Here is a 57,671-nt window from a genome sequence, read left to right as displayed (position 1 = left end):
GATCAGCAAGCGTTAATAGAGGGACTCGAAGATGGAACGATTGATTTCATTGCAACAGATCATGCCCCTCATACAGCAGAAGAGAAGAAAGAAGGCATGCTCCGGGCGCCGTTTGGTATTTCAGGAATTGAGACGGCGTTCCCGCTCCTCTATACGGCATTCGTTCAAACGGGGAAATGGACGCTTGAGCAGCTGATTGAGTGGCTCGCAGTAAAGCCTTCTGAAGTGTTCAGTCTCGGGGCCGGGCGCCTTCAGCAGGACAGTGTGGCCGATCTGGTACTGCTTGATTGCGGGAAAGAACATGTGATCGAACGCAGCGAATTTCTGTCAAAAGGAAAAAACACACCGTTTCATGGACAAAAGGTAACAGGAAAACCGGTGATGACGATCAAAAGCGGAACAATTGTCTTTCAGGAGGTTAAATAAATGAAAAAGATTCTTGTACTTGAAGATGGTTCAGTATTTAACGGAAAAGGATTTGGCGCAACAGAAGAAACGTCAGGTGAAGTCGTATTTAATACAGGGATGACAGGCTATCAGGAGATTTTATCGGATCCATCTTACTGCGGTCAGATGGTGGTGCTTACGTATCCGTTGATTGGCAACTACGGCATCAACCGGGATGACTTTGAATCCATTCATCCATTTATTAAAGCGCTGATCGTAAGAGAGGAATGTGACCTTCCATCGAATTTCCGCAGTGAAGCAAGCATTGACGAACTGTTAAAGGAAAAAAAGATTCCCGGACTTTCAGGGGTTGATACGAGAAGGCTGACACGTCTTCTGCGCAGTCACGGAACGATGAAAGGAAAGATCTGTCCGGCTGAAACGGATGTTGAAAAGGTTGTGCAGGAGTTAAAAGCAACATCATTTCCAGTGAATCAGGTGGAACAAGTATCAACGAAGTCACCTTATCCGAGTCCTGGAAGAGGAAACCGCGTCGTGGTGATTGATTACGGAATGAAGCACGGTATTCTTCGTGAACTCAATAAACGTCAGTGTGACGTCATCGTCGTTCCTTACCATACGACGGCAAAAGAGATCTTGCACCTTAATCCTGACGGTGTGGTCCTGTCGAACGGGCCGGGGGATCCAAAATCGGTGCCAGAATCAACGGAAACGGTGAGAAATCTCATTGGAAAAGTGCCGATTTTCGGCATCTGTCTCGGTCATCAGCTGTTAGCACTGGCTGGGGGTGCGGACACATTTAAGCTGACATTCGGTCACCGCGGATCCAACCATCCGGTTAAGGAGCTGTCTACAGGGAAAGTCGCCATTACGGCACAGAATCACGGCTATGCAGTGGATGAGAAATCTCTTGAAGGAACTGCACTGCAGGTTACGCACAAAGCATTAAATGACGGTACTGTTGAAGGGATTGCACACGAAAATGGACTCGCTTTTTCCGTCCAGTATCATCCGGAAGCAGCACCGGGTCCTGAAGATGCGAACGAATTATTTGACCGGTTTCTTGCACTGATGAGTGAAACAGCGAAGGGGGATATGCAGCATGCCTAAACGTACAGATATTAAAACCATTCTTGTGATCGGTTCAGGTCCGATCGTCATTGGTCAGGCAGCAGAATTTGATTACGCAGGCACACAGGCGTGTCTTGCCCTGAAAGAAGAAGGCTACCGGGTTGTTCTTGTCAACTCAAACCCTGCCACAATTATGACCGATACGGAAATTGCAGATAAAGTATACATGGAGCCCCTGACGGTTGAATTCATTTCAAGAATCATCCGTATGGAGCGCCCTGATGCGCTGCTGCCAACACTTGGCGGTCAAACAGCGCTGAACCTTGCCGTAGAGCTTTCAGAAAGCAGCATTCTGGATGAATGTCAGGTTGAAATATTAGGTACGAAACTTTCGGCGATCCAGCAGGCGGAGGATCGTGATCTGTTCCGCAATCTCATGAATGAATTGAACGAGCCGGTACCTCAAAGTGAAATCATTCATAACCTTGAAGAAGCGTTTGCTTTTGTCAAAGAGATCGGATACCCGGTTATCGTGCGTCCTGCCTTTACCCTTGGCGGTACGGGCGGCGGAATTTGCCATGATGATCAGGAACTCATTGAAATCGTGTCATCAGGCTTAAAATACAGTCCGGTTACCCAGTGTCTGCTTGAGAAAAGCATTGCAGGCTTCAAGGAAATCGAATATGAAGTGATGCGCGATAAGGATGACCATGCAATCGTTGTGTGTAACATGGAGAATATTGATCCGGTCGGTATTCACACAGGTGATTCAATCGTTGTTGCCCCTTCCCAGACGCTGAGCGACCGGGAGTATCAGATGCTTCGAGACTGTTCACTGAAAATCATTCGTGCACTAGGGATTGAAGGAGGCTGTAACGTACAGCTTGCACTTGATCCGGACAGCTTTCAGTACTACATCATTGAAGTAAATCCCCGTGTCAGCCGCTCATCAGCACTTGCTTCAAAGGCAACCGGTTATCCGATTGCCAAGCTCGCAGCTAAAATTGCAGTCGGCCTGACGCTCGATGAAATGATTAACCCGGTGACCGGCAGCTCGTACGCCTGCTTTGAACCTGCACTCGATTACGTAGTCACTAAAATTCCGAGATGGCCTTTTGATAAATTCGAATCAGCCAAACGAAATCTTGGCACTCAGATGAAGGCGACAGGTGAAGTAATGGCTATTGGACGCAGCATTGAGGAATCTCTGCTAAAAGCAGTCCGCTCCCTTGAAAATGATGTGTATCATCTTGAAATCGGCACACACGAACCAGCGTGGATTGAGAGACGAATCAGGAAGGCTGGAGATGAACGTCTGTTTTATATCGGTGAAGCACTCAGAATGGGTGTGACCGTTGAAGAGATTCACGACTGGAGCAAAATTGATCTTTTCTTCCTGAATAAAATGCACAAAATCGTTCAATTTGAAAAAGAACTGGCTGCCAGTCAGTCCGATGAAACACTCTATGAAGCGAAGAGAATGGGCTTCAGTGATAAAACCATTGCAACAAGCTGGAACACGACAGAGCTTGATATTTATGAAAGACGAAAGCAGGCAGGCATCATCCCTGTTTATAAAATGGTGGACACGTGTGCAGCAGAATTTGAATCTTCCACACCGTATTTTTACGGTACGTATGAAGAGGAAAATGAATCTGTCGTGAGCGACCGCAAAAAGGTGATCGTGCTTGGATCCGGTCCGATCCGTATCGGTCAGGGCGTGGAGTTTGATTATGCAACGGTACACTCTGTGTGGGCCATCAAGGAAGCCGGCTATGAAGCAATTGTTATCAATAGTAACCCTGAGACGGTTTCTACAGACTTTTCCATTTCAGATAAGCTGTATTTTGAACCGCTGACGCTAGAGGATGTCATGCATATTATCGACCTTGAAAAGCCTGAAGGGGTAGTCGTTCAGTTCGGAGGACAAACGGCCATTAATTTAGCTGACGGCCTTGCTGAAAGAGGGGTTAAAATCCTCGGAACTTCACTTGAAGATCTGGACCGCGCAGAAAACCGTGACCAGTTTGAAAAGACCTTAAAGAAGTTAGGCATCCCGCAGCCTGAAGGACAGACGGCCGTATCAGAGGAAGAAGCGGTATCGATTGCCAACAGAATCGGCTATCCGGTGCTCGTTCGTCCATCATACGTGCTGGGTGGCAGAGCGATGGAAATAGTCTATCAGGAGCAGGAGCTGCGTCAGTATATGACGAGTGCGGTAAAGGCAAGCCCGGAGCATCCTGTGCTAATTGATCGTTACCTGACAGGAAAAGAAATTGAAGTGGACGCGATCTGTGATGGTGAGAATGTGCTGATCCCGGGCATTATGGAACATATTGAACGTGCTGGTGTTCACTCAGGAGACTCCATTGCCGTGTATCCGCCGCAGACGCTGACAGCTGATCAGATGACAACCCTCGAAGACTATACAGTCCGTCTGGCAAAAGGACTGAACATTAAAGGTCTGATCAACATTCAATATGTCATTTCAAAAGGCGAAGTGTATGTGCTCGAAGTCAACCCAAGATCGAGCCGTACCGTGCCGTTTATGAGTAAAATCACAGGCGTGCCAATGGCGAACATTGCAACGAAAGCCATTCTTGGTGAATCCGTCACATCATTCGGCTTTGGAACAGGGCTGCTCGATCCGGTGAATGGTGTGTATGTAAAAGTACCTGTCTTCTCATTTGCCAAGCTGAAGCGTGTCGATATTACGCTCGGACCGGAAATGAAGTCAACCGGTGAAGTCATCGGTAAAGATGAGACGCTTGAAAAAGCCCTCTATAAAGGATTGACAGCAGCCGGTATGAACATCCGTCATTACGGGTCTGTACTCATGACGGTTGCCAATAAAGATAAAGAGGCTGCGGCGGCACTCGGCCAGCGTTTTCACCAGCTTGGCTATCACATTCTCGCAACGGAAGGGACAGCTGCTGTGTTGAACGAGGCAGGCATTCCGAATGAAACAATCAGTAAAATCGGAGAAAGTGGCAAAACACTGATCGACGGGATCCAGTCAGGTGAAATTCAGCTGGTCATCAATACACTGACAAAAGGCAAACAGCCGGCGCGTGACGGCTTCAGAATCCGTCGTGAATCGGTAGAAAACGGAATTCCATGCCTGACTTCACTCGATACGGCAGAAGCCATGCTGAGCGTGCTTGAGTCTATGAATTTTACGATGAAGCCAATGAATAAAACAGGGAAAAAGGCGGCACTCGTATGATCAGAGAGCAGATGAAGGTGCTCGGTAATAAAAAGCTCGCTCATCAAATATACGAAATGACGTTATCGGGTCAGCTTGTGAGTCTGATCAGGACGCCTGGACAGTTTGTTCATATTAAGACCTCATCCGGAAATGATCCGCTTTTACGCAGACCGATCAGTATTTCTTCGTACGATCAGAAAGAAAATACGATGACAGTGATTTACCGCGCATCAGGGCTTGGCACGAAACAGATGGCTGAAAGTCCTTATGACACGATTGATGTACTCGGTCCACTCGGATCCGGATACCCGGTAAATGAAGAGGTGAAAGGAAAATCGATGCTGCTGATTGGCGGGGGCATCGGTGTTCCGCCACTGTACGAACTATCTAAACAGCTGATTAAAAATGGAGCAACGGTCACACATGTCCTTGGTTTTGAATCAGCTCAGTCAGTGTTTTATGAAAATGAATTCAGCCGGCTTGGTGAAACGTTTATCGCAACAGCTGACGGGTCCCATGGTGAAAAGGGATTTGTGACAAATGTAATTGAACAGCACGCTCTGTCAGATTCAGCCGCTTTTTACGCATGCGGCCCGGTGCCAATGCTTGCTGCTGTTGAAGAACAGCTTGCTCATCTCCCAGGCTTTGTCTCGATGGAGCAGCGTATGGGATGCGGCGTTGGTGCCTGTCTGGCCTGCGTGTGCGAAGTGCATGATCCTGATATTCCTTACAAAAAAGTGTGTACAGACGGACCTGTTTTCAGGAAGGGAGAGCTGATTTATGGATAGATTATCCTTATCGCTGCCGGGATTATCTTTAAAAAACCCCATCATGCCGGCATCAGGATGCTTCGGGTTTGGCCGGGAATACAGTCAGTTTTATGATCTCAGTGAATTAGGTTCGATCATGATTAAAGCGACGACCCCTCATCCGAGAGCAGGGAATCCGGTGCCGCGCGTAGCTGAGACTTCCTCAGGCATGCTGAATGCCATCGGACTGCAAAATCCCGGACTTGAAAAAGTCATGGAGACGGAATTGCCATGGCTTGAACAGTTTGACCTTCCGATCATCGCGAATATCGCGGGATCGGAAGCAGAGGATTATATAAAAGTGGCTGAAAAAATTTCCACAGCGAAAAACGTGGCAGCTCTAGAATTAAATATCTCCTGTCCGAATGTCAAAGAAGGGGGCATTGCATTTGGAACGGATCCTGATACTGCCAGAAATCTGACCGCAAGGGTTAAAGAAGTATCCCGGGTTCCTGTATATGTAAAGCTTTCTCCTAATGTAACGAGTATCACAGAAATGGCCAAAGCATGTGAAGAAGGCGGAGCGGATGGTTTAACGATGATCAATACGCTCGTTGGCATGAGGCTCGATCATAAAACGGGAAAGCCCGTTATTGCTAACAAAACAGGAGGACTGTCAGGACCGGCGATTAAGCCTGTTGCGCTCCGGATGGTGTACGAGGTCAGCCAGCAGACATCCCTTCCGATCATTGCGATGGGCGGCATCAGTTCAGCCTGGGACGTCATTGATTTTATCTCTGCAGGAGCAAGTGCAGCGGCTGTCGGTACGGCTAATTTTGTTAATCCGTTCGTCTGTCAGGAGATTATCCATGAGCTGCCGGCCATCCTCGATGAACTCGGGGCAGACCATATACTTGATTTAAGAGGAAGGAGCTGGATGAGACATGGAGAAGCAGCCGGTCATCGCGCTTGATTTTGCAAAATTTCAGGAAGCAGAGCACTTTTTGAATCAGTTTTCAGAACCGTTATATGTAAAAGTTGGAATGGAGCTGTTTTACCAAAATGGCCCTTCCATGCTGTATCAGCTGAAGGAAAAAGGACACCGCATTTTTCTTGATCTTAAGCTTCATGATATCCCGACAACCGTCCGCAAAGCGATGAAAGGGCTCGCTTCACTTGAAGTGGATCTCGTCAATGTGCATGCTGCAGGCGGACAGGCGATGATGGAAGCTGCTCTAGAGGGGCTGGCCCAGGGAGCCTCCGGTGTTAAAAGGCCTTCGATCATTGCAGTCACACAGCTGACATCAACGTCAGAGCATCAGATGAGAAATGAACAAAACATTCAGAGTACCTTGATGGAATCCGTGGTTCACTATGCAGAGCTTGCTGCGAAGTCAGGTCTGGACGGGGTCGTTTGTTCCCCGCATGAGTGCCAGGCAATCAAATTGTCAGTCGGTGACCCCTTTATCAGATTGACACCAGGTATCAGACTGTCCGGTGGAGATCTTCATGATCAGGTACGCACGTCAACACCAAAGGATGCAAATAAGCTTGGATCGACTGCGATCGTTGTTGGAAGAGCCATCACACAAAGTTTGGATCCGGTAAAAGCCTATAACGATATAAAAAATGAATGGAGCGGTCTGGAATGAATCGAAAACTTGCACAAATGTTACTTGAGATTAAAGCTGTAGAACTGCGTCCAAACGATCCATTCACCTGGGCGTCAGGTATCAAGTCCCCGATTTATTGTGACAATCGACTGACCATGTCTCATCCTGAAGTGAGATCTTATGCAGCTGATCTGTTCAAGGAACTGATCGAACAAAAGTTTCCTGATGCAGGTGTTATCGCGGGTACTGCAACAGCAGGAATCCCGCATGCAGCCTGGGTCAGTGAAAAAATGGGTCTACCGATGAACTATATCCGCTCATCTGCCAAAAAACATGGCAAAGGAAATCAGATCGAAGGCAAAGTGCTGACAGCTGAAAAAGCCGTCGTCATAGAAGATCTGATCTCAACAGGCGGAAGCAGCTTGGAAGCCGTTCAGGCACTGCAAGAAGCAGGAGTGGAAGTAGCCGGCGTTGTGAGTCTGTTTACATATGGTTTTAAAAAAGCGAAGGACAACTTTGAATCAGCCGGTGTACCGTATTTCTCGCTGACGAATTTTGATACATTAATTGAAGAGGCGGTTGATGGCGGTTACATAGAGAAAATCAGTGCTGAATCTTTGAGGGAATGGAAAGATCAGTTTTAGAGGATCGGGTGGTTAGTTGGTCACAGTGAATCAACCAGTGATATTAAACAGGATTTGAGTTCGTGGAGTTTATTTAATTGCATCGAAATAACTAAGATGACCTTTGATGAAAATTCAAAAGGTTATAAATGTAGCTCCTTCTCTTCTGGTATTAATCGAAAGTGTCAGAACGTTATTATTCCAAAGCGGAGATTCATTTAATCGAATGGAAGGAAAAAACTGAATGCATAGGGAACTTATTCATGTACCAGATGAGATAAGGGAGAGGAAACGATGAGCAAATCATTTATTGATCAAGTGCATTATATTAGAATTCCTGTAAAAGATTTAGACCGGTCTGCACAATGGTATGAAGATATACTTGGCTTTCAATTGCTGAATATTACCGGAGAACGCGCCGTTTTAAAAGTAAATGAAGGACCGTTTTTAGTGATCTTAATTCCATCAGAGGATGAAACATTTGCTCATTTTACAATAGACAATAGACAGGAATTTAGCATTGGTTTTACAAGTCCGGAATTATTTGAATTTCATCAGCATTTACTTGATCATCAAGTAAAGACTGATGATATAAAAGAAGATCATGGCCATTCTTTTTTCCATTTTTACGACCCGAATGGTAATAAACTGCAAGTACACTGGTGAATTAAAATACCGCTCTTATGTGGTTAACAGGTGTATGACAGAAATAAAAAAAGGAACGTCTAAATCGGACGTTCCCTTTCTTATGAGATAAAATCTTACTATTTGCCTGATCCGCTGTAAAAAATGGTGCATACTTGTCGTGAAAACAGGATTTCTTCCTGTTTTTACTTTTTCTTTAAACGCCTGATCAGTTCATCTTCAGGCGTTACATAGACCGTTTCCTGCTGTTCGTAGATCACATACCCGGGTTTTGACCCGTTAGGCTTTTTTACATGGCGGATTTTGGTGAAATCAACCGGAACGGAGCTTGAGGCACGTGCTTTACTGAAATATGCTGCAATCGCTGCGGCTTCCAGAATGGTTTTTTCTTGCGGCTCTTTATCGCGGATAACCACATGTGACCCCGGTATATCCTTTGTATGCAGCCAGATTTCATCTCTGCCTGCTACTTTATTTGTCAGGTAATCATTTTGTTTATTATTTTTTCCGACAAGAATCAGCGTGCCATCTGAAGACATGTATTCTTCAAGAACCGGTTTAACCGGCTTTTGTTTTTTCTTATTATTTTTTTTAGCTTTCAGATAACCTTCTTCTGCAAGCTCTTCGCGGATCTCTTCAAGGTCTGAAGGGGATGCAGAGTCGAGCTGCTGAATGAGCTGGTCAAAGTAAACGATCTCTTTTTCTGCTAGACTGATCTGCTCTCTGACAATATCCACTGAATTTTTAGCCTTCTGGTATTTCGTAAAGTACCGCTGGGCATTTTCAGATGGTGATTTTCGCGGGTCGAGTGGAATGGTAATCTGAGGAGCATCTGCTTCATAGTAATTCAGAACCTCTATCTCCTTCATTCCTTTTTTAATCCCGTAAATGTTGGCCGTGACGAGTTCACCAAGCAGCTTGTATTTCTCAGCTTCTGCAGCCTGATCAAGTGTTTTAGCGAGCTTCTTTATTTTCAGCTCATTTTTTTCTTTTTCATTTTTTATGAAACGCTCAAGGTCATGACCCTGCTGTCTGACCCGGTCGCGTTCCGCTTTACCGAAATAATACCGGTCGAGAAGCTGGCCGAGTGTGTCAAATGAGTCCACAGATTGATCCTTCAGGTGGTCAAGCGGCATCAGATAAAAGTAATCCTTCCCATCAGCCTGAATAAAAGCAGGTTCATAACGGTGTGAGCGGAATGCTTCGATGACCTCGCTGAATGCGTTATACAATCCCTCGCGTGTCGACAGCCCTGCACGGTGAGTAACTTCCTTTGCAAGTAGTGGAGAGAATCCTGCGAACTGCTGAACAATCTGTTTATCCAACCGGCCCGCATTCCAGTCAAGTGCCCTCAGAAACTGATCTTCCGTGACGTCAAATGGGTTTAACTTTCCCTGTTCAGGAGGCCATTGAAGAGGGGAGCCGGGCATAATGGTTCTTGCGCGGTTAACGGATGGATTCAAATGCTTAATACTGTCTAGAATCATATTCCGTTCTTTATCAACGAGAATAATATTGGAGTGACGTCCCATGATCTCGACAATGAGCTGTTTGTAGGAAATATCCCCGATTTCGTTCCGTCCCTTTACTTCTATTAAAATAATACGTTCCATTTCCTTTTGTTCAATCGATTCGATAATCGCTCCCTCGAGATGTTTTCGTAACAGCATGCAAAACATTGGCGGTGTCGAAGGGTTGTCGTATTGCTCTTCTGTCAGCTGAATCCGTGAATAAGAAGGGTGAGCGGATAATAATAATTTATGATTTTTTCCTTTTGCACGAATGACAAAGATCAATTCGTTTTCATACGGCTGATGGATCCGGCTGATTCTTCCTCCATCTAGCTTTTCTTTTAATTCATGGGCAGTTGCCCTGGTAAACATTCCGTCAAAAGACATTGTAATCCCTCTTTTCACTTTCTCGTGTTTCCGTTTCATCTTATCATCTTTTTCCTGCTGCTGTATGCTATAATGAATAACATCTATTTCGAATAAGCAGGTGAACGGCATTATGGTAACAAGTATGACCGGATTTGGACGCGGAACAGCCGGGCATGACAGCCTGGAAGTAACAGTTGAAATTAAATCAGTCAATCACCGCTTTCAGGAATGTTCTGTAAAGATCCCGCGACTGTATTCAGGAATTGAGGATCGGATTAAAAAAATGATTGGCTCCACCATTAAACGCGGAAAAGTGGACGTCTATGTCTCTTTCGAAGGGTTAAGAAGCGGTAGCCATGAATTGTCGGTAGACTGGGCGCTGTTGGATTCTTTTGCCGCTTTTGCAGAAGAAGCGAAAAAAAGGTACAATCTTCAGGATGAACTAAAGCTTGAGCATTTGTTTCAGCAATCAGAGCTGTTTTCAGTTACTGAAAAAAAAGAATCAGTGAATGAAACGGAAGATATTATTCTGCAGGCAGCTGCACAAGCATCTGCAAAGCTCTCTGTTATGAGACAAAATGAGGGAAAAGAACTTGAAAAGGATTTGCGTTTTCAAGTACAATCATTAAGGCAAATTGCAGATGAAGCAAAAAATAAATGTCCTGCTGTTTCCCGGAAGTATAAAGATCGCCTTGAGAAAAAAATGCGTGAATATACGAATGGTGAAATTGACGAAAGTAAGCTGCTTACAGAAGTAGCTGTTTTTTCTGAGAAGGCGGATATGACTGAAGAGTTCACGAGACTGATCAGTCATCTATCACAGTTTGAGCAGGCGCTTGAAAAGAATGAACCGATTGGCAGGCGGCTGGATTTTCTGACCCAGGAAATGAACCGTGAAATCAATACGATCGGATCAAAAGCGAATGATGAAACCATTGCTTCTGCAGTGATAGAAATGAAATCAACTCTTGAGAAAATCCGTGAACAGGTACAAAATATCGAATAACTTTGGATGAAGGCAGAGGGGTGTCATGGATGTCAATTAAACTAATTAATATCGGGTTTGGAAACATCGTATCAGCAAATCGCATCATCACCATTATCAGTCCGGAATCTGCTCCGGTTAAAAGGCTGATTCAGGATGCCCGCGAACGCGGTACGCTGATCGATGCTACGTATGGCAGACGGACAAGAGCGGTTATGATTATGGATAGTGACCACGTGATCCTTGTTGCGGTTCAGCCTGAAACAGTGGCATCCCGGTTTACAGATAAAGATGATAGTCAGGAAGAAGGGTAATACATGATTAGAGAAAAGGGACTCCTGATCGTTTTGTCAGGTCCATCAGGTGTTGGGAAAGGAACGGTTCGCAAAGAATTGTTTTCCCAGGAAAATACGGCATATGAATATTCGGTTTCCATGACGACTAGACTTCCTAGAGAAGGCGAAGTGGATGGAAAGGACTACTTCTTTAAATCAAGAGAAGAATTCGAGTCACTTATTGAACAGGATAAGCTTCTCGAATATGCAGAATACGTAGGCAACTACTACGGTACACCGGTTGATTATGTGCGTGAAACGATCAACAATGGTAAAGATGTATTTCTTGAAATTGAAGTCGAAGGTGCAAAGCAGATCCGGGATAAGTTTCCGGAAGGGCTGTTTATCTTTTTAGCTCCGCCAAGTCTTTCAGAATTACAAAATCGTCTTGTTACGAGAGGGACAGAAACGGATGATGTCATTCAAAACCGGGTGGCAGCTGCTAAAAGAGAGCTTGAAATGATGAATCTTTATGATTACGTTGTTGAGAATGACAAGGTTGAGCTTGCCTGCGAGCGCATTAATGCGATTGTAATGGCAGAGCACCTGAAAAGAGAACGGGTAGAAGCCCGCTATAAAAAAATGCTGGAGGTAGAATAATATGTTGTATCCATCATCTGATGCGTTAAGAAAGAACATTGATTCAAAGTATTCATTAGTAAGTGTGGCGGCAAAACGCGCACGTAACATGCAGGAAAAAGGAGATCAGGGTACGCTTGATTCTTATCATTCTGTAAAGTTTGTCGGTCAGGCACTTGAGGAAATTGCTGCAGGTCATCTTGTCATGAAGACGCCGCAGGAAGGAATTGAATACGAGGACGAAAAATAAAAACAACCACTCCGGTTGTTTTTTTGTTGGATTGGGCATTTTTCATTAAGGAGATGTCACAGCATGTATTCTTCTGTTGAAAGTTGTCCGTATGAAGTGAAATCTTTCACCGTTTCCTTCATAATGGGTGTATCAGAAAAAATAGGGAGATGGGCACGTTGAATTCGAAAAATATTCTTCTCTGTGTAACAGGTGGAATTGCAGTATATAAAGCAGTAGCGCTGACAAGCAAGTTAAGTCAGGCGGGGTTTAATGTGAAAGTGATCATGACTGATAGTGCCATGGAGTTTGTCACGCCTCTGACATTTCAGGCAATGTCCCGCAATGATGTGTTTTATGACACCTTCGATGAAAAAGACTCTTCTAAAATCGCCCATATCGACCTGGCAGATTGGGCTGACCTTGTACTCGTTGCGCCGGCTACAGCGAATGTCCTCGGAAAGCTTGCAAACGGAATTGCTGATGATATGGTGACGACCACGCTGCTTGCAACTACAGCTGAAGTATGGGCTGCGCCTGCGATGAATGTACATATGTATGATCATCCTGCAGTGAAAAAGAATATCCAGACACTTCATGAGATGGGCGTCCGTTTTATTGAACCGTCAGAAGGCTTTTTAGCATGCGGATACGTTGGAAAAGGAAGACTTGAGGAGCCTGAGAAAATCACCGACCTGGTGATCAGCCATTTTTCTAAAAGTCAATCCAGGCCGCTTGCGGGGAAAAAAGTGGTCATTACGGCAGGACCAACGAGGGAACAGCTTGATCCCGTCCGGTTTTTTACCAACCACTCATCCGGTAAAATGGGATATGCCATCGCAGCGAAAGCCGCCGAAGCGGGAGCGGATGTTACGCTCGTATCCGGTCCGGTAAACCTGACAGCTCCCGCAGGTGTAACCGTTGTGAATGTCATCACAGCACAGGAAATGTATGAAGAGGTTGTCAGCCGTTTTGATGACAGCGATATTGTCATCAAGAGTGCGGCTGTAGCAGATTACCGTCCTGTTTTCACCAGCGACAGGAAAATGAAAAAGCAGGATGGAACGCTGACGGTTGAGTTTGAGCGGACGAAAGACATCCTGAAAACACTCGGTGAACGGAAAAAAGACCAGATTTTAATCGGTTTTGCAGCAGAAACGGACAACCTTGAGGAATATGCGAAAAAGAAGCTGACAGTAAAAAATGCTGATCTGATTGTCGGAAATGATATTACAGCGGAAGGGGCAGGTTTTGGGACGGAAACAAATATCGTAACCATCTTTCATCGGAATGGTGAGATGCAGCCATTGCCACTCCAGTCCAAGTCCGATGTTGCCGATGCATTGATTGCAGAAATCACCAGATTGATAAAGGAACATCAGGAATGATTGCGTCTGTCATCGTTGATGTACCTGCAAAGCAGACAGACCGCACGTTTGACTATTTGATTCCTGAACATCTGGAATCTGTTGTTCAGAAAGGAATGCGCGTCGTTGTGCCATTTGGTCCGAGGAAAATTCAGGGATTTGTCCTGGATGTGAAGGAGAGCTCATCGTTCGATCAGTTAAAAAAGATCGAAGAAGCAGTTGACATTGTTCCGGTATTAAACGATGAACTGCTTTCTCTTTCTGACTGGATGACAAAAGAGACGATGTGCTACAGAATTTCCGCACTTCAGGTTATGCTGCCGGCTGCCATGAAGGCAAAATATGATAAGGTATTTGTCCCGTTGACGGACTTGAACAGTCTTCCGGCGGCATTGCAGTCACACTTCCAAAGGGAAAACCCTTTGTCGTGGAAAACGGCTTTAACAAATGGATTATTAAAAGATCTGCAAAAGCTTGTCAGTGACGGGAGATCAGAGCTGAAATACCTTGTCAAAAGAAAAGGTACAATTAAAAAAGAACGTATTTTTAAGCTGGCACAAGACAGTGAAGCCATCATTGCAGCTTTATCCAAAAATGCTGAGCGGCAGAGAAAAGTGATTGAATCGCTGCATGCTGAAGGTGGCACGATGACCTCTGCAGCGCTTCAGGAATCTTCAGGCGCAACAGCCGCGACGTTAAAAGCGCTGGTTGATAAGGGTTACCTTCTGGAGGAACATGTGGAAGCCTATCGTGATCCGTTTGAGCATCGGGAATTTGAACGCACCGGTCATTTTCAGCTGACGGATGATCAAAAGCAGGCGATTGAGCCGATTCTGGAAACGGTTAACAGCTACCGGCAGCGAACGTTTTTATTACATGGTGTGACAGGGAGCGGGAAAACAGAAATTTATCTTCAGACGATTGACCAGGTGTTAAAGCAGGGAAGGCAGGCCATTATGCTCGTGCCCGAAATCTCTCTGACACCCCAAATGGTTCAGCGATTCAAAGGAAGATTTGGTGATCAGGTTGCCGTGATGCATAGCGGCCTTTCACAAGGTGAAAAGTACGATGAGTGGAGAAAAATTCATCGTGGTGAAGTGAATGTGGTCGTCGGTGCACGTTCTGCTATTTTTGCACCGTTTGAAAAAATTGGTGTCATCATTATTGATGAAGAGCATGAGACGAGCTACAAACAGGAGGATGCCCCAAGATATCATGCAAGGGATGTGGCGATCGAGCGGAGTAAGCGTCATGATTGCCCGGTTATTTTAGGCAGTGCAACACCTTCTCTTGAAAGCTTTGCCAGAGCGCAAAAAGGGAACTATGAGCTGTTAAAGCTTCAATACCGAATGAATCAACAGGAGATGCCTGACGTACAGGTTGTGGATATGCGGGAAGAATTGCGTGAAGGGAACCGTTCCATGTTTTCAAGAGAGCTGCTCGCTAAGATAGAGGAGAGACTTGAAAAAAAAGAGCAGGTTGTCCTCTTTTTGAACCGCAGAGGACACTCCTCATTTATTATGTGCAGAGATTGTGGAACTGTTATGCAGTGTCCGCATTGTGAGGTATCACTGACCTATCACCGGTTTAAGGAATCAATGAAATGTCATTATTGCGGACATGAAGAGCATGTTCCGGAAATTTGTCCGGAGTGTACGAGTGAGCATATCCGTTATTTCGGAACTGGCACGCAAAAAGTGGAGGAGGAGCTTGTTAAGCTGCTGCCACAGGCCAGAACGATCCGGATGGACGTGGACACAACCTCACGCAAAGGGTCTCATGAAAAGCTGCTGGATGCATTCGGCCGCGGGGAGGCGGATATTCTGCTCGGAACACAAATGATTGCAAAAGGGCTTGATTTTCCAAACATTACGCTCGTTGGGGTTCTCAGCGCGGACACGATGCTTCATTTACCGGACTTCAGAGCTTCCGAAAAAACGTTTCAGCTGCTAACTCAGGTCAGCGGTCGGGCGGGAAGACATGAAAAACCGGGTGAGGTTGTGATTCAGACGTATACACCCGAGCACTTTTCCATAGAGCTTGCCAAATCACAGAATTTTGAATGGTTTTATCAAAAAGAGATGGTGATGCGCAAAATGGCGCAATATCCGCCTTTTTATTATTTATCACTGATTACACTGAGCCATGAAAATGTCAATAAAGTGGCAGCTGTCTGCAGTGAGATTGCGGGAATCTTAGAAAGAAACCTGTCTGTCCAGGCAATTGTGCTGGGCCCTGTTGCCTCACCCATTGCCCGTATACAAAATAAATACCGTTATCAATGTATTGTAAAATATAAAAATGAACCTGAGCTTAAACCGCTTTTGAAAAAAATCATGGATCAGTACGCAACACCAGGAAAAGATGCTGTGACGATTCAGATTGATGTTCAACCATACATGATGATGTAAAGATGGAGGATTTTACTTTGACTGAATTAAAAATTGTTACCGCTCCCGATGAGAGACTGGAGACAAAATGTGAAGAAGTAACAGAGTTTAACCAGGAGCTGCATGATTTTCTGGATGACCTTTTTGATTTAATGATGGAGCATGACGGAATCGGGATTGCGGCTCCACAGGCAGGCGTGCTGAAGCAGGCTGCGATCGTCTATCTCGATGATGAATCAGGCATTATTGAAATGATAAATCCTAAAATTGACGTACTTTCCGGGGAGGAAACGGAAGTGGAAGGATGCTTAAGCTTCCCGGGCATTTTCGGTGAAGTGAAAAGACCTGATAAAATCAGACTGACTGCACAGGACCGAAACGGCAAAGAGTTCACGCTTGAAGCAAACGGCTATTTATCGCGGGCCATTCAGCACGAAGCGGATCATCTTGAGGGATTATTATTCACTTCAAAAGTCATTAAATATGTAAAAGAAGAAGATCTGGAAGGATATGAGGAAGAATGACATCAGTTATCTTTATGGGAACACCTGACTTTTCAGTTCCGGTTTTAGAACAGGTGATAAAAGACGGATTTAATGTGAAGGCAGTAGTGACACAGCCTGACCGCCCTGTAGGACGCAAAAGAATACTGACTCCACCACCTGTGAAAAAGGCAGCGCTGGAGCATGATATCCCTGTTATTCAGCCTGAAAAGCTTAAGGGATCACAGGAGCTGGCAGATATTATTGGCTTACAGCCGGATTTGATTATAACAGCTGCTTTTGGTCAACTGCTGCCGAATGAACTTCTTGAAGCACCTCCACTCGGCTGTATTAATGTACACGCATCTCTTTTACCTGAGCTAAGAGGTGGTGCGCCGATTCATCATGCGATTATCAGAGGGTATAAAGAGACGGGTATTACGATTATGTATATGGCAGAAAAGCTGGATGCAGGTGATATGATCAGTCAGAAATCAGTTGAGATCACAGACGCAGATCATGTGGGCACACTTCATGACAAACTGAGTGCAGCGGGAGCGGCGCTTCTTTCGGAAACACTGCCTCTGATCGTGGAAGGAAAAGCGGAAAGAGTGCCACAGGATCATGAAAAAGCAACTTTTGCATGGAATATTAAAAGAGAAGAAGAACTGATTGACTGGAATCGATCAGGACGTGAAATTTTTAATCAGATTCGCGGACTGTACCCGTGGCCTGTTGCCTATACTGTATTTAGAGATAAAACGATGAAAGTGTTAAGGGCAGAGCTTGTTAAAGGAAATGGGGAGCCGGGGGAAGTCATTGCAGTTTCAGCTGAAAGCATCACTTTTGCTTCAGGAAATGAAGAAGCGATTCTCGTCACAGAGCTGCAGCCATCCGGTAAGAAAAAAATGAGCGCAGCGGATTTCCTGAGAGGATCTGAAGTCAAAATTGGGGAGAAGGCCGGTAAAGATGAGTAAACACGCAACGAGAGAAGCCGCGCTTCATATCCTCGATCAGATTGATAAAAATCAGTCCTACAGTAACCTTCTGCTGAACCACGCGATTAAAAAGTTTGCCATTAATCCGAAGGATACAGGACTGTTAACAGAAATCACGTACGGTACAATCCAGCGGAAAATGACGCTTGACTATTACCTTGAGCCGTTTCTTAAGAAGAAAGTGGAGGGCTGGGTACGCAATCTGCTTCGTCTCAGCCTGTATCAGATGCTGTATCTCGACAGGGTGCCTGAGCGTGCTGTTATTCATGAAGCAGTGGAAATCGCAAAGAAAAAAGGACACAAAGGCATTTCCGGTATGGTGAATGGTGTACTCAGATCCATTCAGCGTGAAGGGGTCAGAAGCATTGAAGACATTAAAGATCCCCTTGAAAGATTAGCCATTGAAACGAGTCACCCGATCTGGCTTGTAACGCGCTGGACAGAGCAGTTCGGCCATGAAAAAACACGTGCCATGTGTGAAAAAAATCTCCTGGCTCCTGTTCAGACTGCGAGAGTAAATCTGACCAGACTCACTCGGGAAGAGGCGATAGAAAACCTCGCAAAAGAAGGAATTGAAGCGGAAAAGAGCGAAATAGCACCTGCAGGCATTCAGGTAAAACGGGGGAATATTGCACATATTGACTCCTACAAGCGTGGGGACCTGTCTGTTCAGGATGAAAGTTCTATGCTCGTAGCAGAAGCTTTGGATCCTTTATCAGGTGAGCTGATTCTTGATATGTGTGCTGCTCCCGGCGGGAAATCTGCCCATATTGCTGAGAAGATGAATAATCAGGGGCGTCTCATCTCACTTGACCTTCATGAACATAAAGTCAAGCTGATCAATGAGGCAGCTGCAAGATTGGGTCTTTCTATCATTGAAACCCATGCACTTGACGGGCGCAAGCTTCAGGAGAAATTTCCGGATCTTACATTTGACCGGATCCTAGTAGATGCGCCGTGCAGCGGGCTCGGTGTGATGAGAAAGAAACCGGATATTAAATACGCCAAATCGGAACAGGATCTAAATGCCCTTTCAAAAATACAGCTTGAACTGCTTGATGCTGCTGTTAATAGCCTGAAAGCCGGTGGTACACTTGTCTACAGTACTTGTACAGTAGATCGCTCAGAGAACGAAGGGACTGTTTTGGCGTTTTTAAAAAAACATCCTGAAATGGAGCTTGTTATGCCGGATTCTCTCCCGGACGCAGTACGGAGTCTGGTAACAGATGAAATGCTGCAGATCTTCCCTCAGGACTTTGGAGGAGACGGATTTTTTATCGCGAAATTCAGGAGAAAAGCAGCGGTTACTGACTGATGATATGTTAATATGGTTGATTGATTTGTTTTAAGACCTTGCTATATAGAGACAATGCGGTCATTGAATCCAAAGACCGTGTAAGATCAGGGACGGGGTGGAAAATGGAAGCGATTTTTAAAAGCGACAGAGGTAAAGTACGACAGTTGAATGAAGACTCCGGAGGCATTTACCGTAAATCAGACGGGGCTTTACTTGCTGTGGTAGCTGATGGAATGGGCGGACACCGTGCAGGCGATGTGGCCAGTAAAATGACGGTCGAAATCATATCCCGCAAGTGGCGGGCAGCTCCCTCCATACGTCGTGCGGTGGAAGCCGAAGAATGGCTGAAGCAGACCATTGAAGAAATTAACAGCAGTCTATCAGCGTATTCCGATTTGAATGAGGAATGCAGAGGGATGGGGACAACGATTGTTGCTGCGCTGTGCACGGATGAATTTGTCACCGTAGCAAATGTAGGGGATAGCAGAGGGTATCTCATTACAGAAGAGCGGGTATCCCAAATTACCGAGGATGATTCCTTTGTCAATGCGTTAGTGCAATCAGGCGAAATTTCAAAACAGGATGCTGAACACCATCCAAAAAGAAACGTCCTGTTAAAGGCTCTTGGATCAAAGGGTTTCATCAATCCGGCCTTAAAGACCGTATCTGCAGAGGAAGGCTATACGATTCTGCTCTGCTCTGACGGTCTGTCAAACAAGGTATCGGACCAGGAACTGCTGTATTCCATTAAACAGTCCACCTCCCTTGCCAAAACGGCTGAGCAGCTCATTGATCTGGCGAATGACAAGGGCGGGGAAGACAATATTACGCTCGCAGTCATTGCCTATCCGGAAGATGAAGGTGGGGATCTTGTATGATCGGAAAACGGTTAAACGATCGCTATAAAATCATCCGGACCATTGGAAGCGGCGGGATGGCAAATGTTTATCTGGCTCACGATATGATTTTAAACCGTGATGTTGCGGTCAAGATGCTGAGGCTGGATTATGTTGGCGACGGCGATATGCTGAAAAGGTTTCAGCGCGAGGCCCAGTCAGCAACCAGTCTGGCGCATCCGAATATTGTCAGTATGTACGATGTCGGTGATGAAGATGATTACTATTATCTCGTCATGGAATATGTAGAAGGTATGACATTAAAAGAATATATTAAAGAATTTTCTCCGGTTTCATTAGATGATGCAGTGAAGATCATGTCGCAGCTCACATCAGCGATCTCACACGCACATCACAACGGTATTATTCACCGTGATATAAAACCGCAGAACATATTGATCGACCGTGACGGTACGGTGAAAATTACGGATTTCGGTATTGCGATGGCGCTGAGTGCGACTGCGATGACTCAGACGAATTCAGTCATGGGAACGGTTCACTATCTGTCTCCGGAGCAGGCAAGAGGTGGCACGGCATCGAAAAAGTCAGATATTTATTCACTTGGTATCGTCATGTACGAAATGATTACCGGCCGCCTTCCATTTGAAGGTGAGTCTGCAATTTCAATTGCGCTGAAGCATCTGCAGTCAGAGCTGCCTCATCCGTCATCCTATATTTCAAATCTTCCTCAAAGTGTGGAAAATGTCATACTGAAATCAACAGCCAAGGATGAGTTTTACCGATACCGCAGTGCTGATGAAATGTATGATGATTTGAAAACCGTCCTCGATATCAGCAGGGAAAATGAGCCGATCTTTACGGTAGAGCCCGACCTGGATGCGACAATGGCGATTCCGGCCATCAAAAACAAGCTGCCGCTTGAAGAAATGCAGCAAACAAAACCGCTCGAAGCCCAGAAAACGGTCGTGAGCCCACCTGTTAAAGAGAAAGAAAAGAAAAAACGCAGAAAATGGCCATGGATCACGGCACTTGTCATCCTTTTTTTACTCGGCACAGCAGGTGTCATGGCCGCAATGGGCATGTTTGGTCCTGAAAGAATTCAGGTACCGGATGTAGTTGGTGAAGCACTGGAAGATGCAGAGACAATCATTGAAGAAAGCGGTCTGACAGTGGGTGAAATCACTTATGAATCAAATGATGAAGTACCTGAGGAAACCGTTTTAAGGAGCTCACCAAAAGCGACCCGGACACTCGAGGAAGGTGAACCGGTTAACCTTGTCGTGAGCAGCGGAAAAGAATCAGTAGAAGTGGACGGTTACATTGGCAGAAACTTTGATAATACCGAACAGTTGATCCGCGAAGCAGGCTTTGAAAATATCGTTGAAGAAGAAGAGTACAATGAAGCGCCGGCAGGAACGATCATTGATCAGGATCCTGAGGAAGGCGAGATGGTCATTCCGAGTGAAACAGAATTTACTGTGACGATCAGCAGGGGACCACAAATGGCCGGCGTACCCGACCTGACCGGTTTAACGGAAGAAGAACTGCAGGCTTTTGAAGAAGAAAGCGGTTTAACGGTCTCAGTAACGAGGGAAGAGTACTCTGATGAGATTGCAGCAGGAGGCGTCATTTCGCAAAATCCTGAACCGGGAACAGAGCTTCCCATCGGAGGTCAGGTGACCGTTGTCGTATCACGGGGGGCTGAACCTGCACCGGTAAACAATGTCGTGGTTCCTGTTGTGATTGAATATGCGCAGCCTGAGGAGCCGGCAGAGGGAGAAGATCCTCCTGAGGTGCCTGGTGACCCTGAACCTCAAACAATTACTATCTATATTGCAGACAGAGATCGCACGATGGACGAGCCTTCAGAAGAGTTTACCATAACAGAAACGGTTGAAAGGACCTTAAGACTTGTTATTGAACAGGGTCAAACCGGATCCTACCGGATTGAGCGAAATGGTGAAGTCATTTTGGAAGATTCAATTTCCTATGAAGAAAATCAGTAAAAGGAGCGTGTGTATGCCAGAAGGTAAAATCATGAAAGCGCTGAGCGGCTTTTATTATGTGAAGGATGAGGAAAAGGTCATTCAGTGCAGAGGACGTGGGGTTTTTCGTAAGCAGAAACTGACACCGCTTGTGGGTGATTATGTGGAATACCAGGCTGAAAATGACCAGGAAGGCTATATTCTGGACCTGAAATCGAGAAAAAATGAACTCGTCCGTCCGCCTATTGCAAACATTGATCAGGCAGTTCTCGTATTTTCAGCGATTGAACCTGATTTCAGCACTTCACTGCTTGACAGGTTCCTTGTTCTCGTTGAAAGTCATGACATTGATCCGGTGATTTGTATTTCAAAAATGGATCTGTTAAACGACGCACAGACAGAAAAAATTAACCGGTTTGCAGAGGATTACCGAAAGATCGGGTATCCGGTCATTTTATCCTCAGCCAAATGGGAGGATGGAATGGATCAGCTGAAGCCCTGGCTTGAGGATCAGGTAACGGTTTTTGCGGGTCAGTCAGGTGTCGGGAAATCATCCATTTTGAATGCACTGAACCCTGCTCTTGAGCTGAAGACAGATGCCATCTCTAATTCTCTCGGAAGAGGAAAACATACGACTAGACACGTAGAATTAATCGGGATCGGAAGCGGATTTGTTGCGGATACGCCGGGTTTTAGTGCGCTTGAATTTACTGAACTTGAAGTAGATCAGCTGCCGCTTTGTTTCCCGGAAATGGTGAAGGCTTCTGAGGACTGCAAGTTCAGAGGATGTCTGCACCTGAATGAACCGAAATGTGCAGTAAAGGAATATGTGGAAAACGGAGAAATAATGGAATATCGATATCAGCATTACCAGCAGTTTCATGATGAAATTAAATCAAGAAAGCCGAGGTACTGAAATTATGGTGAAGATTGCACCTTCCATTCTATCAGCTGATTTTTCAAGACTGGGAGAGGAAGTAAAAGCAGTAGAAAAAGCAGGAGCTGACTACATTCATATTGATGTAATGGATGGCATGTTTGTTCCTAACATTTCTTTTGGATCATTGATCGTAGAGGCTATCCGTCCGGTTACAGCTATGACGCTGGACGTTCATCTGATGATCGAGCAGCCTGAACGTTATGTGAATGAATTTGCACGTGCAGGAGCAGATATTATTTCTGTTCATGTTGAAGCAACCAAACATTTGCACCGCACACTTCAAATGATTAAAAATGCGGGTGTGAAACCTGGCGTTGTGATCAATCCGCATACGCCGGTTGAATCCATCAAACATGTCCTTTCTGAAGTCGACCTTGTACTTGTTATGACTGTCAACCCCGGCTTTGGAGGACAGGCGTTCATACCTGAAGCATTGTCGAAGGTCAGTGAATTAAAGACATTAAGGGAAAACCATCAATTCACATATGAAATTGAAGTGGATGGCGGAATTAATGATCAAACAATCCAGTCAGCCGTTGAAGCGGGCGTGGATGTGGCAGTGGCCGGTTCATACATTTACGGAAGTGAAAACAAAGAAGAAGCCATCAATAAGTTAAAAAGAACAGCAAAATAAATGAAAAGCCGCCTAAGGGCGGCTTTTATCATAACGGTGAATAACAATATTATTATTATGTAAACTGAGGTGAATCAGATGATCATTTTAACTGGAGGGGCAGCAATATCCAAAGAACTCATCCAATCCTTTAACCATCCATTGACAAGGTGGGCTGGTGTCGATAGGGGCACAGTCAATCTGCTAAAAGAGGGAATCACACCGGAAGCGGCATTTGGAGATTTTGACTCTGTCACGCAGCAAGAGTGGAACCGGATTGAAAAAACAGTCAATCGGATTGACAGAACCAATCCGGAAAAAAACATGACGGATATGGAGATGGCCCTGGAATGGGCGCTGGGTCAACAGGAGAATATCGTGATGATCGGCGTAACCGGAGGAAGACTTGATCACTTTTTCGGAAACATTCAGCTCCTTCTCCACGACAAAGTCATGAAATATCAAAAGTCAGTAAAAATAATGGATGATCAAAACGTGATTTCAATCCATGATCCGGGCGAAATACTCATTGAGAACAACCCTGCTTATCCCTACATATCCGTTATTCCATTCAGCGCAGCAGTTGAGGGTCTGACATTAAAAGGCGTTAAATATCCTCTTAAAGACCATAGAGCCGTCTACGGAAGCACATTAACAATCAGCAACGAAATAGTTGAAGATCACGCGTCTATTTCTTTTCAAAGCGGCATATTAATGATCGTAAGAAGTAAAGATCAATGAAGCGGAGGGATCGGGATGCGGTTCTACTCAATTAAGCTGCCACGGATGCTCGGAGGAATGGTAAGAGGTTTCTTAAGCCTCATTAAAAAACAGGCGTAATTTTTATTGAATGATTCGATAGGGTTGAAAGATTGGTTGCGTCATCCTTAGCCTGCCTGTTTACAGATGAATTCAAAATGTAAGTTAGCACGGTTTTTGGCAATATAAATGTGGCGGGCTTCGAATAAACATAGGACCGGATTTCCCCCGAAGACTCCTATGGCGGAAAGGGACAAGTGAAACCGAAGTGCTTAGCACAGCGGGTTCACCGCCCGGCCATGGAAAAGTGGAGACGACTCTTCCAGTCTTGACAAGCATGAGGCGAAGATGAAAAGAGGGCTGACCTTGGCCCTCGTTCAGCTTCGCCTTATGATCTCAAGGAGCTAGTCGTCGTAGCTGGACAATGGAGAGCGTAGGGGGAAATCCGGCCCGATTTATGGATAAAACTATTTAAAAGATAGTTTTCGAAGGTTAACCTGCTTAGTGTCGGTGAAATCAGAAGACTCCTTCGTCAGAGAAGCGACAGCTGACTTACTGCGCGGCCGCGGAAAGCGAAGAATGTCTCCGGCACGGATAATAAAATTCAACAACTCAAAAAAGACGAGGAGCATCTCCTCGTCTTTTTCATTCCATTTATTAAACGCGTTCTACTTTACCAGACTTCAGCGCGCGAGCTGAAACCCAAACACGCTTAGGCTTACCATCAACAAGAATACGAACCTTCTGAAGGTTTGCGCCCCATGTACGCTTGTTAGCGTTCATCGCGTGGGAACGAGCGTTACCAGAACGTGTTTTACGACCTGTTACAACACATTGTTTTGCCATTCTATTCCCCTCCTCACAAATGAAGCTGAAAACAAATTCGTTTCAATCTTTCACTTAGTCAATCACACTTTATCTAATTTATCACATGTGTTTTTATTATGCAATAAAAATTAAATGATCTATCAAGTTTTTTTGCTTTACAGATAAGACTATGTTTTTTACATCTTTTGAGTGGCTGGGACATCCGAAGACTCCTGTGGCGGAAAGGGACAGGTGAAACCATTGTGCGAAGCACAAGGGGTTCACCGCCCGGCCACGAGCGTAGGATGTCCCAGCCACGGTTTTTAATTCTTCACATACTTCTATTGAAGAGTCAAAAAAATAAGTGAATTCTTTAATAAATGCCTGTAATCGCTGTTTATCTTTTAATCACAGCTATAGTATAGTAAAATATCTGTAGCCAAAACAGTATTTAAAGGGGGAGCAATGTATGTCGATTGAATTAACGACTAAATATGGACAGATCGATATTTCGAATGAAGTGATCGCAATGGTTGCCGGTGGAGCGGCAATTGAATGTTATGGCATCGTCGGCATGGCGTCCAAACACCAGATCAGGGACGGGCTCACCGATATATTAAGACGTGAAAATTTTACCCGCGGCGTCATTGTGCGTCAGGATGGCGATAAAGTTTCGATTGATATGTATATTATTGTAAGCTATGGAACGAAAATTTCGGAAGTTGCTCACAACGTACAGTCATCTGTAAAATACACACTTGATAAAACTGTTGGGCTTTCAGTTGAAGCAGTCAATATTTTTGTTCAGGGAGTCAGGGTGACGAACCTGTAGAGGAGGAACGTTTTGTGAACATGAAAGAATTGGACGGTAAAAAGTTTGCAGGTATGATTTTTCAGGGAGCTGCAAATTTATCAAATAACGCAGACAAAGTAGATGCGTTGAATGTATTTCCTGTACCGGACGGTGATACAGGAACGAATATGAATTTATCCATGACATCCGGATCCAAAGAGGTTAAAAACAATGTGGATGGACATATCGGAAAAGTAGCGGGAGCTCTATCAAAAGGATTGCTGATGGGCGCGCGCGGAAATTCCGGCGTGATTCTTTCACAGCTGTTCCGGGGATTTGGAAAATCGATTGAAAATAAAGCAACGCTGAATACCAAAGAATTTGCTGCAGCGCTGGATGCAGGCGTTGTTTCTGCTTATAAAGCGGTGATGAAGCCGGTTGAAGGAACGATCCTGACTGTTGCAAAGGATGCTGCGAAGCAGGCCGTGGTAACAGCTGAAACAGAAGAAGACTTAATTGGACTGATGGAAGCTGTCGTAAAAGAAGCAAAAGCCTCTTTAAAACGAACACCAGATTTACTGCCGGTTCTGAAGGAAGTTGGCGTTGTTGACAGTGGCGGTCAGGGACTTGTTCATGTATATGAAGGATTTCTTGCTGAGCTCAAAGGTGAAGAAATTCCGGACTCTCCTGTTGCGCCGTCAATGGACGAGCTTGTGAGTGCAGAGCATCACATCGGGGTTCAGGGCTTTATGAACACGGAAGATATTGAATTTGGCTATTGTACCGAGTTTATGGTGAAGCTTGAAGAGGATAAGGCTTCTTTTGATGAATTAACTTTCCGTGAAGAGCTGAGCGAGCTTGGTGATTCACTGCTCGTAATTTCTGATGATGAAATGGCGAAAGTACATATTCACACGGAACAGCCTGGGAAAGCACTTTCGCAGGGACAGTTGTATGGAAGTCTGATTAAAATCAAGATTGAAAATATGCGTGAACAGCATACTGAAATCGTCGGTTCAGATCACAGGGCTGAAAAGAAAAAGCCTGCAGAGAAACAGCCGTATGCCATTATTACTGTTTCCATGGGTGAGGGAATTGCAGAATTATTTAAAAGTATCGGAGCGACAAGTGTGATCGAAGGCGGTCAGACGATGAACCCGAGCACAGAGGATATTGTAAAGGCAATTGAAGAAGCACATGCTGAAAAGGTCATTATCCTGCCTAATAACAAAAATATTATTATGGCAGCGGAGCAGGCAGCTGAGGTTGTTGAAATGGATGCGGTTGTAGTACCATCGAAATCAGTTCCACAGGGAATGGCTGCAATTCTTGCCTTCAATCCTGCCGGTGAATTGACTGATAATAAAGAGACGATGACAGATGCGCTCGGAACGGTTAAGACCGGACAGGTGACATTTGCGGTGAGAGACACGTCGATTGACGGTATCTCTATTAAAAAAGACGATCACATGGGTATTGCAGAAGGTAAAATTGTGACGTCCGGCAGCAGCCGTTTTGAAACGGTGAAGGAGCTGCTTGCCCACATGATGGATGAGGATGCTGAAATCGTCACTCTTCTATACGGTGAAGACTCTCCTGAAGAAGAAGTAAATGAAGTGACAGCTTACCTTGAAGAGCAATATCCTGATGCTGAAGTAGAAGTACACAATGGAAAGCAGCCGCTTTATTCATACATTGTTTCAATAGAATAGTATTCTGTTATATGCAAAACCAGTTACCGGGCATGCTACAAAAGGTGAGTGGTGCATGGCGGCATCCCGCTAATCCTGACGCAGCTGAATTCTCTGTCAGGTGAGGCAGTAAGCTTGCAAGGCGCGGAGCTCACCGGGTTAAAAAAGAGGCTGGAATAACTCCATTCAGAGTGATCCCAGCCTCATTTTTTTGAAAATACCGAGGTCAGATCAGGGAGCGAAATGAGATGAAATATAAAAGCGTTTTTGATATTATCGGTCCGGTTATGATTGGTCCATCATCATCACACACAGCCGGTGCAGCAAGGATCGGGAAAATGGCACGTGAGCTTTTCGGCCGGGAACCTGAGTGGGCAACGATTTCTTTTTACGGTTCATTTGCCAAGACTTATAAAGGTCACGGTACAGATGTGGCGATTATTGGTGGAATTATGGACTTTGAGACAGATGATGAACGGATCATTCAGGCTAGGGAAATTGCACGTGAGAAGAGAATCAGAATAAAAATACGTGAAGAAGAAGCGCTTACCGATCACCCGAATACTGCCAGAATCCGACTTGGTGATCAGAATGGTGAAATGGAACTTGTCGGAATATCGATCGGCGGCGGTAAAATTGAAATTACCGAACTGAATGGTTTTGCACTCAGATTAACCGGGCACCATCCGGCGATTCTTGTTGTGCATGAGGATCGTTTTGGTGCAGTCGCAGCCGTATCAAAAGTGCTGGCGGAGAGTAAAATCAATATCGGTTCCATGGACGTTTCAAGACAGGATGTTGGTAAAATGGCGCTGATGACAATTGAAGTGGATGAGCCGGTCGAGGATATCGTTCTTGAAAAGCTGAAAATGCTTCCGGAAGTCACACAGGTAACGAAAATCGCTGATTAAAAAAGTGATAGCGCTTACATAAAAGGAGGGGCAACGATGTTTCGTAATGTAGCAGAATTAGTTGAACTGGCTGAGAGCCAGAATAAAAAAATATCAGATATTATGATCGAACAGGAAGTAAAAGTGACAAACCGGACTAAAGAAGAAGTTCTGGCCCAGATGGAAAGGAACCTGAAGGTCATGGAAGAAGCGGTGGAGAGAGGCCTGGCGGGTGTGAAATCCCACTCCGGACTGACAGGAGGAGACGCAGTGCTTCTTCAGCAATATATTGCCACTGGTAAATCATTATCAGGTGACCTTTTGCTTGATGCTGTCAGTAAAGCGGTGGCAACGAATGAAGTGAATGCTGCAATGGGTACGATCTGTGCCACGCCAACGGCCGGTTCTGCAGGGGTTGTACCCGGGACACTGTTTGCTGTTCAAAATAAATTAAACCCTTCACGTGAGGAGAAAATCAGATTTCTGTTTACCTCCGGTGCGTTCGGTTTTGTTGTAGCGAACAATGCCTCTATTTCAGGCGCGGCAGGCGGCTGTCAGGCAGAGGTCGGATCAGCATCAGGAATGGCGGCTGCAGCGATTGTAGAAATGGCTGGAGGAACGCCGTCACAGTGCGCTGAAGCCATGGCGATCACGTTGAAAAACATGCTTGGGCTTGTTTGTGATCCTGTAGCAGGTCTGGTTGAGGTTCCATGTGTAAAAAGAAATGCAATGGGTGCAGCCAATGCCATGGTAGCAGCGGATATGGCCCTTGCAGGGATTACAAGCAGAATTCCTTGTGATGAAGTCATTGATGCGATGTATAAAATAGGACAAACAATGCCGGTAGCCTTACGTGAAACCGCTATGGGAGGACTGGCTGCAACACCAACCGGCAGAGAGCTGGAGGCGAAGATTTTTGGATTCTCTCTTGATAAAAAATCCTGATCATCCACTTCTCCAGCCGGTAACGGTGATAAAAGGGGTCGGAGAGGAAACGGCTTTACAACTTGCCGCACTTGGGATTTTCACGATTGCGGATTTAATGAACTATCTTCCTTTCCGCTATGATGATTTCCGGTTGAAGGATTTGTCAGAGGCAGCACATGAAGAAAGAGTGACGGTAGAGGGGCGGGTTCATAGTGAACCGGCTCTTCAGTTTTACGGAAGGAAAAAGTCCAGGCTGACACTAAGACTTTTAACAGGTCCCCACAGTGTAAAAGTGACGTTTTTTAATCAGCCATACTTGAAAAAGAAGGTCGGTTTGAATGACCAGATTACCGTAACGGGAAAGTGGGACAGGCAGCGCCAGATGATTACAGCCCAGACTTTTCAGCTTGGACCGGGGGAGCAGCGCGAGCTCTTTGCCCCTGTCTATCCGCTTAAAGGTGATATAACAAATCAGTCACTTCGCAAATTTATTAAGGCCGCCATTTCCAGGTATGGAGATTTGATGGAGGAGACGCTTCCTTTAGAGTATTTAACGAAATACAGGCTGATGGATCGTGCAGCTGCATTAAAAGCCATGCATTTCCCTGAAGATCCTGAAGAAATGAAGCAGGCAAGACGCCGTTTTGTTTTTGAAGAATTCTTTTATTTTCAGCTAAAAATGCAGGCGCTCAGAAAGTACGAACGTGAGCATGCGGAGGGGATTTCCGTTCATTACGACACAGGAAGCATTAAAACCTTTACAGAAGAGCTTCCATTCCCGCTGACGGGAGCACAAAAAAGGGTGCTCCGTGAAGTGTTTAATGATTTGAAGTCTCCATACAGGATGAATCGGCTCCTGCAGGGGGATGTTGGATCCGGAAAAACGGTTGTTGCAGCCATTGCCCTCTACGCAGCCATCACAGACGGCTATCAGGGTGCGCTCATGGTTCCGACAGAGATTCTGGCGGAACAGCATGCTGAATCACTCATCAAGCTGTTTGAGAAAACCGACGTCTCCATTGCTCTTTTAACGAGTTCCGTAAAGGGGAAAAAACGCAGGCTGCTGCTTGAAAAATTGAAAGCCGGTGAAATTGATCTGCTGATCGGTACACACGCCCTTATTCAGGATGAAGTTGACTTTCATCGCCTCGGGCTGGTGATTACGGATGAACAGCATCGCTTTGGCGTTAATCAGCGCAGAGTTCTCAGAGAAAAAGGGGAGAATCCGGATGTCCTGTTTATGACAGCTACCCCGATCCCGAGGACGCTCGCGATTACGGTTTTCGGAGAAATGGACGTGTCCATTATTGATGAAATGCCTGCCGGGAGAAAACCGATTGAAACCTACTGGGTAAAGGATAATATGCTCGGCAGGATCCTTTCTTTTATCGAAAAGGAATTAGCAGCCGGCCGTCAGGCATACGTAATTTGTCCGCTGATTGAGGAATCAGACAAGCTCGATGTGCAAAATGCGATTGATGTCCATGCCCAGCTTGAACAATATTTCCATGGACGTTTTCAGGTTGGTCTTATGCACGGGAGGTTACACTCTGAGGAAAAAGAAGAGGCGATGAAAAAATTTGCCGATAATGACACGCATATTCTTGTTTCAACAACCGTTGTTGAAGTCGGAGTAAACGTACCTAACGCTTCTGTCATGGTCATTTATGATGCAGAACGTTTCGGGCTGTCCCAGCTCCATCAGCTGCGTGGCCGTGTCGGACGTGGACAGGATCAGTCATACTGCATCCTGCTTGCCGACCCTAAAAATGAGGTGGGTAAAGAGCGGATGAAAATTATGACTGAAACGAATGACGGCTTTGTACTGAGTGAAAAGGACCTGGAACTGAGGGGGCCTGGGGACTTTTTCGGACGAAAACAAAGCGGTCTGCCGGAATTCCGCGTTGCGGATATGGTGCATGATTACCGCGCGCTCGAGACAGCGCGCGCAGATGCTCATGACCTTGTCGAAAGGGAAGACTTCTGGACGGCAGAAGAATATCGTTTTCTCCGTGACTACCTCGACCGTGAAGGCGTGACGAGCGGAGGGAAGCTTGATTAAGCAGACACCCTGTTTAAGCCTTATCGATGAGGCTTGGACAGGGTGTTTTTTAATACAGTTCTCCAAACAAAACACAAGCGTTATTGAACATACATAAAGTTGCCGAATGATTTTCTCTGCTCCGGCGCCCAGCCCACTGGAATGGCTTTAGGTAACTTGATTCTTTAAAGAATCCGAGTGTGTTGCAGAGAAATGTCACGAAAGTGTCCAAGTTCTGGATGTAAGTGACCAAACAACATCTGAATGTGTCCAAGTCACCAGAGAAAGTGTCCAAACGAAAGTTGCAAGTGACCAAGTGCCGCCCGCATCCACCTTTCCCAGTTGCATCTATACCTCAATATTTATATACTACTATTAGTACCTAGTGTTAGTATCGGATGGTGAAGGGATGAAACGGACGAAAAGAGAGCGGCAGGCGCTGTTGAAAAATACAATTGCGGATAACCCGTTTATCACGGATGATGAATTGGCAAAGACATTTGATGTGAGTGTTCAGACAATCCGGCTTGATCGTATGGAGCTTGCAATTCCTGAGCTCAGGGAGCGGATTAAGCATGTGGCTGAGCAGACGTTTGAAGATGAGGTGCGTTCGCTTCCGATTGATGAGATCATTGGTGAGATTATCGATGTAGAGCTTGATGAAAGTGCGATTTCCATTTTCGATGTCAGGGAAGAGCATGTGTTTCAGCGCAACCGGATTGCCAGAGGGCATCATTTGTTTGCACAGGCGAATTCACTTGCAGTCGCGCTGATTAATGATGATCTTGCCCTTACCGCACATGCAAATATTCAATTTTGCAGACAGGTAAAAGAGGGTGACCGTGTCGTAGCAAAAGCAAAAGTAAAAAAGAGAGATAACCGGCGGACGTTTGTTGAAGTCAGGTCGTATGTTGAGCAGACGCTCGTGTTCGAAGGGGAATTCGAGATGTACCGCTCTTCAGAAGAAGGAGGACAAGAAGCATGATTATTGCAGTTGACGCAATGGGGGGAGACCATGCCCCGAAAGAAATTGTTCATGGTGTCATGAAAGCTGTGCAGGAGGACGTTACGCTGACGGTCAAACTGTATGGAAATGAAAAACAGATTAATGAGCATTTAACACCTTCCTCTCAGATTGAAGTCATTCATACAGAAGAAAAAATTCTGAGCACCGATGAGCCGGTTCGTGCGGTGAGACGTAAGAAAAATGCTTCCATGGTGCTGATGGCTCAGGCTGTGAAGGATGGGGAAGCGGACGCATGTGTATCAGCCGGTAACACAGGTGCACTGATGGCATCCGGATTATTTGTCGTTGGCCGGATTAAAGGCATTGACCGCCCTGCGCTGTCGCCTACACTGCCTACACTTGACGGTCAGGGTTTTGTCATGCTCGACCTCGGTGCCAATGCTGATGCCAAGCCTGAACATCTGCTTCAGTACGCCGTGATGGGCAGTATTTACGCTGAGCAGGTAAGAAACATTTCCAGACCAACCGTCGGCCTGCTCAATATCGGGACTGAAGAAGGTAAAGGAAATGAACTGACTAAGCAGGCCTATGATCTGCTTCAGCAGTCCGGTCTGAACTTTATCGGCAATGTCGAATCACGTGATCTGTTAAATGGAGTTGCTGACGTTGTTGTGACAGACGGATTCACCGGGAATATGGTATTGAAGACGATTGAAGGAACGGCACAGGCGCTGTTTGGCATGATCAAAGACACCTTTACTTCATCAGTCAAAAATAAACTGGCTGCAGGTCTTGTGAAAAATGATATGAGACAGCTGAAAAATAAAATGGATTATACAGAATACGGTGGGGCAGGTTTGTTTGGCCTTAACGCGCCTGTTGTGAAAGCGCACGGATCGTCCAATGCCAATGCGCTTTATAACGCCATTAAGCAGGCAAATACGATGGCGAAGCATGATGTCTGCGGGAAAATTTCCGACTCCATCAGTCTTGCGGACCAGGCGAATCAGTAATGGAGTGAAATTGACGATATTATTTATTTAAAAGGAGTTTGTGATCATGGCTAAAATTGCATTTTTATTCCCGGGACAAGGTTCCCAGACGGTAGGAATGGCAGGTGAAATCGCCGGTACATATGAATCAGCAGCACAAATTTTTAAGCAGGCTGAGTCGATCCTTGGAGAGTCTTTTACATCGCTGATGAAAAATGGCCCTCAGGAAGAATTAACAAAAACGTATAATGCTCAGCCGGCTCTTTTAACGAGCAGTGTCGCCATTTTGGAAGTGTTAAAGGAAAAGGGCGTGCATATGGATTATGCAGCAGGACACAGCCTTGGGGAATATTCAGCGCTCGTTGCAGCCGGTGCTTTATCTTTTGAAGATGCACTGAAAGCCGTGCGTAAACGCGGTGAACTGATGGAAGAAGCGGTTCCTGACGGTCAGGGCAGTATGGCGGCAGTGCTGGGTATGGAGCGTTCAGCCTTAAAGGACGTTACCGATGAAATTACGGATCAGGGCGATGAAGTTCAGCTTGCGAATTTGAATTGTCCTGGACAAATTGTCATTTCAGGTTCAGCGGCGGGTGTGGAGAAGGCCTCGTCACTTGCGAAGGAGCGGGGGGCAAAACGGGTGCTTCCGTTGAATGTGAGCGGTCCGTTTCACTCCAGCCTGATGAAGCCTGCTGCAGAAAAGTTCCAGCATGAGCTTGCCAATATCAGTATTTCAAATGCGCAGGTTCCGGTTGTAGCAAATGTCACGGCAGATGCTGTATTTGAATCAGAAAAAATTGAAAAGCTGCTCGTTGCACAGCTCTATTCTCCGGTTTTATGGGAGGATTCAATCGAACAGCTGATCAGCCTCGGAGTGGACACATTCGTAGAAGCGGGACCAGGCAAAGTGTTATCCGGTCTGGTGAAAAAAATCAACAGAAAAGCAACAGTGTATCCGGTTTATGATCAGGAAACGCTCGAAGTTGCTGTTGCGGCATTGAAAGGGGAATAATCATGAATTTAGATGGAAAAGCAGTATTGGTAACCGGTGCTTCAAGAGGGATTGGCCGCGCCATCGCCATTCATTTGGCAAATCAGGGCGCAGATATTGCTGTTAACTACAGCGGAAGTGAAGCGAAAGCAAATGAAGTAGCGGAAGAAATCCGTTCACTGGGCAGAAAAGCGATCGTGATTAAAGCCAATGTGTCAGATGCCGAAGAAGTGCAGGCAATGGTGAAAGAAACCGTGAATGAATTCGGAAAAATTGACGTATTAGTTAATAATGCAGGAATCACAAAAGATAACCTTTTAATGAGAATGAAGGAAGAGGAATGGGATCAGGTAATGGATGTGAACCTGAAAGGCGTCTTCTTAACAACAAAAGCGGTGACCCGTCCGATGATGAAGCAGCGCGCAGGAAGAATTATTAATGTTTCCTCTATCGTTGGTGTAATGGGGAATCCGGGCCAGGCGAACTACGTTGCGTCAAAAGCAGGTGTTATCGGCTTAACGAAAACGGCTGCTAAAGAACTTGCTTCAAGAGGTATCACTGTTAACGCTATTGCACCCGGGTTTATCGAAACAGATATGACAGGCGAGCTGCCTGAGGATGTACAGGCATCCATGAAAAACATGATTCCGCTTGACCGTTTCGGACAGCCTGAAGATATTGCCAAAGCCGTTGCGTTCTTTGCATCGGAGGATTCGTCCTATATTACAGGACAGACGCTGCATGTAGATGGCGGAATGGTGATGTAGCGGCAAACCGTATCCTATTGAAAAAACGAAATATAAATGTAATGAGAAAATCCGTGAATCGCTTTAAATCGGGCCTCAATTACTCTATAATACTTGAAGGGAGGTGACGAACATGGCAGAAGTATTAGACCGCGTAACGAAAATCATCGTTGACCGACTAGGAGTCGATGAATCTGAAGTTAAGCTTGAAGCTTCTTTCAAGGAAGATCTTGGTGCTGATTCACTTGATGTAGTAGAATTAGTAATGGAGCTTGAAGATGAATTTGATATGGAAATTTCTGATGAAGATGCAGAAAAGATTGGTACCGTTGGAGATGCAGTTAGTTACATAGAAAGCAAAATGTAATGCAGTCGGCCGAGACGAACCTTTCTATCCGCTTGGCATGAACCTTCATGCCAAGCTTTTATTTTAATTGGCGTTACAGACCAGAGCGCAGTCTCCTGAGCGGTGTCAACATGTAAGAAATAGATTAATGAATGGCAAGGTGAAGTCCCAGTGGGTAAATATAAAAATGATCAGTTTTCTGCTAAAAGCATGGAACAGAAATTTAAGGAATTTCAGGAAAAGCATGAAATCCAGTTTAATAACAAAAAGCTTTTGATTAAAGCATTTACACATTCATCTTATGTGAATGAGCATCGGAGAAAGCCTTACGAGGATAATGAGCGCCTTGAATTTTTAGGTGACGCTGTTCTTGAACTGTCTGTCTCACATTATTTATTCGGGACATATCCTCAAATGAGTGAGGGAGAGATGACAAAACTCAGAGCAGCCATTGTTTGTGAGCCTTCTCTCGTTGTTTTCGCGAATGAAATGAATTTCGGTGACATGATCCTGCTCGGTAAGGGTGAGGAACAGACAGGCGGAAGAATGCGTCCGGCACTTCTTGCGGATGTGTTTGAAGCGTTTGTCGGCGCACTGTATCTCGATCAGGGAATGGATTCTGTAAAGAAAATCCTTGAAAAGGTCGTCTTCCCGAAAATTGAAACCGGTGCTTTTTCGCATGTGATGGATTACAAGAGTCAGCTGCAGGAGTTTATTCAACGGAACCATTCCGGTACGCTTCAATATGAAATTTTAAAAGAGAAGGGCCCGGCGCATAATCGTGAATTTATCTCAAGAGTGCTGCTTGGTGAAGAGGAGCTTGGTACAGGAACCGGGCGTTCGAAAAAGGAAGCAGAACAGCATGCAGCGGAAAAGGCACTTGTTTATTTAAAGAAAAAGCCTGAACAGCAGGAGAAGGAATAATGTATTTAAAACAACTTGAAGTCGCGGGCTTTAAATCATTTGCAGAAAGAATACATGTGGATTTTGTGCCCGGTGTGACAGCTGTAGTCGGACCAAACGGCAGCGGAAAGAGTAATATTACAGAAGCCATCCGCTGGGTGCTTGGAGAGCAGTCTGCCAAGTCACTGCGCGGAGGGAAAATGGAAGATGTCATTTTCTCCGGAAGTGACTCAAGAAAACCGCTTAATTTTGCAGAGGTGACGCTTATTCTCGATAACGGGGATGGAGCGTTGCCTCTTGACTATGCAGAAGTAAGTGTGACAAGAAGAGTTTACCGGACCGGTGACAGTGAGTATCTGCTGAATAATCAGAGCTGCCGTCTGAAGGATATTGTTGAACTGTTTATCGATACAGGATTGGGCAAAGAAGCCTTTTCCATCATCGGACAGGGACGCGTGGATCAGATTTTAAACAGTAAACCTGAAGACAGAAGAGTGATTCTTGAGGAAGCGGCGGGTGTTCTGAAATATAAAACACGCCGTAAAAAAGCGGATCAGAAATTAACCGAAACACAGGAAAATCTTTACCGGGTACAGGATATTCTGCATGAGCTTGAAGGACAGGTTGAACCTTTGAAAATTCAGGCCTCTTTAGCAAGAGAGTATTTAGCCTATAAAGAAGATCTGAAGCATACAGAGGCAGCTCTTTTAGGTTATGAGATCGGTTCCATGACGGCTGACTGGGAAAATAAGAAACAGCAGCTGGCCGACATGTCTGTGAAAGAAAAAGATATGAAGCTCGAGCTTGACCGGACGGATAGTATTCTTAATGAAAAGCAGACGATGCGTATTCAATGTGAAAAACAAATTGAAACGTCCCAGGCGATTTTGCTTAAGCTGACAGAGGAAACAGAGCAGCTTGAAGGCCGCCGTCAGGTACTCGTTGAGCGCAGAAAAAATGCCGATCAAAATGAAGATCAGCTGAATCAAAAGCTGAAGGAGATTGATCAGCAGCTCGTCCGTGTTAACCATAAGATCAAGGAAAACAAAGAAAAAGCAGCTGATTATAAATCAGATACTGCCTCTCTGAAGAAACAGCTGGCAGAGCTGGATCAATTTTTGAATACATCCGTTAATCAGATTGAAGAGCAGCTTGAACAGGCAAAAAATGATTATTTTGAGTGCCTAAACGATCAGACAGCACTGAAAAATGAGCTGACCTATCTTGAACAGCAGCAAAAGCAGGACTCCGTCCGTGCAGATAAACTCACGGGTCAAAACGTGACGTTTATTCAGGAGCGTGAGAAGCATCAGCAAAGATATACGGAATTGCAGGGCGTCTTACAGAAGAAAACGGAGGAACTTGAAAGCATGTCCGCCGAGTATCGTGGGCTACAGGAAAGAAGAAGCCATCTCCTCCAGGAGGCAGAGCAGTTTGAAGCAAAACTCTACAAGGCTTATCAGTACGTGAGTGAAGCCAAGTCGAGAAAATCAATGCTCGAATCTATGGAAGAGGAGTTTTCAGGATTTTATCAGGGCGTAAAGGAAATACTGAAAGCCCGGGGTAATGCTCTTTCAGGAATTGAAGGAGCGGTTGCAGAGCTGATTGATGTTGAAAAGGAAACGGAAACAGCGATTGAAACAGCGCTCGGCGGATCGATGCAGAGCATTGTAACCGTTTCGGAAAAAGAAGCGAGAGATGCCATTCAGTTTTTAAAGAAAAACCGGATGGGGCGCGCTACTTTTCTTCCGATGACCGTTATTAAGTCAAGGCTTGTTCCATCATCCGTTCTTCATCAGATCAATGGACATCAGGCATTTATCAATACGGCCTCAGCCCTTGTTTCATTTGATGAAAAATATCGTCATGTCATTGAAAATCTCCTTGGTAACGTCATTGTTGCACGGGATTTGAAAGGTGCCAATGAATTAGCAAAACAGCTCGGATACAGATACCGGATTGTGACGCTTGACGGTGACCTGGTCAATCCGGGAGGCTCGATGACAGGTGGAGCGCAGGCGAAAAAAAGCAGCTCGATCTTTTCCCGTAAAAACGAGCTTGATCAGCTGACGGCACAAATACCTGACTTTGAACAGACTGCAGTGAAGCTTGAAAAGAAAGTGCAGGAACTCAAACAACAGGCTGCCACAGCAGATCACGAGATGGAAACACTCAGAACTTCAGGTGAGCAAATGCGTATTCAGGAGTCGGAACTGAAGGCTGAACTCCGCGAAGCAGAAGCCGCATTAAAGAAAACAGATGAACAGCTTGCCCTATATGATCTCGAAATTGCTGAATATCAGGATGCAAGTAAATCTGTGACAGCGAAGACAGCTGACATTAAGCAAAAGCTTGAAAGATCTGTTGTTGAGCTTGAACAGCTTGATCTCACCATTAAAGAGCTGACGAAGCAGAAACAGGTTCAAAGCTCATCAAGAGATGAGAAAATCCAGGTAAAATCAAAGCTTCAATCAAAGCTTGCCGTTTCAGAAGAAAAGCTTTCTCAACGTAAAAGAGAGGAACGGGAGCTGCAGGAAACCTTATTAGAGCTTGAACAAAACAAAAAAAATACAGCAGAAGATCTCACCTGGCTGTCAAAAGAAATGACATCAGGAGAAGATCAGACTGTGGTTCTTCAAAGGCAAATTGCTGACAAACAGGCTGAACGTCAATCATTGATGGACGAGCTCGGTGCGAAAAAAGAAGAACGTGAAGAGCTTGAGGAAACGATCCAAAAGCTGACTGCCTCCTATAAGGAACTCAGCAGACTGCATCAGGGTCTCTCTGAAGGCATTAATGACCTAAGAGTGAAAAACGGACGTTTAGAGTCAGATATTGATTACAGACTGAATAAGCTGCAGGAAGAGTATGAACTATCCTATGAGGCTGCCATTGAAGAATATCCGCTCGTGGTAGATCCCGAGGAAGCGAAAGTAAAGGTTAAGCTGATCAAGCTTTCCATTTCAGAGCTTGGTTCCGTCAATCTCGGGGCCATTGAGGAATACGACAGGGTATCAGAACGATACGAATTCCTCATTGAACAGCAGACTGATCTCAACGAAGCCAAAAGCAATCTGATGCAGGTCATCAGTGAAATGGATGATGAAATGTCAAGACGCTTTAAAGAGACATTCGATCAGGTAAAGATTCATTTTGCTTCTGTATTTGTAGAGCTTTTCGGCGGGGGACGCGCAGAGCTTAAGCTGACTGATCCTCAGGATATGCTTCATACGGGGATAGATATCGTGGCACAACCGCCTGGTAAGAAGCTTCAAAACCTGAGCCTTCTTTCAGGAGGGGAACGTGCACTGACTGCGATTGCCTTACTGTTCGCCATTTTGCATGTCAGACCGGTTCCTTTCTGTATTCTGGATGAGGTGGAAGCGGCGCTTGATGAAGCGAATGTACAGCGCTTCAGTCAGTACCTGAACCGCTTCAGTGAGCAATCACAGTTTATTGTGATTACCCACCGCAAAGGAACGATGGAGGGTGCTGATGTCCTTTACGGTGTAACGATGCAGGAGTCTGGTGTTTCAAAGCTTGTCTCGGTAAAATTTGAAGAAGAACAAAATATGCTGACCTAAAACAGGGGGATACTGATGAGTTTCTTTAAAAAGTTAAAAGAAAAATTCACACAGACTGAAGAGCCGTCAACGGATAAATACCGTGACGGCCTGACGAAAACTAGAAACAGCTTTACTTCAAGAATGAATGATCTTGTAGCCCGCTACCGGATCGTAGATGAGGATTTCTTCGAAGAACTAGAAGAAGTGCTGATTCAGGCTGATGTCGGTTTTGATACGGTCATGGAGCTTGTGGAAGAACTGAAGATGGAAGTAAAGCGCCAGAATATTAAAGATACGGAAGAAATCCGCAGTGTCATTTCCCAGAAGCTTGTCGACATCTATTATGATGGGGAAGAGCCGGCTGAAGCGTTAAACATTCAGGAAAACGAGCTGACCGTGATTTTATTTGTGGGTGTAAACGGTGTTGGGAAAACGACAACAATCGGAAAACTCGCACATCAGTTTAAGCAGGAAGGAAAGTCGGTTCTTCTGGCAGCGGGCGATACATTCCGTGCAGGTGCCATTGAGCAGCTTGAAGTATGGGGTGAGCGAGTCGGCGTTGACGTGATTAAACAGAGCGAAGGGTCAGATCCTGCTGCTGTTATGTATGATGCGGTGCAGTCTGCCAAAGCCAGAAAAGCCGATATTCTGATTTGTGATACCGCAGGACGTCTGCAAAATAAAGTGAACCTCATGAAAGAGCTGGAAAAAGTGAAGCGCGTCATTGAGCGTGAAGTGCCGGGTGCTCCGCATGAAGTTCTGATGGCGCTCGATGCGACAACTGGTCAGAATGCCATGACCCAGGCGAAAATTTTCAAAGAAGCAACTGACGTTTCAGGGATTGTGCTGACGAAACTTGATGGAACGGCCAAGGGTGGAATCGTCATTGCGATTAAAAAAGAGCTTGGTATTCCTGTTAAGTACGTAGGGCTTGGGGAGAAGATGGACGATCTTCAGCCGTTTGATGCGGAACGATATGTGTACGGTCTCTTTGCAGATCTCGTTGATAAAGAAGAGATCATTGCTGAAGAAGATTAATACACTTTACACATGCCCATCCTCTTGACTTGAGGGAACACCTGAATTGAGCCTTTATATTGACATCATACCGGGATCACGGTATGATTTCACTGTAAAGGCTTTTCACTTAACAAAGGGGGGCGTGTCATGCTCGAGAAAACGACCAGAGTGAATTTTCTCTATGATTTTTATCAGATGCTGTTAACACCAAAACAGCGGAGCTACATGTCTCTATATTATCTGGATGATTATTCTTTGGGGGAAATTGCAGAAGAGTATGATGTCAGCCGTCAGGCAGTGTATGACAATATTAAGAGAACAGAAGCAATGCTTGAGGAATATGAATCAAAATTATTGTTATTTCAAAAATTTCAGGAGCGTGCCGGGATGATTGGCAGACTGAGAGAGGCTGCTGCTGCAGAACCTCCATCAAAAGAAGTGCTATTGCCGATTATTGATGCGCTTGAGGAATTAGAGTAGGAGGCTTCACGATATGGCATTTGAAGGATTAGCCGACCGTCTGCAGGGATCCATTCAGAAGATCCGCGGAAAAGGAAAGGTTAGCGAAGCTGACGTAAAAGAAATGATGAGGGAAGTCCGACTCGCTTTACTGGAAGCGGATGTTAACTTCAAGGTTGTTAAAAGCTTTGTCAAACGCGTTAGTGAAAGAGCTGTCGGTCAGGAAGTCATGAAGTCCCTGACACCCGGACAGCAGGTCATTAAGGTTGTAAAGGAAGAACTCACCGAATTAATGGGTGGGGAACAGAGTCAGATCGCAGTGGCGAAGAAAGCACCTACTGTCATTATGATGGTAGGACTTCAGGGTGCCGGTAAAACAACCACCGCAGGTAAACTTGCCGGACTGCTGCGTAAAAAGCATAACCGCAAGCCTCTTCTTGTTGCTGCTGATATTTACCGTCCTGCTGCGATCAAGCAGCTTGAAACACTCGGTAAACAGCTCAGTCTTCCTGTTTTCTCAATGGGGGATCAGGTAAGCCCTGTTGAAATTGCAAAAGCGGGGATTGAAAAAGCGAAGGAAGAACACCATGATTATGTGCTGATCGATACAGCCGGCCGCCTGCACGTTGATGAAGAGCTGATGGATGAGCTTAAGCAGATCAAAGAGCTTACTTCTCCTGATGAAATCTTTCTTGTTGTGGACTCCATGACCGGTCAGGATGCAGTGAATGTTGCGCAAAACTTTGATGATGCACTAGGTGTCTCAGGTGTCATTCTGACAAAGCTTGACGGGGACACGCGTGGTGGTGCCGCGCTCTCGATCCGTTCTGTAACAGGAAAACCGGTGAAATTTGTCGGGATGGGTGAAAAAATGGATGCGCTTGAGCCGTTTCATCCTGAACGAATGGCTTCCCGTATTCTCGGAATGGGTGATATGCTCTCGCTTATCGAGAAAGCCCAGACGAATGTCGATGAAGCAAAAGCAAAGGAAATGGAACAAAAGCTTCGTACGGCTTCATTTACCCTTGATGATTTCCTTGATCAGCTCGGTCAGGTGAAACAAATGGGACCACTGGATGAATTGTTAAAAATGATTCCCGGTGCAAACAAAATGAAGGGCCTTGATAATATCGAGGTTGACGGCAAGCAGCTTGGACATGTTGAAGCGATCATCCAGTCAATGACGCCTCAGGAGAAAGAGCAGCCAGAAATTATTAATGCAAGCCGCAGGAAAAGAATTTCCCGTGGAAGCGGTCGTCCGATTCAGGAAATCAACCGTCTGTTAAAGCAGTTTGAAGAAATGAAAAAGATGATGAAGCAAATGACAAATGCCCAGGCCAAAGGGAAAAAACGCGGAGGATTTAACTTCCCGTTCATGCAGTAAACCGGCATTTTTATAAAAAAATCAGTGTGTTAAGAAAAAAGACTTTACAAAGGGTCAAACCCTTGCTATTATACTATCTTGTGTGAAACTATTCGGAGGTGCAATAAAAATGGCAGTAAAAATTCGTTTAAAGCGTATGGGAGCTAAAAAATCCCCATTCTATCGTATTGTAGTAGCAGATTCTCGTTCACCACGTGATGGACGTTTCATCGAAACAGTAGGAACTTACAACCCGGTTGCTAACCCAGCTGTAGTAGATATCAACGAAGAAGCGGTTCTTAAGTGGATGAGCAATGGCGCGAAGCCTTCTGACACTGTACGTAACCTTCTTTCTAACGAAGGCATTATGGAGAAATTCCATAACACAAAGCACGGTAAATAAGAGACGTATATGAGAGAGCTTATCGAAACGATTGTCAAGCCTCTTGTAGATCACCCGGAGGCAGTGAGCGTTAACGTTCATGAAGATGAACAGACAATCGCTTACCGCCTCTCAGTCCACCCGGACGATATGGGTAAAGTCATTGGCAAACAAGGCAGAGTTGCGAAAGCTATACGTACTGTAACTTTTGCTGCTGAAAGTAGTCAGAAGAAAAAAACCGTACTTGAAATAATTGATCAGTAAAAGGGAGGCAGATGTCCTCCCTTTTGCTGTATAATGAAATGGATTTCAAAAAAGGAGTTGCTCAACATGCAGGTTACTCAAAAAGTAGTCATTAAAGAAATAATGACAAACTCTTCAAAAAAACGTTTAAAGGACTCTCTTGCACAGAAAAATGATCGTGCGCAGAAAGAGATTGAACAGCTGATCTTTCAGCAGAAAAAACTCGAGAAGCAATTTGAACAATCTAATGATGCGGTGAAAAACCGTATTAACCAGGAAATTAATAAAAGACGTCAGCTGATCGCGCAGGTGAATGCGCAGGAAAAGACGATTGAAGATATGCCGATGGGTACGGAATATACATTGCGTGAAACGGACATGCTAGTAGACCTGTCTGAAGGAAGCATCTGGCATCCGGATCAGAAGCCTGTCATCGTACTTGAGGACGGTATGGTGAAGGAAATCCGTCAGGGGTGGTAATGATGGAATGGTTCGATGTAGGTAAGATCGTTAATACGCATGGTATCAAAGGGGAAGTCCGTGTCATCTCAAGTACGGATTTTCCTGAGGAACGCTATGCAAAAGGCAGTAATCTTTTTCTTTTTACAAAACAGAGCAGCGAACCGCTTGAACTGACAGTCAAGCATCACCGTAAGCATAAAAACTTTGACCTTCTAACATTTGAAGGTTTGGATAATGTCAATGAAGTAGAGCCGTTTAAAGAAGGCATTCTTCGGATTACAGATAAACAGCTGACAGACCTTGATGATCATGAATACTATTATCATGAAATCATTGGCTGCGAAGTTGTAACAGATGCAGGTGAATCAGTCGGCACGATTAAAGAGATTCTTTCACCGGGCGCCAATGATGTGTGGGTTGTGCAGACCGCTGCTAAAAAAGAGGTCATGATTCCGTTTATTGCAGACATTGTACTGGACGTTGATCCTGAAAACAAAAAAGTCGTGATCCACCCGATGGAGGGGCTGCTGGAATGAAAATTGACGTTCTCTCTCTCTTTCCATCTATGTTTGATGGCGTCTTCGGAGAATCCATTTTGAAGAAGGCGAAGGAAAAAGGAGCAGTTGACTACAACGTAACCGATTTTCGTCAGTTTTCAGGCAACAAGCATAACTCTGTTGACGATTACCCATACGGAGGCGGAGCGGGAATGGTGTTAAAGCCTGAACCGATTTTCGAAGCTGTCCACCAGCTGACTCAGGGAACTGAAAAAGCACCAAGAATTATCCTCATGTGTCCTCAGGGTGAAAGGTATACGCAAAAAAAAGCAGAAGAGCTCTCAAAGGAAGAGCATCTTGTCTTTATTTGCGGACACTATGAAGGGTACGATGAGAGAATCCGTGAGCATCTTGTGACAGATGAAATCTCCATTGGTGATTTCGTTCTGACAGGCGGTGAACTCGGTGCGATGACGGTCATTGACAGTGTCGTCAGGCTGCTGCCCGGTGTGCTTGGAAACGATGAATCTGCCGTTAAGGACTCACATTCGAGCGGGCTTCTGGAGCACCCTCACTACACGCGTCCTGCAGAATATAATGGTCACAAGGTTCCTGACGTCCTATTGTCCGGAAATCACAGTAAAATTGATGAGTGGAGAATGAAGGAATCATTAAGGAGAACTTGGACCAGACGCCCGGATCTTCTTGACGTTTATCCACTTTCAGACCAGCAGAAAAAATGGATTGAAGAAATCAAAAAAGAACATTGAAACAGATCGGCAGCTGTGGTATTATGAATCTTGTGCTTAGTTCACATCAGTGAATAAGCCTTGAAAACGGTGTTCCGCTGCATAAATGGTCACAGAACCGCAAGAACATCTGTTGGAAGGAGTTGAAATCGATGCATAATTTAATTCAAGAAATTACAAAAGAACAACTTCGTTCTGATCTTCCTGTATTCAAGCCGGGTGATACTGTAAAGGTTCACGTTAAGGTTGTTGAGGGAACTCGTGAGCGTATCCAGGTGTTCGAAGGTGTTGTTATTAAACGCCGTGGCGGTGGAGTAAGTGAAACATTTACTGTACGTAAGATCTCTTACGGAGTAGGTGTTGAGCGTACATTCCCTGTACACACACCAAAAATTGCGAAGCTTGATGTTGTGCGTCGCGGTAAAGTTCGTCGTGCGAAACTTTACTACCTGCGTAACCTGCGCGGTAAAGCGGCCCGTATTAAAGAAATTCGCTAATAATGAAAAAAGAGCTTGCTTGCAAGCTCTTTTTTTAATGTGAAAATATCATGTAACCTATAACATTCATATATAGTTTCTTGCCCTGCTTCTTTCGTTCAAATACACGTTATTCCTCACCTGCTGTGCTAAAATAGAGAAAGCAGATTACATGGGGGCGTTTAAATGAGAAAGGCTAAGAATGAATGGTGGGAATGGTCCAAAATCCTGTTGATTGCCATTGTTTGTGCCGCGGGTATCCGCTACTTTTTATTTTCTCCAGTTGTTGTAGATGGAAGTTCCATGAATCCGGCGCTTAAAGATGGGGACAGGTTAATTGTGAATAAGCTGAATTACCGTCTTGAAGAGCCTGAGCGGTTTGACATGGTGGTTTTCCATGCGTCAGAAAGTGATGATTATATTAAACGGGTAATCGGTCTTCCCGGTGAAACTGTTGCATTTAAAGAGGGTAAGCTATACATAAATGATCAGTTGACGGAAGAACAGTTTTTAGATGAAGAAGCGGTAACCGCTGACTTTACACTGGAGGAATTAACAGGTGAGAAAACGGTTCCTGAGGGTCATTTATTTGTCATGGGTGATAACCGGTCTAAAAGCCGTGACAGCCGCCACATCGGTCCTGTATCGGTAGAATCAGTCGTAGGTGTCATGTCGATTGTGTTCTGGCCACCTGAGGACTTTAAAGTTGTAAGTAAGGAGTGAATGATAGATGAGTATTCAATGGTTTCCTGGACATATGGCGAAAGCCAGAAGACAGGTAACAGAAAAACTTAAATTAGTGGACATCGTATTTGAACTTGTAGACGCACGTATTCCCGTATCCTCAAGAAATCCGATGATCGAAGAAATCATTGGTCAAAAGCCAAGGCTGATCCTGATCAATAAAGCAGATATGGCAGATCCGGTAAAAACAAAAGAATGGATCCAATATTTTGCCGATCAGGGACTGCCTGCTGTAGCCATAAATTCTGATAAAGGAACAGGTCTCCAGCAAATCCAAAAAGAATCCATGAAAATCTTAAAGGATAAATGGGACAGAATGAAATCAAGAGGAATCCGGCCACGAGCCATGCGTGCCATGATCGTTGGAATTCCGAACGTCGGAAAATCAACACTCATTAACCGCCTGGCTAAAAAAAATATTGCCCAAACAGGAAACCGCCCGGGTGTAACAAAAGCCCAGCAGTGGATTAAAGCCGGTAAGGAAATGGAGCTTCTCGATACACCGGGTATTTTATGGCCAAAATTCGAAGATCAGCAGGTAGGATACAAACTTGCGCTTACAGGTGCCATCAAAGATACCATCCTGAATCTTCAGGACATCGCCCTATACGCGCTTAGGTTCCTTGAAACCTACTATCCGGAAAGACTGAAAGAACGTTACCAGATGGACGTCATCCATGAGGATGCAGCAGAGCTGTTTAACCATATCGGAAAAAAACGCGGCTGTCTGATGGCCGGTGGTGAAGTCGACTACGACAAAACAGCCGACCTCATCGTCCGCGACATCAGAAACACCCAATTCGGCCCCATCACATTCGACCTTGAAGCACTGGATGACGTAGAAAATTAATCGTTAAAACCGTGCTGAATAATTCCTGGCATAGTTGTTAAAAAAATGATGTTTTAATTAGTCAGAAATCAGTTGGAAATATTTATATGAGAATATTTAAGATAGACTTTACTGTTTTTTAGTAAAAAATACGATTCTCTACTATCGGTTAAATTCCTTAATTTAAGTACTCAACAGATTATGCACATTATAAGTGCCGGGTCATTCCGTAGACTCCTGCGGCAGAGGAGCGACAGGTGAGACAGCGTAGCGCAAAGCGCAAGCTGGCTCACCGCGCGGCCGCGGAAAGCGAAGGAATGACCCGGCACGGTTGATACTTGCAATACCCTTTAAAGGCTCCCTCTAAAAAGGGAGTCTTTATTTTAAATGAAACGAGCCGATATAAGAAGAAAGGTGACAACGATGACATCAATAAAAGAATGGCGTGAAATCCTCGATTCGCTTGATCCGAATCAGCCAATCCCAGCCGAACTGTTACAGGATAAAAGAAAAGGTGCACTCGCCCTAGTGGAGAGACACACAAAAAAACAGCACAGAGCTCAGGTGTTAAAGGAACAGTACGAACAAATGCTGCGCTATGAAAATGAGGCGAAATCAAATGGTAAAAAGCTGATCGCTGGTCTGGACGAAGCAGGCCGAGGACCTCTTGCCGGACCAGTAGTAGCTGCAGCCGCCATCCTTCCTGAAGACTTTTATCTCCCGGGTCTGAATGATTCCAAAAAGATCGGGCGCGCACAAAGAGAGCTGTTTTTCGAAGAAATTATGAAGCATGCAGATGTCGGGGTAGGGATCATAGAGGCTGAAGAAATCGATCAAATCAATATTTTAAATGCCTCAAAAAAAGCAATGGAAATGGCATTGACACAATTAAAGAGCCGGCCTGACCATGCTTTGATTGATGCGGTGGAGCTCCGGATTCCAATTTCGCAGAAATCCATCATAAAAGGCGATGCAAAAAGTGTCAGTATCGCAGCGGCTTCTATCGTTGCCAAGGTAACCAGAGACAGGCTGATGGAACAGGCTGCCGAACGGTTCCCTGAATATGGCTTTGACAACCACGCCGGCTACGGTACGAAACAGCATGTAGAAGCTTTACATAAGTACGGACCAACTGACATTCACAGGTTATCGTTTGAGCCTGTAAAATCTATTGCTGCCAAGAGGAGATGATGACACATGCCCTCATCACATATAACCGGCCAGACGCGTGCGCAAGTTCCTGCATCTCCGCAGGAACGAAACCAGACGCTCAAACACGGTCAGATTGTTTATGGAAAAATCAGCAGGTTGATGCCTAATCAGACAGCTGAAGTACAGATCGGTAATCGGACTCACGTAGTAAAGCTGGACGCTGTTTTTTCTGAGGGAGAAGCAAGGTGGCTCCAGATTACGAATGACGGCCGGGAAATCAGTGTCAAACCTGTCGGTAATCAGACGCCGGGGGAAAGCACGCGCCAGACTGTAACTGCTCTGCTTCAGTCACTACAGTTGACTGACAATAAGGAGTTGAGACAGCTTCTTACGAGTATGTTTGAAAATAAATGGCCGGTGACCGCGGAAAAAGTAACAGCTGCTGCTTCTTTTTTAACAGCAGCAGGAAATAAAACGGAGGCACTGTCAGTTTTAAAATGGATGGCATCAAAAGATCTTCCATTTAAAGCGCCTGTATTTCAGGCGGCGTCCAGTGCAAATGAAGCCGCGAGATCTCCTGTTACTGCGCTTGTTAATCAGCTGACTGAAGCTCTGCAAAGCAGTGACAGGCCCGCTCTTAGCCGAACGCTGCAGACAATCGACGCTCCCTATCAGAAGGCGGTATCGGAGCAATTCGTTCAACGGTTACTGGAAAGAACAGTAGACAGCCAGCACCCGCAGAAAAATCAGGCTGTTGAAGTACTGAAAAATCTTGGTGTGCTGATTGAAAAAGGAGCCGGTACACCTGTTTTAAACGGGCTTACATTGCCTTCGCACGGTACAGGGAATGCGCAGAGTCCTGACGTACAGGCCAACCGCTTGTGGCAGGGTTTAATGGCTTTACAAAAAGAATTTCAGGCATTACCCGCTGCAAAACCTGAACAGCTGCAGCAGATTCATCAGGCACTCTCTCTCGTTTCAGGGACACCTGTTTCATCAGCAGGAAATCAACAGGCTGCACAGCTTTTTATTCAGGTTCAGTCTACGCTGCAGCAAATCAAACCTGGTGCGCCACTATTAACGGTGCAGCACCTGATTCCCCAAATGCCTGATTCAGTTATGCCGCTCGTCAGACAATTGTTACCGGAGGGGGCTGTAACTGCCGGACAGCCGCCTGCAGTCACGGTAGCCCTTGCTGAATCGCAGTCGCTGCTCGGTACTCAGGGAAGCAGTCACTCCTTTATGCACGTTTTAAAGCAGCTGATTCAGGCAACCGGTATAGATTATGAAGCGCGGCTTCTGAATCAGACACTGCCGCCTGAAAAAGCGGCAGAGGCATTAAAACCTCAGCTTTTATCACTGATCGCGGATTCCACGCAGCCGGCTTCAGTCAGGGAAAGTGCTGAAACACTCGTAAGCCGCTTAAACGGGATGCAGCTTTTTTCCACTGATAATGGTCCGATGCAGCAGCTGCTGATGCAGTTTCCAATGCATCTTGGGAACCAGCAGTCTGATGTGATCATGCAGTGGAGCGGCAGAAAGAAGGCAACAGGGCAGCTGGATCCGGATTTCGCAAGAGTGCTGTTTTACATTACGCTGAAAGAATTAAAGGAAAGTGTCATTGATATGAATGTTCAAAACCGCGTCATCACGCTTGATATTTATAATGAACATAATGGACTTGATGAGCTGGCTGAGCCGCTCGTACCAGTCTTAAAAGATGCGCTGAATCAAATGGGTTATCAGCTGTCCTCAGTTAAATTCCATGTTGCGGGTGAAGTGGACCCGCCAATCATCAGTCCGGCTGAAGACGTGCTGCTAACCGGCTATCATAAGGTGGATTACAAAGCATGAATGAGAAAAATAAACGATTGCAGGCAGTCGCGCTTACGTATAAGTCTGATCAGCAGCTCGCACCGGTCGTAACGGCTAAGGGAAAAGGGAAGCTTGCAGAAACAATTATTGAAAAAGCAAATGAGCATCAGGTTCCTGTGCAGCAGGATGAATCACTTGTTGAGCTTCTCGGCCAGCTGGAGCTGAACGAAGCGATACCGGATGATCTGTATCAGGCAGTTGCAGAAGTGTTTGCTTTCATCTACAGACTTGATCAGCAGAAGAAACAATAAGTGAATAAAAACAGAGTCCGGTCATTTACATATATGTATGATCGGACTCTGTTTTTTCTGACTTTTCAGTTATTTGTGTCTTTTTTCACAAGATCGCCTTAAATAGTAGACATGACCTCTGTCATTCTATACAATGAAAGCGCAGTCTATTTTCAAAAGAGTTTGATAGGAGGATGGAACATGAATATCCACGAGTATCAGGGAAAGGAACTCCTCAGAAAATATGGGGTATCCGTTCCAAGAGGTTACGTAGCATTCACGCCTAAAGAGGCTGTTGAAGCAGCGAAAGAGCTTGGTTCATCAGTAACGGTTGTAAAAGCTCAGATCCATGCAGGCGGCCGCGGTAAAGCTGGCGGTGTCAAAATCGCAAAAAGTCTGGATGAGGTTCGTACATATGCAAAAGAACTTTTAGGAAAAACGCTGGTGACGCACCAGACGGGTCCTGAAGGAAAAGAAATTAAGCGCTTACTTATTGAAGAAGGATGCGACATCAAAAAAGAATACTACATCGGTTTAGTATTAGACCGTGCAACATCACGTATTACGTTGATGGCATCAGAAGAAGGCGGCACGGAAATCGAGGAAGTGGCGGAAGCGACTCCTGAAAAAATCTTCCGTGAAACGATTGATCCGGTTGTTGGTCTTACAGCGTTCCAGGCACGCCGTGTAGCGTTTAATATCAACATTCCAAAAGAGCTTGTAAATAAAGCGGTTAAGTTCATGCTTGGACTTTACAAAATGTTTATCGAAAAAGATTGTTCAATCGCGGAAATTAATCCGCTTGTTACAACTGGCGACGGAAACGTAATGGCGCTTGATGCAAAGCTTAACTTTGATGCAAACGCGCTTTACCGTCAGAAAGATGTAATGGAATTCCGTGATCTTGATGAAGAGGATGCAAAGGAAATCGAAGCATCGAAATACGACCTAAGCTACATCTCACTTGATGGGAACATCGGCTGTATGGTTAATGGTGCCGGACTTGCGATGGCGACGATGGATATTATCAAACATTACGGCGGAGACCCGGCCAACTTCCTTGATGTTGGGGGCGGCGCAACGGCAGAGAAGGTTACTGAAGCGTTCAAAATCATCCTTTCAGATGAAAATGTAAAAGGAATTTTCGTTAACATTTTCGGTGGAATTATGAAGTGTGACATTATTGCCGAAGGTGTTGTTGAGGCAGCGAAACAGGTTGGCCTTAAAGTACCTCTTGTTGTTCGTCTTGAAGGAACAAACGTTGAACTTGGTAAGAAAATTCTAAATGAGTCAGATCTTGATATCGTTGCTGCAGGAACAATGGCAGACGGCGCACAAAAGATCGTGGAACTTGTAGGCTGAGAAAGGCAGGGAGCATAAATGAGTGTTTTTATTGATAAGAATACAAAAGTTCTAGTTCAGGGAATCACGGGCTCTACAGCCTTATTCCATACGAAGCAGATGCTTGAGTACGGCACGCAGATCGTAGCAGGCGTAACACCTGGTAAAGGTGGCACTGAAGCGGAAGGCGTACCGGTATTTAATACTGTGGAGGAAGCGGTTAAAGCAACAGGAGCAAACGTATCTGTTATTTACGTTCCGGCACCATTTGCAGCAGACGCTATTTTAGAGTGTGTAGATGCAGAGCTTGATATGGCGATCTGTATCACTGAGCACATCCCGGTAAATGATATGATCAAAGTAAAACGTTATATGGAAGGCAAAAATACACGTCTTGTCGGTCCTAACTGTCCTGGTGTCATCACACCGGATGAGTGTAAGATCGGTATTATGCCTGGCTACATTCATACAAAAGGCCATGTAGGTGTCGTTTCCCGTTCCGGAACACTTACGTATGAAGCGGTTCACCAGCTTTCACAGGAAGGAATCGGTCAATCTACAGCAGTAGGTATCGGTGGAGATCCTGTAAACGGAACAAACTTTATCGACGTACTTGAAGCGTTTAACAACGACCCTGAAACAGAAGCTGTGATCATGATCGGTGAGATCGGCGGAACAGCTGAAGAAGAAGCGGCTGAGTGGGTAAAAGCAAATATGACAAAGCCGGTTGTTGGCTTCATCGGCGGTGCAACTGCGCCTCCAGGAAAGCGTATGGGTCACGCTGGTGCGATTATTTCAGGCGGTAAAGGTACCGCTGAAGAAAAAATCCGCGTCATGAACGAATGTGGCATTGCCGTTGCTGAAACGCCTTCAGTAATGGGAGAAACGCTTATTAAAGTATTGAAAGAAAAAGGTCTTTACGATAAATGTAAGACTCATTAATACGGTAAATAGAGCTGGCCCAGTCAGCTCTATTTATTTATTTTAAATACGGAAGGAGAATAGTATGTATCCGAAATCCTTTTATGAAAATGTAGTCTACATTCACTACAGTCAGATTTTCAGTAATCAGCAGCTCTTACAATGGCTCCGGTCAGACCCGCTTTTTGATCATCCGTTACGTCCCCCGGCTGCAATTCAACCTAGCGCTCTGCAGATTGAAAAACTTCGTCAATACACTCATAAACATTCACCACAAGATATCCTCAACCATTTATCCTCCTGTCAGGCCTCCTATATCACCATCTATGACGAGATTTATCCAGTTCAGCTGAAAGAAATTTATGATCCGCCTGTCCTGTTTTATGTAAAGGGGGATTCCGACCATTTGTCATCGAGAGCTATGCTCGGCGTTGTAGGCGCAAGAAAAGCAGACGAATACTCCGCCAGAGCGCTGAAGGAAATCATTCCGCAGCTGTTGTCTAAGGGGATCTGTATTGTAAGCGGTTTGGCCGCAGGAGCAGATGGAACGGCTCATATTGCAGCGTTAAGCGGAAAAACAATTGGCGTAATGGGGAGCGGGTTCTCACATCAATATCCGGCTTCAAACGAGGTGCTTTATAAAAAAATGGAGCAGGATCAGCTGATTTTATCAGAGTATCCGCCTTACCAGAAGCCGGCACGGCATCACTTCCCAATGCGGAACCGGATTATCGCCGGTTTATCAAAGGGCATATTTGTGACGCAGGCGGCGATGAAGAGTGGATCCATGATTACGGTTGACCGGGCACTGGAGGAAGGAAGAGACGTATTTGCACTGCCGGGTTCGATCTTTCATCCTCTTTCGGCAGGCACGAATTTTCTCATTAAATCAGGTGCTAAACCGGTCATGTCTGCCGCTGATATCATTGAAGAATGGTTTTAATTTTCCATTAATATGATAAAAAGAGTTGCATTTTAAAAAAATATAGTTTACATTGTGTCTCAGACCGGAAAAATCACATAAGAAGGAATTCGACTCATTAAAATGATGTGTAACCGCTAACAAAACCGGTCATTTAAGGATTTTCAGGCATTTAAAAGTGAAAAAACATTGACAAAGTGAAAAACGAACTCATATAGTACACATAACAAATTCGTTACGTGAACCTCCAGGGAGGATTATTAATGGCAGATTTTTTAGTAATTGTAGAATCACCCGCTAAAGCAAAAACAATTGAGCGGTATTTAGGGAAAAAATATAAAGTTAAAGCATCAATGGGACATGTTCGGGATCTCCCGAAAAGTCAGATGGGTGTGGACGTTACACAGGAGTATGAACCGAAGTATATTACCATTCGTGGTAAAGGCCCTGTTTTAAAAGAATTAAAGACAGCAGCCAAAAAAGCGAAACGCGTCTTTCTCGCGGCTGACCCCGATAGAGAAGGGGAAGCGATTGCGTGGCATCTCGCACACAGCCTTGATCTCGACCTTGATTCAGAATGTCGCGTCGTGTTTAACGAAATTACAAAAGAAGCGATAAAGGAATCATTCAAGCATCCGAGAAAGATTGATATGGACCGTGTGGATGCACAGCAGGCGCGACGAATTCTCGACCGACTTGTAGGGTATAACATCAGTCCGATTCTCTGGAAAAAAGTTAAAAAGGGACTGAGCGCCGGACGCGTTCAATCGGTAGCTGTGCGCCTCATTATCGACCGTGAAAACGAAATCAAAAACTTCCAGCCTGAAGAATACTGGACGATTGACGGCCAGTTTAAAAAAGGCACGAAGGATTTTCAGGCTTCTTTCTACGGCTTGAACGGCAAAAAAGAAAAGCTTTCGAGTGAAGAGGATGTCAAAGCAATTCTCGCTAAAATGAAGGGTAAAAAGTTTACCGTTGACAGCGTCACAAAAAAAGAGCGTAAACGAAACCCGGCACCATCATTCATTACATCTTCACTTCAGCAGGAGGCAGCAAGAAAGCTGAATTTCAGGGCGAGAAAAACAATGATGCTTGCCCAGCAGTTGTATGAAGGGATTGAACTGAGCAAAAAAGAAGGTACGGTTGGTCTGATCACTTATATGAGAACAGACTCTACCCGTATTTCTGAAGTGGCCAAACAGGAAGCCTCAGGGATTATTGAAGAACAATACGGAAAAGAATTTCTCGCTTCAGAACAGCAGAAGACGGCAAAGAAGAAAAACAATGCCCAGGATGCCCACGAAGCGATCCGTCCAACCAGTGCACTGAGAGCACCTGGTGAAGTGAAGCAATACTTGTCGAGAGACCAGTACCGTCTGTATAAACTGATTTATGAGCGTTTTATCGCAAGCCAGATGGCACCTGCCGTAATGGATACCATGAGTGTAGACCTGCTGAATGGTGATGTTCAGTTCAGAGCCAGCGGATCAAAAGTGAAATTCCCGGGCTTTATGAAGGTATATATTGAAGGAAGCGATGATCAGGCTGAGGAGAAAGAAAACTTCCTTCCTGACCTGAAAGAGGGCGAAACCGTCGCATCTGATGAGATTGAACCGAAGCAGCACTTTACTCAGCCGCCTCCGCGTTATACCGAGGCAAGGCTCGTTAAAACACTTGAAGAGCTCGGTATAGGACGTCCGTCAACCTATGCCCCTACACTTGACACGATTCAGAAAAGGGGATATGTTTCATTAGACAATAAGCGTTTTATCCCGACTGAACTCGGCGAGATTGTATTGGATCTCATCGTGGAATTCTTCCCGGAAATCATTGATGTGGAATTCACCGCAAAAATGGAGAAAGACCTTGATGATGTGGAAGAAGGTCAGATACAATGGATTAAGATCATCGATGAATTTTACAAGGACTTTGAGGTTCACCTTGAAAAAGCCGAACAGGAAATGGAAAAGGTGGAGATCAAGGATGAATATGCCGGTGAGGACTGTGAGGAATGCGGAAATCCGATGGTCATCAAAATGGGCCGCTACGGAAGATTTATGGCCTGCAGCAACTTCCCTGACTGCCGGAATACAAAGCCAATCGTAAAAGAGATTGGTGTGAAGTGTCCAACGTGTAAGGAAGGTAACGTCATTGAACGTAAAAGTAAGAAAAACCGTATTTTCTTCGGATGTGACCGCTACCCGGAATGTGAATATCTATCCTGGGATAAACCGGTCGACAGACAATGTCCGAAATGTAATGAAACGCTGATTGAGAAGAAATTGAAAAAGGGCAATCAGATTCAATGTCCAAATTGTGACTATAAAGAAGAACAGCAGGTATAAAAAGTGTCCTGGCGGTTTCTCCGTCAGGCTCTTTCTCGTTTAACCGGCTGTTTCCAAATAGGAGGAAATGAACATGACAGAGCAAACAGTAACAGTAGTAGGAGCGGGGCTTGCGGGAAGTGAAGCGGCATGGCAGCTGGCTGAACGCGGTATTAAAGTGAACTTGTATGAGATGAGACCGGTCAGACAGACGCCGGCGCATCATACAGATAAATTTGCTGAACTTGTTTGCAGTAACTCGCTGCGTGCAAACACACTGACAAATGCTGTAGGTGTATTAAAAGAAGAAATGCGTCACCTGAATTCCATTATTATCTCAGCTGCTGATGCAAGTTCAGTGCCGGCAGGAGGAGCACTGGCTGTTGATCGTCACGAATTTGCCGGTCATGTAACGGAAAAAGTAAAAAATCACCCGAACGTAACGGTGTATTCTGAAGAGATCACAGAGATTCCGGAAGGTCCGACCATTATCGCAACAGGACCACTTACAACAGAAGGACTTGCAGCCAGCCTGAAGGAACTGACAGGAGAAGAATATTTATATTTTTATGATGCAGCAGCTCCTATTATTGAAAAAGACAGCATTGATATGGACAAGGTTTATCTGAAATCCAGATACGATAAAGGGGAAGCGGCTTATTTAAACTGTCCGATGACAGAAGAGGAATTCAACCGTTTCTACGATGCACTCATTGAAGCAGAGGTGGTCCCTTTAAAGGAATTCGAAAAGGAAATCTATTTCGAAGGCTGTATGCCGGTCGAAGTAATGGCAGAACGCGGACGTAAAACGCTGTTGTTCGGACCGATGAAACCGGTTGGCTTAGAAGATCCGAAGACAGGGAAACGTCCACATGCCGTTGTTCAATTGCGTCAGGATGATGCAGCAGGAACGCTTTACAATATTGTCGGTTTCCAGACACATTTAAAATGGGGACCTCAAAAAGAAGTGATCAGACTGATTCCGGGTCTTGAAAACGCTGAAATCGTACGTTATGGCGTCATGCACCGTAATACATTCATCAATTCTCCGAGTGTCCTGAAATCAACTTATCAGCTAAAAGAGCGTGAGGATCTGTTCTTTGCCGGACAAATGACAGGTGTGGAAGGATATGTTGAATCTGCAGCAAGTGGACTGGTGGCAGGGATCAATGCTGCCCGTCTCGTAAAAGGAGAGGAACCGTTATTGTTCCCGGCTGAAACAGCGATCGGAAGTATGGCCCGTTATATCACACAGGCTGACACGAAAAATTTCCAGCCGATGAATGCCAATTTCGGACTGTTTCCAGACCTTGGTGAAAAAATCAAAAACAAAAAAGAGCGTGCGGAAAAGCATGCTGAACGGGCAATCGGAACAATTCAGAACTTTGTGAAAAAAGTGTAAAATTAATTGCAAAAGCCTCTAAATCATGATAAGATTTAGAGGCTTTTGTGAGGTGATAAAATGATTCCGAAGTTTTACGATGCAAAGCATTCCTTTATTGACTATCTCCAGACAGAGAAAAACTATTCATCGTTAACGATTGAACATTATGTTCATGATCTGGATCATTTTTTTCAGTTTCTTCAGTCAGAAGGAACCTATTTAATAGAAGAGATTGATGATCTGTTGACCCGTGGATATCTGGTCAGCCTGCACAACGCCGGCTATGCCAGGTCTACTGTATCCAGAAAAATCTCAAGCTTAAAAAGTTTTTTTCAATACTTAAAACGTGAAAGTATATTTCAGGTTAATCCCATGACATACGTTCTTCATCCGAAAAAGGAAGGCAGGCTGCCTCATTTTTTTTATGAAAATGAAATGGAGCAGCTTTTTTCTGTGTGTAACGGTGACGACGCCTTATCCATTCGAAATAAAGCATTACTTGAGCTGTTGTATGCGACGGGAATCCGGGTCAGTGAGTGCACAGCCATTCAATTGAAAGACCTTGATCTGTCGATGGGCACACTTTTAGTAAAAGGGAAGGGCCGTAAAGAACGCTATGTGCCGTTTG

Annotated in this window: 57 protein-coding genes (2 of these 57 only partly in view); 55 read left to right on the top strand and 2 right to left on the bottom strand. The window is 45.1% G+C overall.

Annotated features, from left to right (window positions below):
• The 8 genes from H7968_RS07685 to H7968_RS07650 all read left to right on the top strand — a co-directional run.
• Positions 1-426, top strand: partial view of a dihydroorotase gene (locus tag H7968_RS07685; RefSeq protein WP_227395587.1) — the 3' end only. 840 nt of this gene lie to the left of the window's left edge; 426 of the gene's 1,266 nt are visible here — the last part of the coding sequence; its start codon lies off the left edge, out of view; it ends in the stop codon at positions 424-426.
• The gene (locus H7968_RS07680; RefSeq protein WP_227395586.1) at positions 427-1,518 is read left to right on the top strand and encodes a carbamoyl phosphate synthase small subunit; all 1,092 of its coding nucleotides are present in this window, start codon (positions 427-429) and stop codon (positions 1,516-1,518) included.
• Entirely contained in the window at positions 1,511-4,705 is a 3,195-nt protein-coding gene (carB, locus tag H7968_RS07675) for a carbamoyl-phosphate synthase large subunit (RefSeq protein ID WP_227395585.1), read from the top strand. Before H7968_RS07680 ends, carB begins: the two co-directional genes overlap by 8 nt.
• Positions 4,702-5,475, top strand: a complete 774-nt coding sequence (locus H7968_RS07670; protein ID WP_227395584.1) for a dihydroorotate dehydrogenase electron transfer subunit — start codon at positions 4,702-4,704, stop codon at positions 5,473-5,475. The genes carB and H7968_RS07670 overlap by 4 nt, the downstream gene beginning before the upstream one ends.
• On the top strand, positions 5,468-6,409 hold the full coding sequence (locus H7968_RS07665; RefSeq protein WP_227395583.1) for a dihydroorotate dehydrogenase: 942 nt from the start codon (positions 5,468-5,470) through the stop codon (positions 6,407-6,409). The genes H7968_RS07670 and H7968_RS07665 overlap by 8 nt, the downstream gene beginning before the upstream one ends.
• Positions 6,381-7,088, top strand: coding sequence for an orotidine-5'-phosphate decarboxylase (gene pyrF, locus H7968_RS07660; RefSeq protein WP_227395582.1), 708 nt, complete (start codon positions 6,381-6,383; stop codon positions 7,086-7,088). The genes H7968_RS07665 and pyrF overlap by 29 nt, the downstream gene beginning before the upstream one ends.
• Complete coding sequence (gene pyrE / locus H7968_RS07655) at positions 7,085-7,693, top strand: orotate phosphoribosyltransferase (protein WP_227395581.1); 609 nt, start codon at positions 7,085-7,087, stop codon at positions 7,691-7,693. Before pyrF ends, pyrE begins: the two co-directional genes overlap by 4 nt.
• 273 nt (positions 7,694-7,966) lie before the next feature.
• Positions 7,967-8,338, top strand: coding sequence for a VOC family protein (locus H7968_RS07650; protein ID WP_227395580.1), 372 nt, complete (start codon positions 7,967-7,969; stop codon positions 8,336-8,338).
• A gap of 164 nt (positions 8,339-8,502) precedes the next feature.
• On the opposite strand, the gene H7968_RS07645 is transcribed toward H7968_RS07650, so the two are convergent.
• Positions 8,503-10,215, bottom strand: coding sequence for an Rqc2 family fibronectin-binding protein (locus tag H7968_RS07645; protein WP_227395579.1), 1,713 nt, complete (start codon positions 10,213-10,215; stop codon positions 8,503-8,505).
• A gap of 112 nt (positions 10,216-10,327) precedes the next feature.
• On the opposite strand from H7968_RS07645, the gene H7968_RS07640 reads away from it, so the two are divergent.
• The 15 genes from H7968_RS07640 to spoVM all read left to right on the top strand — a co-directional run bounded on the left by H7968_RS07640 (position 10,328) and on the right by spoVM (position 24,094).
• On the top strand, positions 10,328-11,203 hold the full coding sequence (locus H7968_RS07640) for a YicC/YloC family endoribonuclease (protein ID WP_227395578.1): 876 nt from the start codon (positions 10,328-10,330) through the stop codon (positions 11,201-11,203).
• A 29-nt stretch (positions 11,204-11,232) separates the two neighbouring features.
• Positions 11,233-11,496, top strand: coding sequence for an extracellular matrix/biofilm regulator RemA (gene remA, locus H7968_RS07635; protein ID WP_134371931.1), 264 nt, complete (start codon positions 11,233-11,235; stop codon positions 11,494-11,496).
• 6 nt (positions 11,497-11,502) lie between these two features.
• Positions 11,503-12,117, top strand: coding sequence for a guanylate kinase (gmk, locus tag H7968_RS07630; protein ID WP_227395904.1), 615 nt, complete (start codon positions 11,503-11,505; stop codon positions 12,115-12,117).
• A 1-nt stretch (position 12,118) separates the two neighbouring features.
• Positions 12,119-12,346 (top strand): DNA-directed RNA polymerase subunit omega, encoded by a 228-nt coding sequence (rpoZ, locus tag H7968_RS07625; RefSeq protein WP_134371929.1) that lies wholly within the window; start codon positions 12,119-12,121, stop codon positions 12,344-12,346.
• A gap of 158 nt (positions 12,347-12,504) precedes the next feature.
• A complete protein-coding gene (gene coaBC / locus H7968_RS07620) occupies positions 12,505-13,713 on the top strand; it encodes a bifunctional phosphopantothenoylcysteine decarboxylase/phosphopantothenate--cysteine ligase CoaBC (RefSeq protein WP_227395577.1) in 1,209 nt (402 codons plus the stop codon).
• Positions 13,710-16,103, top strand: coding sequence for a primosomal protein N' (gene priA / locus H7968_RS07615; protein ID WP_227395576.1), 2,394 nt, complete (start codon positions 13,710-13,712; stop codon positions 16,101-16,103). Before coaBC ends, priA begins: the two co-directional genes overlap by 4 nt.
• Positions 16,104-16,105: 2 nt before the next feature.
• A complete protein-coding gene (gene def, locus H7968_RS07610) occupies positions 16,106-16,606 on the top strand; it encodes a peptide deformylase (protein ID WP_406566389.1) in 501 nt (166 codons plus the stop codon).
• Positions 16,603-17,541 (top strand): methionyl-tRNA formyltransferase, encoded by a 939-nt coding sequence (gene fmt / locus H7968_RS07605; RefSeq protein ID WP_227395574.1) that lies wholly within the window; start codon positions 16,603-16,605, stop codon positions 17,539-17,541. The genes def and fmt overlap by 4 nt, the downstream gene beginning before the upstream one ends.
• Complete coding sequence (gene rsmB / locus H7968_RS07600; RefSeq protein ID WP_227395573.1) at positions 17,534-18,877, top strand: 16S rRNA (cytosine(967)-C(5))-methyltransferase RsmB; 1,344 nt, start codon at positions 17,534-17,536, stop codon at positions 18,875-18,877. Before fmt ends, rsmB begins: the two co-directional genes overlap by 8 nt.
• Before the next feature lie 104 nt (positions 18,878-18,981).
• On the top strand, positions 18,982-19,737 hold the full coding sequence (locus H7968_RS07595) for a Stp1/IreP family PP2C-type Ser/Thr phosphatase (protein WP_227395572.1): 756 nt from the start codon (positions 18,982-18,984) through the stop codon (positions 19,735-19,737).
• The gene (gene pknB, locus H7968_RS07590; protein WP_227395571.1) at positions 19,734-21,722 is read left to right on the top strand and encodes a Stk1 family PASTA domain-containing Ser/Thr kinase; all 1,989 of its coding nucleotides are present in this window, start codon (positions 19,734-19,736) and stop codon (positions 21,720-21,722) included. Before H7968_RS07595 ends, pknB begins: the two co-directional genes overlap by 4 nt.
• Before the next feature lie 13 nt (positions 21,723-21,735).
• Entirely contained in the window at positions 21,736-22,617 is an 882-nt protein-coding gene (gene rsgA, locus H7968_RS07585) for a ribosome small subunit-dependent GTPase A (RefSeq protein ID WP_227395570.1), read from the top strand.
• A 4-nt stretch (positions 22,618-22,621) separates the two neighbouring features.
• Positions 22,622-23,275 carry a ribulose-phosphate 3-epimerase gene (gene rpe / locus H7968_RS07580; protein WP_227395903.1) on the top strand — a complete coding sequence of 218 codons (654 nt, stop codon included), beginning with the start codon at positions 22,622-22,624 and terminating at the stop codon, positions 23,273-23,275.
• A 78-nt stretch (positions 23,276-23,353) separates the two neighbouring features.
• Positions 23,354-23,995: a thiamine diphosphokinase gene (locus H7968_RS07575; protein WP_227395569.1), complete on the top strand. Its 642-nt coding sequence runs from the start codon at positions 23,354-23,356 to the stop codon at positions 23,993-23,995.
• A gap of 15 nt (positions 23,996-24,010) precedes the next feature.
• Complete coding sequence (gene spoVM, locus H7968_RS18155) at positions 24,011-24,094, top strand: stage V sporulation protein SpoVM (RefSeq protein WP_134372268.1); 84 nt, start codon at positions 24,011-24,013, stop codon at positions 24,092-24,094.
• A 576-nt stretch (positions 24,095-24,670) separates the two neighbouring features.
• Here spoVM and rpmB read toward each other — a convergent pair.
• Complete coding sequence (gene rpmB / locus H7968_RS07565; RefSeq protein WP_039808810.1) at positions 24,671-24,859, bottom strand: 50S ribosomal protein L28; 189 nt, start codon at positions 24,857-24,859, stop codon at positions 24,671-24,673.
• A gap of 430 nt (positions 24,860-25,289) precedes the next feature.
• Here rpmB and H7968_RS07560 point away from each other — a divergent pair, with 430 nt between their 5' ends.
• From H7968_RS07560 to xerC, 32 genes are all read left to right on the top strand, one after another.
• On the top strand, positions 25,290-25,652 hold the full coding sequence (locus H7968_RS07560) for an Asp23/Gls24 family envelope stress response protein (RefSeq protein WP_134371907.1): 363 nt from the start codon (positions 25,290-25,292) through the stop codon (positions 25,650-25,652).
• Positions 25,653-25,672: 20 nt separating this feature from the next.
• Complete coding sequence (locus H7968_RS07555) at positions 25,673-27,325, top strand: DAK2 domain-containing protein (RefSeq protein WP_227395902.1); 1,653 nt, start codon at positions 25,673-25,675, stop codon at positions 27,323-27,325.
• 227 nt (positions 27,326-27,552) lie between these two features.
• The gene (sdaAB, locus tag H7968_RS07550; protein ID WP_227395568.1) at positions 27,553-28,215 is read left to right on the top strand and encodes an L-serine ammonia-lyase, iron-sulfur-dependent subunit beta; all 663 of its coding nucleotides are present in this window, start codon (positions 27,553-27,555) and stop codon (positions 28,213-28,215) included.
• 36 nt (positions 28,216-28,251) lie between these two features.
• Complete coding sequence (gene sdaAA / locus H7968_RS07545) at positions 28,252-29,139, top strand: L-serine ammonia-lyase, iron-sulfur-dependent, subunit alpha (protein ID WP_227395567.1); 888 nt, start codon at positions 28,252-28,254, stop codon at positions 29,137-29,139.
• Positions 29,111-31,183 (top strand): ATP-dependent DNA helicase RecG, encoded by a 2,073-nt coding sequence (gene recG / locus H7968_RS07540; protein ID WP_227395566.1) that lies wholly within the window; start codon positions 29,111-29,113, stop codon positions 31,181-31,183. The genes sdaAA and recG overlap by 29 nt, the downstream gene beginning before the upstream one ends.
• Before the next feature lie 388 nt (positions 31,184-31,571).
• Positions 31,572-32,147, top strand: coding sequence for a transcription factor FapR (gene fapR, locus H7968_RS07535; protein ID WP_227395565.1), 576 nt, complete (start codon positions 31,572-31,574; stop codon positions 32,145-32,147).
• Positions 32,144-33,142, top strand: a complete 999-nt coding sequence (plsX, locus tag H7968_RS07530) for a phosphate acyltransferase PlsX (protein ID WP_227395564.1) — start codon at positions 32,144-32,146, stop codon at positions 33,140-33,142. The genes fapR and plsX overlap by 4 nt, the downstream gene beginning before the upstream one ends.
• Before the next feature lie 46 nt (positions 33,143-33,188).
• The gene (fabD, locus tag H7968_RS07525; RefSeq protein ID WP_227395563.1) at positions 33,189-34,130 is read left to right on the top strand and encodes an ACP S-malonyltransferase; all 942 of its coding nucleotides are present in this window, start codon (positions 33,189-33,191) and stop codon (positions 34,128-34,130) included.
• A gap of 2 nt (positions 34,131-34,132) precedes the next feature.
• On the top strand, positions 34,133-34,876 hold the full coding sequence (fabG, locus tag H7968_RS07520; protein WP_227395562.1) for a 3-oxoacyl-[acyl-carrier-protein] reductase: 744 nt from the start codon (positions 34,133-34,135) through the stop codon (positions 34,874-34,876).
• A 112-nt stretch (positions 34,877-34,988) separates the two neighbouring features.
• Positions 34,989-35,222 (top strand): acyl carrier protein, encoded by a 234-nt coding sequence (gene acpP, locus H7968_RS07515; protein ID WP_039808828.1) that lies wholly within the window; start codon positions 34,989-34,991, stop codon positions 35,220-35,222.
• 189 nt (positions 35,223-35,411) lie between these two features.
• Positions 35,412-36,125, top strand: coding sequence for a ribonuclease III (gene rnc / locus H7968_RS07510; protein WP_227395901.1), 714 nt, complete (start codon positions 35,412-35,414; stop codon positions 36,123-36,125).
• Positions 36,125-39,688: a chromosome segregation protein SMC gene (smc, locus tag H7968_RS07505; RefSeq protein ID WP_227395561.1), complete on the top strand. Its 3,564-nt coding sequence runs from the start codon at positions 36,125-36,127 to the stop codon at positions 39,686-39,688. Before rnc ends, smc begins: the two co-directional genes overlap by 1 nt.
• A 15-nt stretch (positions 39,689-39,703) precedes the next feature.
• The gene (gene ftsY / locus H7968_RS07500; RefSeq protein ID WP_227395560.1) at positions 39,704-40,708 is read left to right on the top strand and encodes a signal recognition particle-docking protein FtsY; all 1,005 of its coding nucleotides are present in this window, start codon (positions 39,704-39,706) and stop codon (positions 40,706-40,708) included.
• A 129-nt stretch (positions 40,709-40,837) separates the two neighbouring features.
• Positions 40,838-41,170, top strand: a complete 333-nt coding sequence (locus H7968_RS07495) for a putative DNA-binding protein (protein WP_134371889.1) — start codon at positions 40,838-40,840, stop codon at positions 41,168-41,170.
• A gap of 13 nt (positions 41,171-41,183) precedes the next feature.
• Entirely contained in the window at positions 41,184-42,533 is a 1,350-nt protein-coding gene (gene ffh, locus H7968_RS07490; protein ID WP_227395559.1) for a signal recognition particle protein, read from the top strand.
• 109 nt (positions 42,534-42,642) lie between these two features.
• Complete coding sequence (gene rpsP, locus H7968_RS07485) at positions 42,643-42,915, top strand: 30S ribosomal protein S16 (protein ID WP_227395558.1); 273 nt, start codon at positions 42,643-42,645, stop codon at positions 42,913-42,915.
• Between the two features lie 9 nt (positions 42,916-42,924).
• On the top strand, positions 42,925-43,158 hold the full coding sequence (locus H7968_RS07480; protein WP_227395557.1) for a KH domain-containing protein: 234 nt from the start codon (positions 42,925-42,927) through the stop codon (positions 43,156-43,158).
• Positions 43,159-43,224: 66 nt separating this feature from the next.
• On the top strand, positions 43,225-43,617 hold the full coding sequence (locus tag H7968_RS07475; RefSeq protein ID WP_134371881.1) for a YlqD family protein: 393 nt from the start codon (positions 43,225-43,227) through the stop codon (positions 43,615-43,617).
• Positions 43,617-44,135 (top strand): ribosome maturation factor RimM, encoded by a 519-nt coding sequence (rimM, locus tag H7968_RS07470; protein ID WP_227395556.1) that lies wholly within the window; start codon positions 43,617-43,619, stop codon positions 44,133-44,135. The genes H7968_RS07475 and rimM overlap by 1 nt, the downstream gene beginning before the upstream one ends.
• Positions 44,132-44,866, top strand: a complete 735-nt coding sequence (trmD, locus tag H7968_RS07465; protein WP_227395555.1) for a tRNA (guanosine(37)-N1)-methyltransferase TrmD — start codon at positions 44,132-44,134, stop codon at positions 44,864-44,866. Before rimM ends, trmD begins: the two co-directional genes overlap by 4 nt.
• A 131-nt stretch (positions 44,867-44,997) precedes the next feature.
• On the top strand, positions 44,998-45,342 hold the full coding sequence (gene rplS, locus H7968_RS07460) for a 50S ribosomal protein L19 (RefSeq protein WP_227395554.1): 345 nt from the start codon (positions 44,998-45,000) through the stop codon (positions 45,340-45,342).
• Between the two features lie 165 nt (positions 45,343-45,507).
• Positions 45,508-46,044: a signal peptidase I gene (lepB, locus tag H7968_RS07455; RefSeq protein WP_227395553.1), complete on the top strand. Its 537-nt coding sequence runs from the start codon at positions 45,508-45,510 to the stop codon at positions 46,042-46,044.
• A 7-nt stretch (positions 46,045-46,051) separates the two neighbouring features.
• Positions 46,052-46,915: a ribosome biogenesis GTPase YlqF gene (gene ylqF, locus H7968_RS07450; RefSeq protein ID WP_227395552.1), complete on the top strand. Its 864-nt coding sequence runs from the start codon at positions 46,052-46,054 to the stop codon at positions 46,913-46,915.
• Between the two features lie 366 nt (positions 46,916-47,281).
• Positions 47,282-48,085, top strand: coding sequence for a ribonuclease HII (locus H7968_RS07445; RefSeq protein WP_227395551.1), 804 nt, complete (start codon positions 47,282-47,284; stop codon positions 48,083-48,085).
• Positions 48,086-48,091: 6 nt separating this feature from the next.
• Entirely contained in the window at positions 48,092-49,900 is a 1,809-nt protein-coding gene (locus H7968_RS07440; RefSeq protein WP_227395550.1) for a hypothetical protein, read from the top strand.
• The gene (locus tag H7968_RS07435; protein ID WP_227395549.1) at positions 49,897-50,172 is read left to right on the top strand and encodes an EscU/YscU/HrcU family type III secretion system export apparatus switch protein; all 276 of its coding nucleotides are present in this window, start codon (positions 49,897-49,899) and stop codon (positions 50,170-50,172) included. Before H7968_RS07440 ends, H7968_RS07435 begins: the two co-directional genes overlap by 4 nt.
• Positions 50,173-50,352: 180 nt before the next feature.
• Positions 50,353-51,513: an ADP-forming succinate--CoA ligase subunit beta gene (gene sucC, locus H7968_RS07430; RefSeq protein WP_134371863.1), complete on the top strand. Its 1,161-nt coding sequence runs from the start codon at positions 50,353-50,355 to the stop codon at positions 51,511-51,513.
• A gap of 18 nt (positions 51,514-51,531) precedes the next feature.
• Entirely contained in the window at positions 51,532-52,434 is a 903-nt protein-coding gene (sucD, locus tag H7968_RS07425; protein ID WP_227395548.1) for a succinate--CoA ligase subunit alpha, read from the top strand.
• Between the two features lie 64 nt (positions 52,435-52,498).
• Positions 52,499-53,356, top strand: coding sequence for a DNA-processing protein DprA (dprA, locus tag H7968_RS07420; protein WP_227395547.1), 858 nt, complete (start codon positions 52,499-52,501; stop codon positions 53,354-53,356).
• Positions 53,357-53,598: 242 nt separating this feature from the next.
• Positions 53,599-55,680 carry a type I DNA topoisomerase gene (gene topA, locus H7968_RS07415; RefSeq protein WP_227395546.1) on the top strand — a complete coding sequence of 694 codons (2,082 nt, stop codon included), beginning with the start codon at positions 53,599-53,601 and terminating at the stop codon, positions 55,678-55,680.
• 73 nt (positions 55,681-55,753) lie between these two features.
• A complete protein-coding gene (gene trmFO, locus H7968_RS07410) occupies positions 55,754-57,061 on the top strand; it encodes an FADH(2)-oxidizing methylenetetrahydrofolate--tRNA-(uracil(54)-C(5))-methyltransferase TrmFO (RefSeq protein WP_227395545.1) in 1,308 nt (435 codons plus the stop codon).
• Between the two features lie 60 nt (positions 57,062-57,121).
• Positions 57,122-57,671 carry the 5' portion of a tyrosine recombinase XerC gene (xerC, locus tag H7968_RS07405; RefSeq protein WP_227395544.1) on the top strand. It continues 350 nt past the right edge of the window, so the window shows 550 of its 900 coding nt (coding positions 1-550); the start codon lies at positions 57,122-57,124; the stop codon falls past the right edge of the window.

Origin of the sequence: Jeotgalibacillus aurantiacus (assembly GCF_020595125.1) — a bacterium.
GTDB classification, from domain to species: domain Bacteria; phylum Bacillota; class Bacilli; order Bacillales; family Jeotgalibacillaceae; genus Jeotgalibacillus; species Jeotgalibacillus aurantiacus.
Note: the sequence above shows the minus strand (reverse complement) of the source record. Positions and strands in the feature narration are given on the sequence as shown.

Bases quoted from the DNA above. Each gene is read 5' to 3' on its own strand.
- H7968_RS07680 (WP_227395586.1), top strand. From the start codon at position 427: ATGAAAAAGATTCTTGTACTTGAAGATGGTTCAGTATTTAACGGAAAA.
- carB (WP_227395585.1), top strand. From the start codon at position 1,511: ATGCCTAAACGTACAGATATTAAAACCATTCTTGTGATCGGTTCAGGT.
- H7968_RS07670 (WP_227395584.1), top strand. From the start codon at position 4,702: ATGATCAGAGAGCAGATGAAGGTGCTCGGTAATAAAAAGCTCGCTCAT.
- H7968_RS07665 (WP_227395583.1), top strand. From the start codon at position 5,468: ATGGATAGATTATCCTTATCGCTGCCGGGATTATCTTTAAAAAACCCC.
- pyrF (WP_227395582.1), top strand. From the start codon at position 6,381: ATGGAGAAGCAGCCGGTCATCGCGCTTGATTTTGCAAAATTTCAGGAA.
- pyrE (WP_227395581.1), top strand. From the start codon at position 7,085: ATGAATCGAAAACTTGCACAAATGTTACTTGAGATTAAAGCTGTAGAA.
- H7968_RS07650 (WP_227395580.1), top strand. From the start codon at position 7,967: ATGAGCAAATCATTTATTGATCAAGTGCATTATATTAGAATTCCTGTA.
- H7968_RS07645 (WP_227395579.1), bottom strand. From the start codon at position 10,215: ATGTCTTTTGACGGAATGTTTACCAGGGCAACTGCCCATGAATTAAAA.
- H7968_RS07640 (WP_227395578.1), top strand. From the start codon at position 10,328: ATGGTAACAAGTATGACCGGATTTGGACGCGGAACAGCCGGGCATGAC.
- remA (WP_134371931.1), top strand. From the start codon at position 11,233: ATGTCAATTAAACTAATTAATATCGGGTTTGGAAACATCGTATCAGCA.
- rpoZ (WP_134371929.1), top strand. From the start codon at position 12,119: ATGTTGTATCCATCATCTGATGCGTTAAGAAAGAACATTGATTCAAAG.
- priA (WP_227395576.1), top strand. From the start codon at position 13,710: ATGATTGCGTCTGTCATCGTTGATGTACCTGCAAAGCAGACAGACCGC.
- def (WP_406566389.1), top strand. From the start codon at position 16,106: ATGGAGGATTTTACTTTGACTGAATTAAAAATTGTTACCGCTCCCGAT.
- fmt (WP_227395574.1), top strand. From the start codon at position 16,603: ATGACATCAGTTATCTTTATGGGAACACCTGACTTTTCAGTTCCGGTT.
- rsmB (WP_227395573.1), top strand. From the start codon at position 17,534: ATGAGTAAACACGCAACGAGAGAAGCCGCGCTTCATATCCTCGATCAG.
- H7968_RS07595 (WP_227395572.1), top strand. From the start codon at position 18,982: ATGGAAGCGATTTTTAAAAGCGACAGAGGTAAAGTACGACAGTTGAAT.
- pknB (WP_227395571.1), top strand. From the start codon at position 19,734: ATGATCGGAAAACGGTTAAACGATCGCTATAAAATCATCCGGACCATT.
- rsgA (WP_227395570.1), top strand. From the start codon at position 21,736: ATGCCAGAAGGTAAAATCATGAAAGCGCTGAGCGGCTTTTATTATGTG.
- rpe (WP_227395903.1), top strand. From the start codon at position 22,622: ATGGTGAAGATTGCACCTTCCATTCTATCAGCTGATTTTTCAAGACTG.
- H7968_RS07575 (WP_227395569.1), top strand. From the start codon at position 23,354: ATGATCATTTTAACTGGAGGGGCAGCAATATCCAAAGAACTCATCCAA.
- spoVM (WP_134372268.1), top strand. From the start codon at position 24,011: ATGCGGTTCTACTCAATTAAGCTGCCACGGATGCTCGGAGGAATGGTA.
- rpmB (WP_039808810.1), bottom strand. From the start codon at position 24,859: ATGGCAAAACAATGTGTTGTAACAGGTCGTAAAACACGTTCTGGTAAC.
- H7968_RS07560 (WP_134371907.1), top strand. From the start codon at position 25,290: ATGTCGATTGAATTAACGACTAAATATGGACAGATCGATATTTCGAAT.
- H7968_RS07555 (WP_227395902.1), top strand. From the start codon at position 25,673: ATGAAAGAATTGGACGGTAAAAAGTTTGCAGGTATGATTTTTCAGGGA.
- sdaAB (WP_227395568.1), top strand. From the start codon at position 27,553: ATGAAATATAAAAGCGTTTTTGATATTATCGGTCCGGTTATGATTGGT.
- sdaAA (WP_227395567.1), top strand. From the start codon at position 28,252: ATGTTTCGTAATGTAGCAGAATTAGTTGAACTGGCTGAGAGCCAGAAT.
- fapR (WP_227395565.1), top strand. From the start codon at position 31,572: ATGAAACGGACGAAAAGAGAGCGGCAGGCGCTGTTGAAAAATACAATT.
- plsX (WP_227395564.1), top strand. From the start codon at position 32,144: ATGATTATTGCAGTTGACGCAATGGGGGGAGACCATGCCCCGAAAGAA.
- fabD (WP_227395563.1), top strand. From the start codon at position 33,189: ATGGCTAAAATTGCATTTTTATTCCCGGGACAAGGTTCCCAGACGGTA.
- fabG (WP_227395562.1), top strand. From the start codon at position 34,133: ATGAATTTAGATGGAAAAGCAGTATTGGTAACCGGTGCTTCAAGAGGG.
- acpP (WP_039808828.1), top strand. From the start codon at position 34,989: ATGGCAGAAGTATTAGACCGCGTAACGAAAATCATCGTTGACCGACTA.
- rnc (WP_227395901.1), top strand. From the start codon at position 35,412: ATGGAACAGAAATTTAAGGAATTTCAGGAAAAGCATGAAATCCAGTTT.
- smc (WP_227395561.1), top strand. From the start codon at position 36,125: ATGTATTTAAAACAACTTGAAGTCGCGGGCTTTAAATCATTTGCAGAA.
- ftsY (WP_227395560.1), top strand. From the start codon at position 39,704: ATGAGTTTCTTTAAAAAGTTAAAAGAAAAATTCACACAGACTGAAGAG.
- H7968_RS07495 (WP_134371889.1), top strand. From the start codon at position 40,838: ATGCTCGAGAAAACGACCAGAGTGAATTTTCTCTATGATTTTTATCAG.
- ffh (WP_227395559.1), top strand. From the start codon at position 41,184: ATGGCATTTGAAGGATTAGCCGACCGTCTGCAGGGATCCATTCAGAAG.
- rpsP (WP_227395558.1), top strand. From the start codon at position 42,643: ATGGCAGTAAAAATTCGTTTAAAGCGTATGGGAGCTAAAAAATCCCCA.
- H7968_RS07480 (WP_227395557.1), top strand. From the start codon at position 42,925: ATGAGAGAGCTTATCGAAACGATTGTCAAGCCTCTTGTAGATCACCCG.
- H7968_RS07475 (WP_134371881.1), top strand. From the start codon at position 43,225: ATGCAGGTTACTCAAAAAGTAGTCATTAAAGAAATAATGACAAACTCT.
- rimM (WP_227395556.1), top strand. From the start codon at position 43,617: ATGATGGAATGGTTCGATGTAGGTAAGATCGTTAATACGCATGGTATC.
- trmD (WP_227395555.1), top strand. From the start codon at position 44,132: ATGAAAATTGACGTTCTCTCTCTCTTTCCATCTATGTTTGATGGCGTC.
- rplS (WP_227395554.1), top strand. From the start codon at position 44,998: ATGCATAATTTAATTCAAGAAATTACAAAAGAACAACTTCGTTCTGAT.
- lepB (WP_227395553.1), top strand. From the start codon at position 45,508: ATGAGAAAGGCTAAGAATGAATGGTGGGAATGGTCCAAAATCCTGTTG.
- ylqF (WP_227395552.1), top strand. From the start codon at position 46,052: ATGAGTATTCAATGGTTTCCTGGACATATGGCGAAAGCCAGAAGACAG.
- H7968_RS07445 (WP_227395551.1), top strand. From the start codon at position 47,282: ATGAAACGAGCCGATATAAGAAGAAAGGTGACAACGATGACATCAATA.
- H7968_RS07440 (WP_227395550.1), top strand. From the start codon at position 48,092: ATGCCCTCATCACATATAACCGGCCAGACGCGTGCGCAAGTTCCTGCA.
- H7968_RS07435 (WP_227395549.1), top strand. From the start codon at position 49,897: ATGAATGAGAAAAATAAACGATTGCAGGCAGTCGCGCTTACGTATAAG.
- sucC (WP_134371863.1), top strand. From the start codon at position 50,353: ATGAATATCCACGAGTATCAGGGAAAGGAACTCCTCAGAAAATATGGG.
- sucD (WP_227395548.1), top strand. From the start codon at position 51,532: ATGAGTGTTTTTATTGATAAGAATACAAAAGTTCTAGTTCAGGGAATC.
- dprA (WP_227395547.1), top strand. From the start codon at position 52,499: ATGTATCCGAAATCCTTTTATGAAAATGTAGTCTACATTCACTACAGT.
- topA (WP_227395546.1), top strand. From the start codon at position 53,599: ATGGCAGATTTTTTAGTAATTGTAGAATCACCCGCTAAAGCAAAAACA.
- trmFO (WP_227395545.1), top strand. From the start codon at position 55,754: ATGACAGAGCAAACAGTAACAGTAGTAGGAGCGGGGCTTGCGGGAAGT.